This is a genomic window from Grimontia hollisae CIP 101886, from assembly GCF_000176515.1.
GTDB lineage: Bacteria > Pseudomonadota > Gammaproteobacteria > Enterobacterales > Vibrionaceae > Enterovibrio > Enterovibrio hollisae.
On sequence record NZ_ADAQ01000009.1, the window covers coordinates 172,682 to 229,842 of the forward strand.

Annotated in this window: 61 protein-coding genes and 1 other RNA gene (2 of these 62 running past the window's edge); 28 read left to right on the forward strand and 34 right to left on the reverse strand. The window is 51.4% G+C overall.

What is annotated here, in order from left to right; all coding sequences use genetic code 11:
- From nadC to yacG, 8 genes are all read left to right on the forward strand, one after another.
- Positions 1-812, forward strand: partial view of a carboxylating nicotinate-nucleotide diphosphorylase gene (nadC, locus tag VHA_RS04105; RefSeq protein WP_005502097.1) — the 3' portion only. The gene continues 94 nt to the left of window position 1, outside the view; 812 of the gene's 906 nt are visible here — the last part of the coding sequence; its start codon lies off the left edge, out of view; its stop codon occupies positions 810-812.
- A gap of 227 nt (positions 813-1,039) precedes the next feature.
- A complete protein-coding gene (locus VHA_RS04110) occupies positions 1,040-1,468 on the forward strand; it encodes a pilin (protein WP_040528180.1) in 429 nt (142 codons plus the stop codon).
- Between the two features lie 21 nt (positions 1,469-1,489).
- On the forward strand, positions 1,490-3,184 hold the full coding sequence (gene pilB / locus VHA_RS04115) for a type IV-A pilus assembly ATPase PilB (protein WP_005502102.1): 1,695 nt from the start codon (positions 1,490-1,492) through the stop codon (positions 3,182-3,184).
- Between the two features lie 11 nt (positions 3,185-3,195).
- A complete protein-coding gene (locus VHA_RS04120) occupies positions 3,196-4,419 on the forward strand; it encodes a type II secretion system F family protein (RefSeq protein WP_005502104.1) in 1,224 nt (407 codons plus the stop codon).
- Positions 4,420-4,526: 107 nt separating this feature from the next.
- Positions 4,527-5,396 (forward strand): prepilin peptidase, encoded by an 870-nt coding sequence (locus tag VHA_RS04125; RefSeq protein WP_005502106.1) that lies wholly within the window; start codon positions 4,527-4,529, stop codon positions 5,394-5,396.
- A 3-nt stretch (positions 5,397-5,399) separates the two neighbouring features.
- Positions 5,400-6,023: a dephospho-CoA kinase gene (coaE, locus tag VHA_RS04130; RefSeq protein WP_005502108.1), complete on the forward strand. Its 624-nt coding sequence runs from the start codon at positions 5,400-5,402 to the stop codon at positions 6,021-6,023.
- On the forward strand, positions 6,013-6,753 hold the full coding sequence (gene zapD, locus VHA_RS04135; RefSeq protein ID WP_005502110.1) for a cell division protein ZapD: 741 nt from the start codon (positions 6,013-6,015) through the stop codon (positions 6,751-6,753). Before coaE ends, zapD begins: the two co-directional genes overlap by 11 nt.
- Before the next feature lie 34 nt (positions 6,754-6,787).
- The gene (gene yacG / locus VHA_RS04140) at positions 6,788-6,985 is read left to right on the forward strand and encodes a DNA gyrase inhibitor YacG (RefSeq protein ID WP_040528217.1); all 198 of its coding nucleotides are present in this window, start codon (positions 6,788-6,790) and stop codon (positions 6,983-6,985) included.
- 230 nt (positions 6,986-7,215) lie between these two features.
- Here yacG and mutT read toward each other — a convergent pair whose 3' ends face one another.
- Both mutT and secA read right to left on the reverse strand, forming a co-directional pair.
- On the reverse strand, positions 7,216-7,620 hold the full coding sequence (gene mutT, locus VHA_RS04145) for an 8-oxo-dGTP diphosphatase MutT (RefSeq protein ID WP_005502113.1): 405 nt from the start codon (positions 7,618-7,620) through the stop codon (positions 7,216-7,218).
- A gap of 89 nt (positions 7,621-7,709) precedes the next feature.
- A complete protein-coding gene (gene secA, locus VHA_RS04150) occupies positions 7,710-10,436 on the reverse strand; it encodes a preprotein translocase subunit SecA (RefSeq protein ID WP_040528218.1) in 2,727 nt (908 codons plus the stop codon).
- 433 nt (positions 10,437-10,869) lie between these two features.
- Between secA and VHA_RS04160 the strand changes: the two genes are divergently transcribed.
- A complete protein-coding gene (locus VHA_RS04160; protein WP_005502117.1) occupies positions 10,870-11,334 on the forward strand; it encodes a DUF721 domain-containing protein in 465 nt (154 codons plus the stop codon).
- 73 nt (positions 11,335-11,407) lie between these two features.
- Here the strand turns inward: VHA_RS04160 and lpxC are convergent, their stop codons facing one another.
- The 17 genes from lpxC to rsmI all read right to left on the reverse strand — a co-directional run bounded on the left by lpxC (position 11,408) and on the right by rsmI (position 29,948).
- Positions 11,408-12,325: a UDP-3-O-acyl-N-acetylglucosamine deacetylase gene (gene lpxC / locus VHA_RS04165; protein WP_039849731.1), complete on the reverse strand. Its 918-nt coding sequence runs from the start codon at positions 12,323-12,325 to the stop codon at positions 11,408-11,410.
- Positions 12,326-12,444: 119 nt separating this feature from the next.
- Positions 12,445-13,626 carry a cell division protein FtsZ gene (gene ftsZ / locus VHA_RS04170; protein ID WP_005502121.1) on the reverse strand — a complete coding sequence of 394 codons (1,182 nt, stop codon included), beginning with the start codon at positions 13,624-13,626 and terminating at the stop codon, positions 12,445-12,447.
- Positions 13,627-13,659: 33 nt separating this feature from the next.
- Positions 13,660-14,916, reverse strand: coding sequence for a cell division protein FtsA (gene ftsA / locus VHA_RS04175; RefSeq protein WP_005502127.1), 1,257 nt, complete (start codon positions 14,914-14,916; stop codon positions 13,660-13,662).
- Positions 14,917-14,927: 11 nt separating this feature from the next.
- On the reverse strand, positions 14,928-15,704 hold the full coding sequence (locus tag VHA_RS04180; protein ID WP_005502128.1) for a cell division protein FtsQ/DivIB: 777 nt from the start codon (positions 15,702-15,704) through the stop codon (positions 14,928-14,930).
- Between the two features lie 207 nt (positions 15,705-15,911).
- Positions 15,912-17,375 (reverse strand): UDP-N-acetylmuramate--L-alanine ligase, encoded by a 1,464-nt coding sequence (gene murC / locus VHA_RS04185; protein WP_005502129.1) that lies wholly within the window; start codon positions 17,373-17,375, stop codon positions 15,912-15,914.
- Positions 17,376-17,387: 12 nt separating this feature from the next.
- Entirely contained in the window at positions 17,388-18,458 is a 1,071-nt protein-coding gene (gene murG / locus VHA_RS04190; RefSeq protein WP_040528185.1) for an undecaprenyldiphospho-muramoylpentapeptide beta-N-acetylglucosaminyltransferase, read from the reverse strand.
- A complete protein-coding gene (gene ftsW / locus VHA_RS04195; protein ID WP_005502133.1) occupies positions 18,430-19,641 on the reverse strand; it encodes a cell division protein FtsW in 1,212 nt (403 codons plus the stop codon). The genes murG and ftsW overlap by 29 nt, the downstream gene beginning before the upstream one ends.
- Positions 19,638-20,975, reverse strand: coding sequence for a UDP-N-acetylmuramoyl-L-alanine--D-glutamate ligase (murD, locus tag VHA_RS04200; RefSeq protein WP_005502134.1), 1,338 nt, complete (start codon positions 20,973-20,975; stop codon positions 19,638-19,640). The genes ftsW and murD overlap by 4 nt, the downstream gene beginning before the upstream one ends.
- Positions 20,976-22,058 carry a phospho-N-acetylmuramoyl-pentapeptide-transferase gene (gene mraY, locus VHA_RS04205; protein WP_005502135.1) on the reverse strand — a complete coding sequence of 361 codons (1,083 nt, stop codon included), beginning with the start codon at positions 22,056-22,058 and terminating at the stop codon, positions 20,976-20,978. It lies immediately after the preceding gene.
- Positions 22,052-23,416: a UDP-N-acetylmuramoyl-tripeptide--D-alanyl-D-alanine ligase gene (gene murF / locus VHA_RS04210; RefSeq protein WP_005502136.1), complete on the reverse strand. Its 1,365-nt coding sequence runs from the start codon at positions 23,414-23,416 to the stop codon at positions 22,052-22,054. Before murF ends, mraY begins: the two co-directional genes overlap by 7 nt.
- A complete protein-coding gene (gene murE / locus VHA_RS04215; protein WP_005502137.1) occupies positions 23,413-24,900 on the reverse strand; it encodes a UDP-N-acetylmuramoyl-L-alanyl-D-glutamate--2,6-diaminopimelate ligase in 1,488 nt (495 codons plus the stop codon). Before murE ends, murF begins: the two co-directional genes overlap by 4 nt.
- A complete protein-coding gene (locus tag VHA_RS04220) occupies positions 24,900-26,648 on the reverse strand; it encodes a peptidoglycan glycosyltransferase FtsI (protein ID WP_005502139.1) in 1,749 nt (582 codons plus the stop codon). The genes murE and VHA_RS04220 overlap by 1 nt, the downstream gene beginning before the upstream one ends.
- Before the next feature lies 1 nt (position 26,649).
- Positions 26,650-26,964, reverse strand: a complete 315-nt coding sequence (gene ftsL, locus VHA_RS04225) for a cell division protein FtsL (protein ID WP_005502141.1) — start codon at positions 26,962-26,964, stop codon at positions 26,650-26,652.
- A complete protein-coding gene (rsmH, locus tag VHA_RS04230; RefSeq protein WP_005502143.1) occupies positions 26,964-27,917 on the reverse strand; it encodes a 16S rRNA (cytosine(1402)-N(4))-methyltransferase RsmH in 954 nt (317 codons plus the stop codon). Before rsmH ends, ftsL begins: the two co-directional genes overlap by 1 nt.
- A gap of 12 nt (positions 27,918-27,929) precedes the next feature.
- Positions 27,930-28,388, reverse strand: coding sequence for a division/cell wall cluster transcriptional repressor MraZ (mraZ, locus tag VHA_RS04235; protein WP_005502145.1), 459 nt, complete (start codon positions 28,386-28,388; stop codon positions 27,930-27,932).
- A 264-nt stretch (positions 28,389-28,652) separates the two neighbouring features.
- Positions 28,653-29,032: RNase P RNA component class A (gene rnpB / locus VHA_RS18390), an RNA gene on the reverse strand.
- A gap of 55 nt (positions 29,033-29,087) precedes the next feature.
- Entirely contained in the window at positions 29,088-29,948 is an 861-nt protein-coding gene (rsmI, locus tag VHA_RS04240) for a 16S rRNA (cytidine(1402)-2'-O)-methyltransferase (protein WP_005502147.1), read from the reverse strand.
- 55 nt (positions 29,949-30,003) lie between these two features.
- Between rsmI and VHA_RS04245 the strand changes: the two genes are divergently transcribed.
- Genes VHA_RS04245 through VHA_RS04260 form a run of 4 tightly spaced genes read left to right on the forward strand, consistent with a single transcriptional unit; the run spans position 30,004 to position 33,327 of the window.
- Complete coding sequence (locus VHA_RS04245) at positions 30,004-31,842, forward strand: penicillin-binding protein activator (RefSeq protein ID WP_005502150.1); 1,839 nt, start codon at positions 30,004-30,006, stop codon at positions 31,840-31,842.
- Positions 31,826-32,194, forward strand: coding sequence for a YraN family protein (locus tag VHA_RS04250; protein WP_005502153.1), 369 nt, complete (start codon positions 31,826-31,828; stop codon positions 32,192-32,194). The genes VHA_RS04245 and VHA_RS04250 overlap by 17 nt, the downstream gene beginning before the upstream one ends.
- A gap of 3 nt (positions 32,195-32,197) precedes the next feature.
- Entirely contained in the window at positions 32,198-32,788 is a 591-nt protein-coding gene (locus VHA_RS04255; protein ID WP_005502154.1) for a phosphoheptose isomerase, read from the forward strand.
- Positions 32,789-32,790: 2 nt separating this feature from the next.
- Positions 32,791-33,327 (forward strand): BON domain-containing protein, encoded by a 537-nt coding sequence (locus tag VHA_RS04260; RefSeq protein ID WP_005502156.1) that lies wholly within the window; start codon positions 32,791-32,793, stop codon positions 33,325-33,327.
- A 44-nt stretch (positions 33,328-33,371) separates the two neighbouring features.
- On the opposite strand, the gene sspB is transcribed toward VHA_RS04260, so the two are convergent.
- The 8 genes from sspB to zapE form a co-directional block, all read right to left on the reverse strand.
- On the reverse strand, positions 33,372-33,848 hold the full coding sequence (sspB, locus tag VHA_RS04265; protein WP_005502157.1) for a ClpXP protease specificity-enhancing factor: 477 nt from the start codon (positions 33,846-33,848) through the stop codon (positions 33,372-33,374).
- On the reverse strand, positions 33,848-34,483 hold the full coding sequence (sspA, locus tag VHA_RS04270; protein WP_005502158.1) for a stringent starvation protein SspA: 636 nt from the start codon (positions 34,481-34,483) through the stop codon (positions 33,848-33,850). Before sspA ends, sspB begins: the two co-directional genes overlap by 1 nt.
- Before the next feature lie 86 nt (positions 34,484-34,569).
- Entirely contained in the window at positions 34,570-35,307 is a 738-nt protein-coding gene (locus VHA_RS04275) for a cytochrome c1 (protein ID WP_005502159.1), read from the reverse strand.
- Positions 35,304-36,569, reverse strand: a complete 1,266-nt coding sequence (locus VHA_RS04280; protein WP_005502160.1) for a cytochrome b — start codon at positions 36,567-36,569, stop codon at positions 35,304-35,306. The genes VHA_RS04275 and VHA_RS04280 overlap by 4 nt, the downstream gene beginning before the upstream one ends.
- A complete protein-coding gene (gene petA, locus VHA_RS04285; protein WP_040528188.1) occupies positions 36,569-37,159 on the reverse strand; it encodes a ubiquinol-cytochrome c reductase iron-sulfur subunit in 591 nt (196 codons plus the stop codon). The genes VHA_RS04280 and petA overlap by 1 nt, the downstream gene beginning before the upstream one ends.
- 387 nt (positions 37,160-37,546) lie before the next feature.
- Positions 37,547-37,936 carry a 30S ribosomal protein S9 gene (gene rpsI / locus VHA_RS04295; RefSeq protein ID WP_005502162.1) on the reverse strand — a complete coding sequence of 130 codons (390 nt, stop codon included), beginning with the start codon at positions 37,934-37,936 and terminating at the stop codon, positions 37,547-37,549.
- A gap of 12 nt (positions 37,937-37,948) precedes the next feature.
- Positions 37,949-38,377: a 50S ribosomal protein L13 gene (rplM, locus tag VHA_RS04300; RefSeq protein WP_005502163.1), complete on the reverse strand. Its 429-nt coding sequence runs from the start codon at positions 38,375-38,377 to the stop codon at positions 37,949-37,951.
- Positions 38,378-38,610: 233 nt separating this feature from the next.
- Positions 38,611-39,714 (reverse strand): cell division protein ZapE, encoded by a 1,104-nt coding sequence (gene zapE, locus VHA_RS04305; RefSeq protein ID WP_005502165.1) that lies wholly within the window; start codon positions 39,712-39,714, stop codon positions 38,611-38,613.
- 171 nt (positions 39,715-39,885) lie between these two features.
- Between zapE and zapG the strand changes: the two genes are divergently transcribed.
- The 3 genes from zapG (at position 39,886) to degS (ending at position 42,942) form a co-directional block, all read left to right on the forward strand.
- Entirely contained in the window at positions 39,886-40,299 is a 414-nt protein-coding gene (gene zapG / locus VHA_RS04310) for a Z-ring associated protein ZapG (RefSeq protein ID WP_005502168.1), read from the forward strand.
- A gap of 87 nt (positions 40,300-40,386) precedes the next feature.
- A complete protein-coding gene (locus VHA_RS04315) occupies positions 40,387-41,754 on the forward strand; it encodes a Do family serine endopeptidase (protein ID WP_005502170.1) in 1,368 nt (455 codons plus the stop codon).
- Between the two features lie 126 nt (positions 41,755-41,880).
- Positions 41,881-42,942: an outer membrane-stress sensor serine endopeptidase DegS gene (gene degS / locus VHA_RS04320; protein WP_005502172.1), complete on the forward strand. Its 1,062-nt coding sequence runs from the start codon at positions 41,881-41,883 to the stop codon at positions 42,940-42,942.
- Between the two features lie 72 nt (positions 42,943-43,014).
- Here the strand turns inward: degS and murA are convergent, their stop codons facing one another.
- Genes murA through mlaF form a run of 7 tightly spaced genes read right to left on the reverse strand, consistent with a single transcriptional unit; the run spans position 43,015 to position 47,579 of the window.
- Complete coding sequence (murA, locus tag VHA_RS04325) at positions 43,015-44,271, reverse strand: UDP-N-acetylglucosamine 1-carboxyvinyltransferase (protein ID WP_005502174.1); 1,257 nt, start codon at positions 44,269-44,271, stop codon at positions 43,015-43,017.
- Between the two features lie 16 nt (positions 44,272-44,287).
- Positions 44,288-44,545, reverse strand: a complete 258-nt coding sequence (ibaG, locus tag VHA_RS04330; protein ID WP_005502176.1) for a BolA family iron metabolism protein IbaG — start codon at positions 44,543-44,545, stop codon at positions 44,288-44,290.
- A 2-nt stretch (positions 44,546-44,547) separates the two neighbouring features.
- Positions 44,548-44,871, reverse strand: a complete 324-nt coding sequence (locus tag VHA_RS04335) for an STAS domain-containing protein (RefSeq protein WP_040528193.1) — start codon at positions 44,869-44,871, stop codon at positions 44,548-44,550.
- The gene (gene mlaC / locus VHA_RS04340; RefSeq protein ID WP_005502179.1) at positions 44,868-45,515 is read right to left on the reverse strand and encodes a phospholipid-binding protein MlaC; all 648 of its coding nucleotides are present in this window, start codon (positions 45,513-45,515) and stop codon (positions 44,868-44,870) included. The genes VHA_RS04335 and mlaC overlap by 4 nt, the downstream gene beginning before the upstream one ends.
- Positions 45,516-45,521: 6 nt before the next feature.
- A complete protein-coding gene (gene mlaD / locus VHA_RS04345) occupies positions 45,522-45,998 on the reverse strand; it encodes an outer membrane lipid asymmetry maintenance protein MlaD (protein WP_005502181.1) in 477 nt (158 codons plus the stop codon).
- A gap of 4 nt (positions 45,999-46,002) precedes the next feature.
- A complete protein-coding gene (gene mlaE, locus VHA_RS04350) occupies positions 46,003-46,785 on the reverse strand; it encodes a lipid asymmetry maintenance ABC transporter permease subunit MlaE (RefSeq protein WP_005502185.1) in 783 nt (260 codons plus the stop codon).
- Complete coding sequence (gene mlaF / locus VHA_RS04355) at positions 46,782-47,579, reverse strand: phospholipid ABC transporter ATP-binding protein MlaF (RefSeq protein WP_005502186.1); 798 nt, start codon at positions 47,577-47,579, stop codon at positions 46,782-46,784. The genes mlaE and mlaF overlap by 4 nt, the downstream gene beginning before the upstream one ends.
- A gap of 394 nt (positions 47,580-47,973) precedes the next feature.
- Between mlaF and VHA_RS04360 the strand changes: the two genes are divergently transcribed.
- The 12 genes from VHA_RS04360 to mgtE form a co-directional block, all read left to right on the forward strand.
- The gene (locus VHA_RS04360) at positions 47,974-48,936 is read left to right on the forward strand and encodes a calcium/sodium antiporter (protein ID WP_005502190.1); all 963 of its coding nucleotides are present in this window, start codon (positions 47,974-47,976) and stop codon (positions 48,934-48,936) included.
- Between the two features lie 11 nt (positions 48,937-48,947).
- On the forward strand, positions 48,948-49,916 hold the full coding sequence (locus VHA_RS04365) for a KpsF/GutQ family sugar-phosphate isomerase (protein ID WP_005502192.1): 969 nt from the start codon (positions 48,948-48,950) through the stop codon (positions 49,914-49,916).
- Positions 49,916-50,473: a 3-deoxy-manno-octulosonate-8-phosphatase KdsC gene (kdsC, locus tag VHA_RS04370; protein ID WP_005502193.1), complete on the forward strand. Its 558-nt coding sequence runs from the start codon at positions 49,916-49,918 to the stop codon at positions 50,471-50,473. Before VHA_RS04365 ends, kdsC begins: the two co-directional genes overlap by 1 nt.
- Positions 50,470-51,036 (forward strand): LPS export ABC transporter periplasmic protein LptC, encoded by a 567-nt coding sequence (gene lptC, locus VHA_RS04375; protein ID WP_005502194.1) that lies wholly within the window; start codon positions 50,470-50,472, stop codon positions 51,034-51,036. Before kdsC ends, lptC begins: the two co-directional genes overlap by 4 nt.
- Positions 51,017-51,529, forward strand: coding sequence for a lipopolysaccharide transport periplasmic protein LptA (lptA, locus tag VHA_RS04380; protein WP_005502196.1), 513 nt, complete (start codon positions 51,017-51,019; stop codon positions 51,527-51,529). The genes lptC and lptA overlap by 20 nt, the downstream gene beginning before the upstream one ends.
- A gap of 6 nt (positions 51,530-51,535) precedes the next feature.
- Entirely contained in the window at positions 51,536-52,261 is a 726-nt protein-coding gene (lptB, locus tag VHA_RS04385) for an LPS export ABC transporter ATP-binding protein (protein WP_005502199.1), read from the forward strand.
- A gap of 87 nt (positions 52,262-52,348) precedes the next feature.
- Positions 52,349-53,833, forward strand: coding sequence for an RNA polymerase factor sigma-54 (locus VHA_RS04390; RefSeq protein ID WP_005502201.1), 1,485 nt, complete (start codon positions 52,349-52,351; stop codon positions 53,831-53,833).
- Between the two features lie 26 nt (positions 53,834-53,859).
- Positions 53,860-54,147 (forward strand): ribosome hibernation promoting factor, encoded by a 288-nt coding sequence (gene hpf, locus VHA_RS04395; RefSeq protein WP_005502203.1) that lies wholly within the window; start codon positions 53,860-53,862, stop codon positions 54,145-54,147.
- A gap of 2 nt (positions 54,148-54,149) precedes the next feature.
- Positions 54,150-54,593 (forward strand): PTS IIA-like nitrogen regulatory protein PtsN, encoded by a 444-nt coding sequence (gene ptsN, locus VHA_RS04400; protein WP_005502205.1) that lies wholly within the window; start codon positions 54,150-54,152, stop codon positions 54,591-54,593.
- Positions 54,594-54,613: 20 nt separating this feature from the next.
- Entirely contained in the window at positions 54,614-55,465 is an 852-nt protein-coding gene (rapZ, locus tag VHA_RS04405; RefSeq protein ID WP_005502207.1) for an RNase adapter RapZ, read from the forward strand.
- Positions 55,462-55,737, forward strand: a complete 276-nt coding sequence (locus VHA_RS04410; RefSeq protein WP_005502210.1) for an HPr family phosphocarrier protein — start codon at positions 55,462-55,464, stop codon at positions 55,735-55,737. The genes rapZ and VHA_RS04410 overlap by 4 nt, the downstream gene beginning before the upstream one ends.
- 128 nt (positions 55,738-55,865) lie before the next feature.
- A protein-coding gene (mgtE, locus tag VHA_RS04415; protein WP_005502212.1) for a magnesium transporter crosses the window boundary here: on the forward strand, positions 55,866-57,161 show its 5' portion. Its footprint extends 72 nt past the window's final position; only the first 1,296 of its 1,368 coding nucleotides appear in the window; the start codon lies at positions 55,866-55,868; its stop codon lies beyond the right edge, outside the window.

Genomic DNA, 57,161 nt, shown 5'->3' on the forward strand with positions numbered 1-57,161 from the left:
TCAGCGATGCCCTGAAAGAAGATCTGGGCGGAGAGATTGACGCCAGCCGGGACATTACCGCCAGCCTGATCCCAGCAGATGCTCAGGGCGAAGCCACCCTGATCACCCGTGAAGCAGGGGTGTTTTGTGGTCGCATGTTTGCCGATGAAGTGTTCCGCCAGCTTGGTAACACAGTGACGATTGACTGGAAAGTGGCTGACGGGGACAGGGTTGAGCCCAACCAGGTGTTGTGTGAACTGAAAGGCCCGGCCCGCACCCTGCTGACCGGCGAGCGCAACGCGATGAACTTTATCCAGACCCTGTCAGGCTGCGCCACGGAAACCGCCCGTTATGTGGAAAAGCTGCAAGGCACCCAAACCCGCCTGCTGGATACCCGTAAAACCATCCCGGGTCTGCGTAATGCACTGAAATATGCCGTTTCCTGTGGCGGCGGCTTTAACCACCGCATTGGGGTATACGACGCCTACCTGATTAAAGAGAACCACATCATCGCCTGTGGCGGTATCGCAGGCGCAATTGCCACCGCCAAACAACTCAACCCCGGCAAACCGGTTGAAGTGGAAACCGAGTCACTGGATGAGCTGCAACAGGCCATTGATGCCGGCGCGGACATTGTTATGCTGGATAATTTCACCACCGAGATGATGCGCGAGGCCGTTGCACTTAACAAAGGGCGTGTGGCTCTGGAGGTGTCCGGTAACGTCACCCTCGATACCATTCGCGGGTTTGCACAAACCGGGGTGGATTATATTTCTGTCGGGGCACTGACCAAACATATCCGCGCGATGGATTTGTCGATGCGCTTCAAATAATACATGTCATTGAATATCATTAAGTTACCCTCAGATGCAGGCTTTCTGCCTGCATCTTTACTTTACCCTTCACCGCAAAGTAACTGAGCTTTTAGTTAATTACAAAAAAGAGTTTTCATCACTCGAAACTCGCTGTTTATCCTCTGTTTTCCCCTTTCTATCCGCCGTATCTTTGGATCACTTTACGCGCAACGTTTGCGCTTAAAAATAACGGGAGAGACAAGGATATGAAAAAGCAACAGGGTTTTAGTTTGGTTGAACTGATGATTGTGGTTGCAATTATCGGTGCGCTGACAGCGTTTGCTATTCCTGCGTATCAGGATTACGTACAGCGTTCTGAAGCAATGGCAGGATTAGCAACACTTAAATCGCTGCAAACTCCAGCTCAACTTGAAGAGCAAGAAACCGGAGTTTTCCCCACAAGCTTGGCTGATATTGGAGCACGTTCAAATATGAATGCTCTAGGTACAGTATCACTAGTGGCGGCTACTGCAGGTGATGACGCTACAAGTGCTGGTTTACAGTTTGCTTTTGATGCTACAAATTCTTCTTTGGGCGGGCTCATTTTGACTACTAGACTAGAAAATACTGGCTGGGATTGCACTCCTTCAGGAACAATTCCTACAGGCCTAGATTTAGAAGGCTGTCGTCAATAGCAATACTAGACAGATTTATCGATGACCAGCAACCTTGCTGTCGCCCTGAGCCGGGCTGGATATATTTCCCCGGCGCAGGAGCAAGAAGTGATAGCCAAAGTCAAAGCCGAGGGTGTCAGCGCACCGTCGGCTTTGCTCGCTTTACATATTCTGAGCAGTGAAGCGCTGGCAAACACGGTATCCGAGCTTTTCAGTGAGCCACTGCACAGCATTAAAGAGTACCCCTGGGAGAACACCAGCCAGTTTCTCAACCAACAGGATCTGGTGCTCTCCAGCCAGGCCCTGCCGCTGGAGATTAAACACCACCAGCTGTTTCTGGGCCTCAGCGACCCTACCCGCCTGGATATCCAGGATGATTTCCAGTTTGCCACCGGTTATTCGATTGTGCCGGTGCTGCTGGAACATGCCCAGATAGAAGGAGCGATTCGCCGCCTGTACGGCAAAAATGTCACAGAACGGGTCAAAACCAGCGGCGTCTCGGATTCCGAACTGGAAGCGCTCAGCACCAACAGTGATGAGATAACAGACACCGACGATCTGTTTTCCGATGATGCCCCGGTCAGCCGTTATATCCAGCAGGTTCTTTTGGATGCGGTGCGCAAACAAGCCTCCGATATTCACTTTGAACCCTTTGAACAGCGCTACCAGATACGTTTCCGTCTCGACGGCATTTTGCAAACTCACAGCACACCGCCGGTGGGGATCTCCCGCCGCCTTTCCACGCGCCTGAAAATCATCGCCAAGCTCAATATTGCCGAGCGCCGGCTGCCACAGGATGGGCGAATCAAACTCAACCTGTCAGAAAACAAATCCATCGATATGCGGGTCTCTACCCTGCCCACCCTGTGGGGAGAAAAAGTGGTGCTGCGAATCCTCGATGGCGGCAGTGTGGCACTGGATATCAACAAACTGGGCTATAGCCAACAGCAAAAAGACGACTACCTTGCCGCCCTCGATCGCCCACAGGGGATGATCCTGATGACCGGGCCAACAGGCAGCGGGAAAACCGTCTCCTTGTATACCGGGCTGAAATACTTAAATACCGCCGAGCGCAATATCTCTACCGCAGAAGACCCGGTAGAAATCAACCTGCCCGGTATCAACCAGGTCAATATCAACAACGATATCGGGCTCGATTTTGCCAAGGCACTGCGGGCCTTCTTGCGTCAGGACCCGGATGTGGTGATGGTGGGTGAAATCCGGGATTTGGAAACCGCAGAAATCGGCATTAAAGCGGCGCAAACCGGCCATTTGGTGCTTTCCACTCTCCACACCAACTCTGCTGCTGAGAGCGTCACCCGCCTGTCGAACATGGGGGTTGCCCCTTACAACCTGGCTGCGTCCCTGACCCTGATTATTGCCCAGCGTCTGGGACGCCGGCTGTGCCAGCACTGTAAAGTGCCACATCCTCCCGGCGATCGCCACCTGACAGCGCTCACCCAGCATTATCCTTCGCTGAGGCCGGAACAGGTTTACCAGGCATCGCCTGAAGGCTGTGACCATTGCAACAACGGCTATCTGGGACGGGTGGGAATTTATGAGGTGATGCCCATCACCCGTGAGCTTGCCGAAGCCATTGGCAATGGCGCATCGGCATCACAGATTGAAACCCTCGCCATGGGCAATGGCATGTTAACACTGCCACTTTCCGGCATTGAGAAACTAAATGAAGGCATCACCAGCCTTGCTGAACTGCAACGTGTGATCAGCCTGTAGAAGGAAATACCATGGCCACCAGTTCCCATAAACTTTTCTCTTACCAGTGGCGCGGTGTGACGTCGAAAGGCGCCAAAGTCAAAGGCCAGACACTGGCATACTCCGAGCAGGAAGCCAGACAGGCACTGCAGGAGCAGCGGATCCGGCTGGATAAAATCAAAAAGCGCTCGCCCTCTTCCTGGGTACGGCGTAAAAATGCTGCCAACGCCAAAGACATTACCCTTTTCTCGCGCCAGATGGCGACCATGCTGGAAGCGGGTGTGCCGCTGGGAGAAACCCTCAGGCTGCTGAAAGCCAGCGCCAAAAAAGCAGAAATGAAATTTATCCTCGGCCAGATATACAGCCACATTGAAGCGGGATCGTCACTGGCGCAGGCAATGAAAACCAGTTCCCCTCTTTTTGACCAGTTCTACTGCGATCTGGTGGCAACCGGTGAACAGACCGGACATTTGGAGCAGATTTTTGCCCGTATCTGTGTCTACCGGGAAAAAAGTGAGGAAACCAGAGCCAAAGTCATCAAAGCGATGATTTACCCATCGATTGTCTGTTTTCTCGCGATCCTTGTTACCGTCGGCATGCTGATCTTCGTGATCCCAACGTTCAAAGATGTCTTTTCATCGTTTGGGGCCGAACTACCCTGGTTTACCCGTAAAGTGCTGGGCATTTCAGATGCTATCCAGCTTTACGGCATTTATATGCTGCTGGCTCTGTTTATCGCTGTAGCCTGTGTTCGGCTTGGCGTCACCAAAAGCGATAAATTCCGGCTCAGGGCCAGCCGGTTTTCCCTGCAAATCCCGGTGATCGGAGACGTGCTGACCAAAGCCACTATTTCCCGTTTTACCCGCACTCTGGCTACCACATTCAGTGCCGGTATTCCCTTACTCAATGGCTTATCGGCAGCCGGTAAAACCGCCAACAACACTCACTACCAACGGGTAATCGAAGAGGTCCATAAACAGACATCCGGCGGCCGTCCGCTCCACCGCGCCATCAAAGAAACCGGACAGTTTCCCGATATGATGATCCAGATGGTGATGATTGGTGAAGAGTCCGGCGCCTTGGATGACATGCTGAACAAAGTCGCCGGCATCTATGAGGCTGATGTTGATAACACGGTCGACAACCTTGGCAAAATCCTTGAGCCGATGATCATCGTTGTGCTCGGGGTGTTGATAGGTTCCCTGGTGGTTGCCATGTATCTGCCTATGTTCAACCTGATGAGCGTCATGGGATAACCCCTTACATCCCTGACATTCACCCGCGCCACTAACTCTCCAATTCGAATGGAGTGAAGTGGCGCAAGCCGTTATGATACTCCCCAACGAAGAAACAGGATTTTAAGATGGATTGGCTTTTCGACTCCCCGGGTCTTTACGTTTTCCTTGCCTCACTGTTCGGCCTGATTGTAGGCAGCTTCCTCAATGTGGTTATCTATCGTTTACCCAAAATGATGGAGAGCCAGTGGCGACAGGAATGCCACGCCTGTTTTCCGCAAGAGATGCCTGCGCCCAGTGAAAGTGAGGTATTCAACCTCAGCCTGCCGCGTTCTCACTGTCCGTCATGCCATGCGCCCGTCCGCGCGATTGACAACATTCCGGTATTAAGCTGGCTGATCCTTGGCGGCAAGTGCCGTTCCTGCAAAACCAACATCAGCGTCCGCTATCCCTTGATTGAAATTCTGACTGCCGTGCTGTCAGGTGTTGTGGCCTATACGCTGTCAGGGTATTGGTCGCTTGCCGTGATTGGTGCCACCTTTGTGCTGGTTGTGCTCTGTTTTATCGACCTTGATACCCTGTTGCTGCCAGACCAGATGACACTGCCCCTGATGTGGGCCGGCATGTTACTTGCGCTTACCGGTCTCTCCCCGGTTTCACTCCAGGATGCGGTGATCGGCGCGATGGCGGGATACCTGTCACTGTGGAGCGTGTTCCAGCTGTTTAAGCTGCTGACGGGCAAGGAAGGGATGGGTTATGGCGATTTCAAGCTCCTTGCAGCCCTTGGGGCCTGGCTGGGTTGGCAGGCATTGCCTATGGTTATTCTGATGGCGTCTATGGTTGGTGCGATTGGTGGCATCATCACAATGCGCGTGAAAGGCACAGGGAAAGAAACACCTTTTTCATTTGGCCCTTACCTGGCCATTGCGGGCTGGATAAGTTTGCTGTGGGGCAATATGATCCTGGACTGGTATTTAACATCTTATCTGGGTTATTGATTGATGGCATATGTGGTGGGTGTCACCGGGGGAATTGGCAGTGGAAAAACCACGGTGGCCAACCTGTTTGCAGAAAAAGGCATTGAGGTTATTGATGCTGATGTGATTGCCCGTCAGGTTGTAGAGCCTGGCTCTGAAGGGCTAAAGGCCATCGCAGAAAAGTTTGGCGCCACCATGCTGAATCAAGATGGCACACTCAACCGAGCCGTATTGCGGGAACATGTTTTCTCTCATCCTGAAGACAAAAACTGGCTCAATGGCCTGTTGCATCCCAAGATCAGACAAGAGATGATGGAGCAAACCGCACGTGCTACATCCCCTTACTGCCTGCTGGTTATCCCGCTGCTGGTAGAAAACAGGTTGCAATCGCTGTGTCAGCGCGTGTTGGTTGTCGATGTCAGTGAGGCAACACAGATTGCCAGAACGGTTCAGCGGGATCAGGTCTCGCCCGGGCAGGTAGAAAATATCCTTGCTGCACAGGCATCACGTGCGCAGCGCCTTGAGGCTGCCGACGACATTATCGTCAATGAAACGGACAGTACAGCGCTGTCCAAACAGGTAGAAACACTGCATCGCCAATACCTCACGTTGGCGGCGCAACAACCCGGGAAGCAAGATGAGCAGTGAAACCCTTTACGAGCATCCCTTGACGGAGCAGGTACGTGTTTACCTGCGTCTTGAGTACCTTCTTGAACAAATCAACCAATCTGTCTCCTTAACCGATGATGGACAGTGGCGCGTTTTTTTCCGCAGCCTGTTCGATTTGGTCGAGATTCTGGAGCAGGTGCAGGTGAAAGGCGATCTTGCCAAAGATCTGGAAAAACAGCGGACCAAGCTTGAAACCTGGCTGGATGTGCCGAATGTTGATACCGAACAGTTAAAAGCCCTGTTGCTCGAAAGCCGCCAGATCCAACAAGCCTTATTGCAAAGCGCCCGTCTCGGACAGACGCTTCGCGAAGATAAGTTTCTCTCCTCAATCCGACAACGGTTTTCGATTCCTGGCGGCACTTGCAGTTTCGATTTGCCATCACTCCATCATTGGCTGAACCTACCTCTGGCACATAAACAATCCAATGCCGAACGATGGAAGCAAACGCTGGCCCCATTAGAGGATGCCCTGAGTTTCTGGCTGAGATTAACCCGCGGCAGCGCAACAATGCAGCCATGTGCAGTGGTGAATGGCTTTTACCAGCAGGATGTCGAAAGCGCGAGCCTTTTACGCATTAAAATCGCGACCGACTATAACGCCTTTCCATTGGTATCCGGTCACAAATCTCGCTTTGCCATCCGTTTTATGCCATTTGACGAAAGCCTACCTGTCCCTGATATGATGGCGCTGTCATTGGCAGTTTGTTAATTAGGGTCTGTTGACCTTTGTTGATGAGGTTTTTGTGAGTCAGGAAACACCCACTATCGTTAAATGCCCACAATGTGGGCTCCCGGTTGTTTGGGGCGACGTCAGTCCGTTTCGCCCATTTTGCAGTAAAAAGTGCCAGTTGATTGATTTGGGCGAATGGGCCGACGAAGAAAAACGTATCGCCAGCGCCCCCGATATGTCAGACAGCGACGGTTGGTCGGAAGACAGCTAAATATTCTGGGTCCTGGGTCCTGGGTCCTGGGTCCTGGGTCCTGGGTCCTGGGTCCTGGGTCCTGGGTCCTGGGTCCTGGGTCCTGGGTCCTGGGTCCTGGGTCCTGGGTCCTGGGTCCTGGGTCCTGGGTCCTGGGTCCTGGGTCCTGGGTCCTGGGTCCTGGGTCCTGGGTCCTGGGTCCTGGGAGTCCATTATCCAACACTTTATGGTTTAACCTAGCACTTTATGGTTTAACCTAGCACTTCCCGGATTTTCTCCAACACCGGATCATTGGCTTCAGGGAAGGTATAACCTCCCAGTTCGCTGACAGCTATCCATTTTCCTACTTGCCCTTCTTTGCCGTAAGGTTCACCGTCAAATGCCTTCACCAGAAAGAAATCAAAGGCCAGCGCTTTGTCCGGGTAGTCATGTACCAGTGACATAAACGGTTCGATACCCGTGGCGGTGATACCCACTTCCTCTTCAAGCTCGCGGCAAACAGCATCCTGTGCCGACTCCCCTTCTTCCACCTTCCCGCCAGCAAACTCCCAAAAGCCCCCTTTGTGCGCTTTGGCAGGACGCTGGGTAATAAAAATCTTGTCTGCGTCGCTATTTAGGATAATACCGGCTGCGATATGTATTCTTTTCTTTTCCATCTGCTCACCATTCCATAAAAAAGGCCGCTGAGCGGCCTTTTTCTAGGGGCTGTTGACCCTTGGACTATTTAACCCTGATATACCTTGGCTTAGTTAATCTTACCGTGGCACTGCTTATACTTTTTACCAGAGCCACAAGGACACGGTTCATTGCGGCCCACTTTGCGGCCATCACGCACCACAGTTTCCGATGCACTGCCTGACGCTTCACCATCCGCCAATGGGTTTTCCGCTTCGGCATGGTTCATCTGCTGGCGGCGTGCTGCAGCTTCTGCCTGTGCGCGGCGCTGTTCTTCCATGCGATCCACTTCTTCCGGCTGCTGAACACGCACTTTGCTCAGTGTCATGATCACGTCTGATTTCAGTGATTCCAGCAGGCCTTCAAACAGCTCAAATGATTCGCGCTTGTATTCCTGTTTCGGGTTCTTCTGTGCATAGCCCCGCAGGTGAATACCCTGACGCAGGTGATCCATGGCTGCCAGGTGTTCTTTCCACAGTGTATCCAGCGTTTGCAGCATCACTGCTTTTTCGAAGTTACGCAGGGTTTCTGCCCCCACAGACGCTTCTTTCGATTTATACACATCTACGATGTGGTTCAGGATACGCTCGCGCAGTTGCTCTTCATACAGCTTGTCGTCGTCCTCCAGCCACTGCTGGATTGGCAGTTCAACGTCAAAATCAGTTTTAAGACGCGCTTCAAGCCCAGCGATATCCCACATTTCTTCCAGCGACTGGGGCGGAATGTATTCATCAATCACACCGTTGACAATGTCTTCACGGTTGCGCTCGATCATGTCGCTGATATCACTGCTTTCCATCAACTCATCACGCAGCTCGTAGACCACTTTACGTTGGTCGTTCGCCACATCATCGAATTCCAGCAGCTGCTTGCGGATATCGAAGTTACGGCCTTCCACTTTACGCTGGGCGTTCTCGATCGCCTTGTTCACCCATGGGTGCTCAATGGCTTCGCCTTCTTCCATACCCAGCTTCTTCATCATGTTGGAGACACGCTCAGAGGCGAAAATACGCATCAGAGAGTCTTCCATAGAGAGGTAGAAACGGCTTGAGCCTGGGTCACCCTGACGGCCAGAACGTCCACGCAACTGGTTATCAATACGGCGGGATTCGTGACGCTCAGTGCCGATAATATGCAGGCCACCTGCCGCTTTTACCGCTTCATGGCGTTCACGCCACTTGGCTTTGATCTCGTCGATTTGCTGCTCGGTTGGGTTCTCCAGCTTGGCAACTTCCGCCTGCCAGCTACCACCGAGCACGATATCTGTACCACGACCAGCCATGTTGGTTGCGATGGTGACTGCGCCCGGTGCACCTGCTTGTGCCACGATGTCCGCTTCAGATTCATGAAATTTCGCATTCAGGACAGAGTGCTTCACACCGGCTTTTTTCAGCGCGTTGGACAACAGTTCCGATTTTTCAATCGATACCGTACCCACCAGAGAAGGTTGGCCTTTTTCACTGCGCGCTTTGATATCTGCGATGATGGCATTGAACTTCTCACGTTCTGTCATGTACACCTGATCGGCCATATCATCACGGATCATCGGTTTGTTGGTCGGGATCACCACGGTATCCAAACCATAAATAGACTGGAATTCGAACGCTTCCGTGTCGGCGGTACCCGTCATACCCGACAGGCGCTCGTAGAGACGGAAGAAATTCTGGAAGGTGATTGAAGCCAGTGTCTGGTTTTCATTCTGGATCTTCACACCTTCTTTGGCTTCGATCGCCTGATGCAGACCTTCCGACCAGCGACGTCCCGGCATAGTACGTCCGGTATGTTCATCAACGATGATCACTTCACCGTCCTTCACGATGTAATCAACGTCTTTCTCAAACAGCACATGTGCACGCAGTGCCGCGTTGATGTGATGAAGCAGGGTAATGTTGGCCGGCGAATACAGGGTGTCGTTTTCTTCCATCAGGCCGTTTTTCTTCAGGAGCTCTTCGACAAACTCCTGACCATTTTCTGTCAGGTGGGCCTGCTTGCCTTTTTCATCCACCGTAAAGTGACCATCGCCGCGGTACTCTTCGCTGTCTTCTTTTTCCTGACGGACCAATTGTGGGATCAGCGCGTTGATACGGGTATACATATCTGAGCTGTCTTCCGCCGGGCCAGAGATGATAAGCGGCGTGCGTGCTTCATCGATAAGGATGGAGTCCACTTCATCCACTACCGCAAAATAACGGGAACGCTGAACACGATCTTCGGCACGGAAGGCCATGTTGTCGCGCAGGTAGTCGAAACCAAACTCGTTGTTGGTGCCGTACAGGATGTCGGCCTGATAGGCTTCTTTTTTCTCTAGCGGGTGCATGTTTGGCACGTTGACACCCACGGTCATATCGAGGAATTCAAACAGAGGGCGGTTGGTTTCGGCGTCACGTTTTGCCAAGTAATCGTTCACGGTCACGATGTGAACGCCTTTGCCTGTCAGGCCATGTAGATATGCAGGTAGGGTTGCGGTCAGGGTTTTACCTTCACCAGTACGCATTTCTGCAATTTGGCCGTTATTCAGCACCATACCGCCAATCAACTGCACATCGAAGTGGCGCATGCCGAAAACACGTTTTGAGGCTTCTCGCACCGTCGCAAACGCTTCTGGCAGGAGGCTATCCAAAGATTCACCCTGCTCGAGGCGCTGACGGTACTCGGCCGTTTTTGCCTTCAGTTCTTCATCGCTGAGTGCTTCAAATTTAGGCTCAAGGCTATTGATTTCATTTACAACCTTGCGAAGACGACGCAGTGTGCGGTCATTGCGGCTTCCGATTACTTTAGTAATTAGTTTCGATAACATGGCTTTGCCGTTTCTCTCATTTTGTCGCTTTAGCATGTTGGCCAAAGCCTGGATCCTAGGCGGCAGAGTAAATTGCTTCTCTCTGCCAAAATTCTTTCGGAAGAATCTATGATGGCGTTGATCTTGTGCCTCAAAAGGCAGATTTCAAGGCCTGAGAATCAATTCATTACGCTATATTGCGCTATGGTTGTTTATAATAAGGCATATCTATTGCTCATCCTACCTGTAATAGATATTCATTGGGTTTGGTTGAAAAAAATTAGAACCCGTTCATTGACTAGAACCGTTTTAGTGCAGTTTATGTTCACTTGTGGTGCAAGGTTATTACGCCATACTCAGGTTTTGCTTGGATCTGATGGAGAGAATACCGTGACATTGGTACGCTTTGCCCTTGGTCTACCGCCCCTTAACGTCTAACGGATATCACACACTCATGAGAGATCATCGTCCACAAGCCGCTCAGGCGTTACTGGAAAATGCCCTGACAGGCCAAATCCATCAACGGGCCATGGCGTTAGCCAAACTCAACCAACAGGTTCAGGCTGTGCTCCCTCCCGCATCGGCAAAACAATGCCGTGTAGCCAATTACCGTGACGGTATTCTGGTGCTGGAGTGTGGCTCATCCACTTGGGCAACGCGACTAAACTACGACAGGCAAACCTTGATGTCATCACTGCGCCAAGGGCCCCTTCCATCGCTCATGACGATTGAAATCAAGGTTAACCCAGCCCTTGCGATAGACATTTCAAAAAAAGGACGCGAGAAAGAAGCAGCAAAACAGACCCGCAAAGTGAGCCCAATGGCAGCAGAGTACCTGAAAGCCATCGCCGAAGCGGCGCCTGACAAGGTAAAAAAGAAACTGGAAGCCATCGCAGCGCTGTCTAAGCGGGAAGACTAGGGCCGTAACCTCTGATAAACAGAGACAAAAAAACCGAAGCCAGTGCTTCGGTTTTTTATTGTGCTTTCTTGGCTTATGCCAGTACCATACCTGGTTGGGCAAACGTCACTGGGAGTGTTTGCTCATCTTCAAATGTCGCCCATTCCCACGCTTCCTGATCCGCCAGAACTGCACGCAACAATTGGTTGTTCAGTGCATGGCCTGACTTGTATGCGCGCATTTCACCGATGATATTATGACCACACATGTACAGATCACCAATGGCATCCAGCACTTTGTGTTTCACTAATTCATTGTCAAAACGCAGACCTTCTTCGTTCAGGATGCGGTAATCATCAAGCACGATAGCACAATCGAAGCTGCCGCCCAGACACAGGTTACGTGACTGGAGGTATTCGATGTCACGCATGAAGCCAAAGGTACGCGCGCGACTGATGTCCTTGATGAACGACTGGGAAGAGAAGTCCAACACCAGATTTTGTTGCTCTGCTTCAATTGCCGGGTGATTGAAGTCGATGGCGAAGTCGAGGCGGAAGCCGTCATAGGGCAGCAGCTCTGCCCACTTGTCGCCGTCTTCGATGCGAACAGGTTTCTTAATGCGCACAAAACGCTTTGGTGCATTAAGGGTTTCAATACCCGCCGATTGCAACAGATAAATGAACGGGCTGGCGCTACCGTCCATGATTGGAATTTCCGGTGCATCCACTTCGATGATGACGTTGTCGATACCCATGCCCGCCAGCGCCGCATTAAGGTGCTCAACGGTAGAAATACGTACGCCATCATCATTCACCAGTGCAGTACACAGCATGGTGTCGCGGACAGACGCTGGGTCCGCCGGAAAATCAACCGGTGGATTCAGGTCGGTACGGCGATAAATCACGCCCGTGTTAGCTGCAGCTGGGCGCAGGATCAAGGTGACCTTACGGCCAGAGTGCAAACCGACTCCAGTCGTTTGAACAATTGTTTTTAATGTTCTTTGTCTAATCATCTGCCATTCCCAACTGAATACATGTTTTGCGCCTCAAATCACTCATTACAGTGTCACAATGAGGAAAAACGGGCAGCATAATATCATGCTGCTGTATACAAACCAAGCACTGCCTATTGTTAATCCGCTTGTTTACGTAAAAACGCAGGGATATCAAGGTAGTCTTGATCCTGTTTCGGCTTTGGTGCAACGTTCGACGTCTGTGGCTGAACAGACGATTCTACTGGACGTCCACCTGGCACAGGCGTTGCCACCTTAGATGTATCTTGCAAAGGCTGTGCCTTGTTTTCTACCGCGGTCGTTTTTTGTTGTGTGCCTGGCACCAACGTGATATCCGGTTTACGTTCATTACCAATACCAGTTGCCACGACTGTTACACGCAATTCGTCACTCATGTCCGGATCCATTGACGAACCAATTACCACAGTGGCGTTATCTGAAGCAAACGCTTTTACAGTGTTGCCTACCGTTTCAAATTCATCCAGTCGCATATCGAAGCCAGCCGTGATATTGACCAGAACACCACGTGCACCTGCCAAATCAATGTCTTCCAGCAGTGGGCTCGAAATGGCCATTTCAGCGGCTTCTTCTGCACGGTCTTCACCGGTTGCGACACCTGACCCCATCATCGCGTGACCCATTTCCGACATCACGGTACGAACATCTGCAAAGTCGACATTAATCAGGCCAGGGCGGGTGATCAGCTCTGCGATACCCTGCACTGCGTTACGCAGCACATCATTCGCTTTCGCAAATGCATCCAGCAAGGTGATACCGCGACCCAGTACTTTCAGCAACTTCTCGTTCGGGATAGTGATCAATGAGTCAACATGCTTGGACAGCTCATCGATGCCCTGCTCTGCAAACGCCATACGCTTCTTACCTTCAAAGCTAAATGGCTTGGTCACTACCGCTACGGTCAGAATGCCCAGCTCTTTCGCTACCTCTGCAATCACAGGTGCCGCACCGGTACCGGTGCCACCGCCCATGCCTGCTGCGATAAATACCATATCGGCACCTTCAAGCTCAGCTTTAATCGCTTCACGATCTTCCATTGCTGATTCGCGACCTACCTGTGGGTTTGCCCCCGCACCCAGACCTTTTGTGATATCGCCACCAATTTGAATGACAGTACTGACAGACGTCTTGCGCAGTGCCTGAGCATCCGTATTGACAGTGATGAATTCCACCCCTTCAATTGACTCACGCACCATGTGTTCGACTGCATTGCCGCCACCGCCACCAACACCAACGACTTTAATTACCGCATCGTTGGACATTTCCATCATCGGTTCAAACATGTGTTCTCTCCGTCTTTCCTGTTCGCATCAGGTTTAAAATTCTTTCTTAAGCCAACCACTAAGTTTACTGAACATGCCTGATACAGTTCTTTTAGGCTCCGGCTCGCTCGATTCGTTCAATAGGTTTTCTTTGCCATAATGCAGCAAACCAACCGCAGTGGCATGATAGGTTGCGTTGACATAGTCAGTCAGCCCAGTCACACCATAAGGAAGCCCCACGCGTACCTGATTCTGGAAAACACGCTCAGCGCACTCTACCAGCCCCTGCATTTGTGCTGCACCGCCTGTGAGGACAATGCCGGCAGCCAATTGGTGTTTCACACCCTGGCCACGGAGGCGTTCCTGCACACGCTCCAGCTCGTGCTGCACCAACCCCAGCAGTTCACTACAACGTGGTTCAATGACTTCAGCCAATGTCTGGCGTTGCAGGCTCCGTGATGGACGCCCACCGACACTTGGGACATCGACCTTGGCATCTTTGTTTACCAGTTCGCTTAACGCACACCCATGCTTCACTTTAATTTTCTCGGCGTCGCTGAGGGGGGTGCCGAAGGCATAAGCGATGTCACTGGTAATGACATTACCGGCGTAGGGAATGACAGCAGCATGACGCAACGCGCCGCCCGTCCATACGGCAATGTCCATGGTTCCGCCGCCAATATCGACGACGCATACTCCCAACTCTCTCTCGTCAGCAGTGATCACTGCGTGGCTTGCCGCCAGACCAGAGAAAATTAACTGATCCACTTTCAGGCCACATCGCTCCACGGCTTTTTCAATGTTGCGCGCAGTATCGTTATGGCAGGTAATCAAATGCACGCTGGCTTCCATGCGCACACCGGAAAGCCCTACAGGGTTTTTGATCCCTTCCTGATAGTCTATTTTGTATTCTTGTGGGATCACATGCAGCACGCGCTGCTCATCACTGATTTTGACTGACTTGGCCGTATGGATCACCATGTCAACGTCATCCTGCGTGACTTCTTCATCAGAAATGGTGCCCATGCCCCGTTCAGTCTGGCAGTGAATATGTTTCCCCGACAGCGACAGATAGACAGAACGGATTTTACAGTCCGACATCAGTTCCGCGTCATTGACCGCTCTCTCTACTGATTTGACGACAGACTCAAGGTCATTCACGCCGCCTTTATCCATTCCCTGAGATGGCGTGGAGCCCACACCCAGTACATTGACGGCACCATCAGGTAAAATCTCACTGACCAGCACGGAAACCTTGGAAGTCCCGATATCCAATCCAACAATCAGCGGTCTGTCAGTTGTTTGTTTCATTCCACCTACTCTCAGGTATTCTCTTCACCGGCGTCAGCGTCAGGCACTTTCCAGCCCACCGCTGCGCCCGTGTCATAGCGCAAATCCACGTATTGAATCGCCCGGCCTGTCGCCTTAAAGTCCGGCAACAGTTCAACAAAGCGTTTTAATCTCTCGTTACGGAACTTCCGTCCTAACTCAAGGCGAACCCCATCACGGGTCACGATCCGCCACGAGCGACGCTCATTCAGCGCCAAAGCAGCAATGTCTAATTTTGTAGGCACTAGAATGTTGCGCATCTCGCGCCACGCTTCCAATACCTCTTTCTCACTACCATCCGGACCATGGAGTGAAACCAGGCCTAGATCTTTGACATCAGCGGGATCGGCACCGAACACCTGACCATTGACGTCTAAAAGTTGCGATCCATTCCAGACTGCCTCTGGCTGATATTCGGTCACGTTCACTTTGAGTGTGTCCGGCCACTGTTTTCTCACAGCCACATTGGCAACCCATGGCAGGGATGAGATTGCGCTATGAATGTCGTCAACATTCTGAAGCATAAAACTGTTTAGCGCCCCCAGCTGCAAAACAGCATTTTTCACTGCCAGCGGCGTCAGATGTTTAAGCTCACCCTGCACAACTATCTGGGACAAAGGCAGTTGTTCTTCATCCCCCATCCAACTGAGTACACGAAGCAAAGACCAGAGAATCGCCAGAATGACAAATACCAGAAATGCCAGCCCCCCCCAATGCGCTTTAAGCACTGAAGGCTGAGCCGGTATGTCCTCTACGGTCATATTTGTCATATCAGGCAATTGCCCCTCTCATATCAGGCAACCTGCTACTTTGCATCTTGCAAAGCCGACCGATTATAACGGTCAGCTTGACAGGTCACCAACCCTTCTTGACACTGAAGTGATGAAGCTGAGATCAAATACATGCAAAACCACCCCAAACAGATCAAAAATTAGACATCACCCTTTCTGGCCGCGCATAAGTCCATGCAACCAGGCTTATACTTGCTCGCTCAGTGCCTTCTTATCCAGCCTTAATTCCGCCAATTTTCTGGCCACTTTACCGATATCTCCTGCCCCTTGCGTCAGCACCAGATCGCCCGGCTGAATAACAGCGGCCAGAGCAGCAGGCAGGGCATCAACATCCGGCACAAAAATCGGATCAATTTTTCCACGCCCGCGAATTGTGCGGCACAGGCTCCGGCCGTCCGCACCGGCAATCGGTGCTTCACCCGCAGGATAAACATCCAGCATCAGCAGCACATCAACCTGTTCCAACACATTGGCAAAATCATCGTACAAATCCCGGGTACGGCTATAACGGTGTGGCTGAAACACCATCACCAGGCGGTTATCCGCCCAGCCTGCACGCGCCGCCTGAATCGTGACATCGACTTCACTTGGGTGGTGGCCGTAATCATCCACCAGTAACGCATAGCCATCATCAACCGGGAACAGGCCTAACTGGTCGAAGCGGCGCCCCGTTCCTTCAAAGCTTGCCAATGCGCGTAGGATAGCGTCATCTTCCACGCCATCTTCCGTTGCTACGGCGACAGCCGCCGCCGCATTCAGCGCGTTGTGGCGACCTGGAATGTTCAGTTCGACATGGATATCCGGCTTGCCGGCACGCAAAACAGTGAAAATGCCTTTCTGGCCTTCCTGACGGTAATCTTTCAGCCGCACATCCGCATCTTCAGAAAAACCATAAGTAATCACCTGACGGCCAATGCGTGGGATCAATTCGCGCACCACAGGATCGTCCACACACATGACGGCCAAACCATAAAACGGCAGGTTGTGCAGGAAGTCGATAAAGGTCTGCTTCAGGTTGTCAAAATTGCCACCATAGGTATCCATGTGGTCGGCTTCAATATTGGTGACAATAGCCACCATCGGTTGCAAGTGCAGGAATGACGCATCACTTTCGTCCGCTTCCGCAATCAGGTAACGGCTGCACCCTAAACGCGCGTTGGTACCTGCGCTTTTCACCAAACCACCATTGACAAAGGTTGGGTCCAGGCCTGCTTCCTGATAAATCAGGGTGGTCAGGGCTGTCGTCGTGGTTTTACCGTGTGTACCGGCGACCGCAATACCGTGACGGTAACGCATCAGTTCTGCCAGCATTTCAGCACGGCGCACCACAGGAATACGCGCCGTTTTGGCAGCAACCAGTTCAGGGTTATCCTGGCGGATAGCGGTAGACACCACGACCACACTTGCACCGTCAACATTGCTCTCAGCATGCCCCAAAAACACTTTGGCGCCTTTGCTTTCCAGGCGTTGGGTCACGGCATTCTCAGACAAATCCGAGCCTGAGATCTCATAACCTTCGTTAATTAGTACTTCCGCGATACCGCACATACCGGCACCGCCAATACCCACAAAGTGAATGCGCTTCACACGGCGCATCTCTGGCACCATGGTTCGAATTTTTTCTAGCTGATGACTGTCAAATTTGCCCATCACTTTGTTCTCTTACTTCGCTACGTCTTTGATGACACTGGCAACACGCTCAGCAGCATTGGTAATAGCTGCGGCTTTGGCTGCCTTCGACATCGCCATCAATGACGATGAATCTTTATCTTCCAGCACTGCCGCCAGCGCGTCAGCGGTTAATTCTGGTTGCTCAATCATGCATGCTGCGCCACTTTCCACCAAGTGCCCGGCATTGAGTGCCTGCTGGCGATCTTTATGCTGGAATGGTACGAAGATCGCGGGGACACCTGCGGCTGCAACTTCTGACACTGTCAGCGCGCCAGAGCGGCAAATCAGGATATCCGCCCAGCCATAGGCTTCGGCCACATCATCAATAAACTCAGTCACCTCGACATTCAACACACCGGCTTTCTGGTAACGTTCGGCGGTATCCGCCTGGTTACCCTTTCCGGCCTGATGACGGACCACCGCTTCCCGACCTAGCCTTGCCATAGCTTCCGGCACGGAATGGTTCAGGATCCGGGCACCCTGACTGCCCCCCATCACCAGCACTTTCAGCGGAGTACCGTCTTCATAAGCCTTGTGTTCCGGTAGTGCGCAAACATCTTTACGGACCGGGTTGCCGACCACTTCTTTATCGGCAAATGCACCAGGAAAGGCCTGCAAGACTCGTTTGGCTATTTTCGCCAGCCACTGGTTAGTCAAACCAGCCACCGCATTTTGCTCGTGGAGTACCACCGGTACACCACTCAGCCAAGCCGCCAGCCCACCAGGTCCGCTGACATACCCGCCCATGCCCAGCACGGCATCAGGCTGCCAGTCTTTAATATGACGTCTAGCCTGAAGTACCGCATTCAGTACCATACAGGGGGCAAGAAGTTTACGCGCAAAGCCCGCTCCACGCAGCCCTTTCACATCAATAAAATTGATCTCAATACCATGTTTTGGCACCAAGTCCGCTTCCATTCTGTCCGCGGTACCTAACCAGCGAATTTCCCATCCCTGCTCTTGCAGTACTTTCGCCACTGCGAGTCCGGGGAAAACATGACCACCGGTTCCTCCGGCCATCACCATTAGTCGTTTAGTTTTTTGTTCTTTTTCGTTTTTCATGAGAGATAATTCGTTGGTGTGCCTGTGCCGTTTCCAAACGGTACTCGTGATCAATACGAAGCAGCAGTGCCACCGCCGTAGACATAATAAATAAACTTGAGCCGCCATAACTGACCAGCGGCAGCGTCAATCCTTTGGTTGGCATAATCCCTGCCGCAGCGCCGACATTAACCAGCGCCTGAAAAGCAAACCAGATACCGATACCAAATGCCAGAAAGCCACCAAACAATTGGTTTGCTTCAAGGCAGCGTTTGCCAATAAACAGGGCGCGGAACACCAGGGCAAACACCATAAGAAGCACCAGTGTCACGCCCACCAGACCGAGCTCTTCTGCGAGCACGGCGATAACAAAGTCAGTGTGCGCTTCCGGCAGGTATTCAAGTTTCTGAATAGAATTACCTAACCCCTGTCCCCACCAACTGCCTCGGCCAAAGGCCATCAGTGACTGAGTGAGCTGGTAGCCGCTGCCAAATGGATCCTGCCACGGGTCAAGAAATGAGGTCACCCGGGCAACACGGTAAGGCTCAGCGATAATAAGGAGCCCCACTAACCCAACTCCTGTAAACATCAAGACACCAAACTGCCATAACTTTGCCCCAGCGATAAACAGCATGCCTACCGTGGTGACAAACATCACTACCACAGATCCCAGATCAGGCTGGAGAAGCAACAGGCTGGCGATCAGCACTAAAACAGCAAGTGGCTTCAAAAAGCCCGTAAAGCTTTCACGCACTTCACCGTGGCGACGCACCAGATACCCGGAAATAAACAGGAACAGTGACAACTTGGCGACCTCTGCTGGCTGGAGGTTAAAAAAGCCCAGTGGCAACCAGCGTACTGCACCGTTAATAGAGCGGCCAACAACCAGTACCGCCACCAGCAGGGCCAGCGAAATGAACAGCATCGGAATACTGAGCTGCTGCCAGCGCGCCAATGGGATTTGCATGGCAATACCGGCGATGATAAGCGCACCGATAAGGTACACCCCCTGACGTATGGCAAAGTAAAACGGCTCATTGACAAGGCGGAATGACACAGGGATAGAAGCAGAAGAGACCATGATGAGGCCGACCATCATCAGGCCGAATGACAACCAGACCAACTGGCGGTCGTACAACGCCATGGGCGCCGGGCTCGAAAGCCAGCGCACCAAACGGTTGTCTTCCCACTTCGCACTCATCATTCTGTTACGCACTCCCCGGCGCAGCGCTGTGCAATCTCATTCGCATATGCCGCAAACATGTCACCACGCACCATAAAATTGGTGAACTGATCCAGGCTCGCACAGGCAGGCGACAAGAGCACCATATCCCCCGGATTTGCATTCTCTGCTGCAATATCCATCGCCTGCTGCATCGTGTCAGTCACCACTGGCTTCTCGACCAGTGACGTGAATGCCTGTCTGTCACGCCCGTAGCAATACAGAGTGACGTTGAGCGTATCCAGCACAGGTTTCAGAAGAGAAAAATCTGCCCCTTTCCCATCACCTCCCACTAACAGGTGCAATCGACCGGCCAATTGCAAACCGTCAAGTGCTGCCAGGGTACTGGCAGGGTTCGTCGCCTTGGAATCGTTGACCCAAAGTACACCATTGTGTTCAACCACCTGCTGGCAACGATGCGGTAAACCGCGATATTCACGCATGGCTTTGCGCTGCGCCTTGCGATCAATGCCTGCAGCATCTGCCAACGCCATCGCCGCCAGACAGTTGGCGACATTGTGACGGCCAACCAGTGCAATCTCAGAGACAGCCATAACCGGCTCCCCTTTTGCGGTCAACCATTCCGCCCCACCTTGCTCGGTCAAAGTGTACTCACCGGAGGAAAAACCAAAACTGACAGCGGCTCCTGAACCACTTTTGGTTTGCCCATCATCCCGGTTCCAGACAGCCAGTTTGGCCTGGTCAAAAATACGCAACTTGGCATCACGGTAATCCGCCATCCCCTCGTAGCGATCCATATGATCTTCAGAAAGATTCAGGAACACAGCCGCATCAAGGTTCAAAGACGACGTGGTTTCCAGTTGGAAACTGGAAAGCTCAAGCACATACAGGTCATGGCCGTTTGCCAGCATATCGAGTGCCGCAAAGCCGATATTGCCGCCAACACCTACATTGATGCCTGCCGCATTTGCCATTTCACCGACCAGACTGGTCACAGTGCTTTTACCGTTCGAGCCGGTAATGCCGATAACAGGGGCTTCCACGTCACGGGCAAACAGTTCAATGTCACCAACAATCTCAATGCCTTTTTCTGCCGCCACCTTTAGCTCTGGCGTTGCCAGTGCTATCCCCGGACTCGCCACGATAAGGTCGGCAGACAACAGCCAGTCCATGTTCCAACCACCGGCATGAAGTGCCACGCCTTGTGGCAACTGATCCGCCCCCGGCGGGGTGGCACGGGTATCTATCACTTTTACGGTCGCGCCATCATCTTTTCGTACCAGATGATGAACGACAGAGAGCCCGGTCATGCCGAGCCCTATCACCACAATGTTTTTCGCGGCATCTGTCTTCATTTAGCGCACCTTCAGTGTTGCCAGTCCAGCCAGAACCAGCATCAGGGTAATGATCCAGAAACGCACAATCACGCGCGGCTCCGGCCAGCCTTTCAATTCGTAGTGATGGTGGATAGGTGCCATACGGAAAATACGCTGTCCACGCAGCTTGTAAGAGCCGACCTGCAGGATCACTGACAGGGTTTCCATCACGAACACACCGCCCATGATCACCAGCAGGAATTCCTGACGCACCAGCACCGCAATGGTACCCAGCGCGCCACCCAGTGCCAGCGAGCCCACATCGCCCATAAATACCTGCGCCGGGTAAGTGTTAAACCACAAAAAGCCCAGACCGGCACCGACAATCGCCGCACAGACGATCACCAGCTCATCGGCATCTTTAATGTAAGGGATGTGCAGGTACTCAGCGAAGTTCACATTACCGGTCGCCCAGGCGATAAAGGCAAAGCCACTGGCGACCATCACGGTAGGCATAATGGCAAGGCCATCCAAACCGTCAGTCAGGTTGACCGCATTGCTTGAGCCAACAATCACAAAATAGGTAAAGACGATATAAAACAGGCCAAGCTGTGGCATCACATCTTTGAAAAACGGCACCACCAGTTGGGTCGCTGCGGTGTCTTTACCGTGCATGTAAAGGGCAAACGCCACCACCAGCGCAATGGCGGATTGCCAGAAATATTTCCAGCGGGCAATCAGGCCATCGGTGTTTTTACGTACCACTTTACGGTAGTCATCGACAAAGCCGACAGCACCGTAGCCAAGGGTGACAAACAGCACTGCCCAGACATAGGGGTTGGAAAGATCTGCCCACAGCAACACAGTCACAGTAATCGCCGTCAGGATCATGATGCCGCCCATGGTCGGCGTACCCCGTTTGCTGAAATGGGATTCTGGTCCTTCGTTCCTTACCACCTGGCCGATTTGCAGCATTTGCAGGCGGGCAATCAGGCGTGGCCCCATCCAGAGCGACAGCCCCAAGGCGGTCAGCACGCTCAGGATGGCGCGGAATGTCAGGTAATCAAACAACCGGAAAAACGGAATGTGCTGTGTCAGGACATCAGATAGCCAATCTAGCATTTGGCTGCCTCCTCTATGGCTGCAACCACTTCAGACATCTTCATTCCGTTGGCCCCTTTGACCAAAACGGAGACTTCTCGCTTTGTATTCATAAGTTTTACTACATGCGCAATCAGCGCGCTTTTATCTTCAAAGTGTTGGCCACCACAACGCTCGCTGATCACAGCGCTGGCTAGACCATAGGTCAATACGGTTTGAATGGAGGCGTTGCTGAGGTGCATGGCCACGTCTTCATGCACCGAATCGGTGTGTTCGCCCATTTCTGCCATGTCGGCCAGAACGATGATCTTGTCGCCATCAAAGCTGTCCAATAAATCCACGGCCGCTTTCATCGCTGCAAGACTGGCGTTGTAACTATCATCAATCAGGCGCAAGCCGGGGCGCGGAAAGCTTATTGCACCGCGGCCTTTGACCGGCGAAACAGAACCAAGGCCACGGACGACATCATCCATGGTTACTCGGGAATCAATCTTGGTAGCAGCAATAGCCGCCAATACAGCGTTTGCCACATTATGCTCGCCCGGCAGGCTGAGCCTGACCGGGTAAACGCCATCCGGAGAAACCAGATCGAAGGCGCAACAGCCATTGTCGATATGATGGATGTTTTCAGCACGATAATCCGCAGGCTTGCCAGTTACTGTCATGGTAAGCACTTGCTTACCTTCAAGCGCCGGGGTCCAGAAATCACCGCCATTGCTGTCCTGGTTGACAATAGCGACACCACCATCAGACAGCCCCTGGAATATTTCACCTTTTGCCTGAGCCACGCCATCAAGTGATCCAAAGCCTTCAAGGTGCGCTGCCGCCAGATTGGTCACCAGCGCCAAATCGGGCTTCACCAACGAGGTGGTATAGGCAATTTCACCGATATGGTTGGCTCCGAGCTCGATCACCGCATAGTCATCGAAAGGAGTGAGTCGCAACAATGTCAATGGCACACCAATGTCATTATTAAAATTCCCGGCGGTGTAAAGCGTCTGGCCTTTTTGCGACAGAATCGCAGCCAGCATCTCTTTCACTGTGGTTTTGCCACAGCTGCCCGTCAGGGCAATGGTTTTTACGTCACACTGGGATTTTACCCATGCGCCGAGTTGCCCCAGAGCCAGCTTGGTGTCTTTCACCACCAGCTGTGGCAAGTCGATATCGACTACTTTGGACACCAACAGAGCAGACGCCCCATTTTGCTTTGCCGTTTCCACAAAATCATGGGCATCAAACCGCTCCCCTACCAAAGCAATAAACAAAGCGCCTTTACCTAAGGTACGGGTGTCGCTGGAGACCGCATCAATAGTGACATCCTGACCAATCAACTCGGCGTTCAGAACATCTTGCAATGTTGTCAGTGCAACGGAGATCATACGGCTTCCTCCAACAGACGGCGCACGGTATCACGATCGGAATAGTGAACGGTACCTGATGCCAGTACCTGATAATCTTCATGCCCTTTTCCTGCAATCAGAATTACGTCTTGTTCAGATGCATTTTCCAAGGCATAACTGCATGCCTGTGCACGGTCATGAAGAATAATTGCCTTATCGGGGTCAGTCATACCGCGGAGCATGTCAGCCACAATGGCTTGTGGGGATTCGGAGCGGGGATTGTCATCAGTAAGGATGACGATATCCGCGAGCTTTTCTGCAATATCTGCCATCATCGGGCGCTTGCCTATGTCCCTGTCCCCGCCACAACCAAAAATACACCAAAGCTTGCCATCACAGTGACGGCGCAGGGCATGCAGCGCTTTCTCAAGCGCATCGGGGGTGTGAGCATAATCAACCACACACATCGGTTTGTCAGGGCGATGAAAAACTTCCATCCGTCCAACCACGGCCTGAAGCTGGGTTGCCGACGCCAAAAGCGCCGCTTTTTCGTAACCAAGCGCAAGAAGGGTGGCCAGACTGACCAAGAGATTCATCACATTGAACTCACCGACCAGCGGAGTAGTGAACTCGCCCTCTCCCCAGGAAGAATCAAACGTGATGCTGACACCACTGGTCGCGTAGTCCACCGCAGTCAGCCACAGTTTGCGCCCCTGATGCTGGTGTACCGCCTTCTCAGACATCGAAACCGCCACCGCTTCCGGCATGCTGCCAAGCCAGCGCATACCAACCGGATCATCGGCATTAATTACCGAAACCGGCGAACCATAATGGGTAAACAGGCGAAGCTTGGCTTCTGCGTAGGCTTCCATGGTGCCATGATAATCAAGGTGATCACGGCTGAGGTTGGTGAAGATTGCTGCATCGAATGCCACTGCTTTTACGCGATCCTGCACCAGACCGTGGGAGGAGACTTCCATCGCCACATGCGTCGCACCTTGTTGGTTGAACGCCGCCAGTTGCTGCTGGATATCCAGTGCGCTGCCTGTGGTGTTGAGAGCTGGCGCCAGTGCATCAAGGAAGCCGTTTCCGGTTGTTCCCATCACCGCCGCTTTCCCACCCAATAAATCAATCCACTGTGCCACCAACTGGCTGACTGTCGTTTTCCCGTTGGTGCCGGTTACGCCAATCACTGTCATCCCCTGGCTGGGCGACTGGTAAAAGCGACCAGCAATGTCTGAAAGTGTTGATTTGAGGTGTGGGAACGCCACCACAGGAACACCGCCCTGCATGGTGACATCAAACTGGCCATGAATGTCACCATCATCAGCAATCACTGCTGCCGCGCCAGCCTCAATCGCCGCAGGAATAAAACGACGGGCGTCCAGAGAATGCCCCTGAACGGCAACAAACACATCTCCCGGCGTGATCTGGCGATTATCCAGTGTCAAACCGGTGATGAGGGTATCTGGAATGGCGTCATACCAAGGCGCCAGTAAGTCTTTCAAGCTCGTATTCGGCATCAGTTCCGATTGTCCGTATTAGCGATCTGTAACATGGGTTGCTGAGCGTCCGGTGCAATATTCAGAATTTGCAACGCGCTCTTCATCACGTCGGAAAACACGGGGGCCGCAACCTGACCACCGTAGTATTTATCGCCCTGAGGTTCATTGATCACCACCACCATGGCAATGCGTGGATCGCTTAACGGTGCGATCCCCGCCGTATAACCGATATATTCATCACCGTATCCACCGGCCACAGCGACCTTCGCCGTACCGGTTTTGGCGCCAACACGATAACCCTCCACTGCCGCGCGGCGGGCACTTCCCCCTTCCTGCGTGACGGATTCCAGCATGTTGAGTACTTTGCGGGTGTTTTCCTGCGACGCCACCTGCTTACCGGGCACCACAGACTCGGTTTTCAGGATCGACAGCGGACGGTTAACGCCAAGTCCACCCAACACAGCGTACGCGCGGGCCAACTGTGCCGGCGTGATAGAAAGACCGTAACCAAAAGAGAGGGTGGCGCGCTCAAAGTCAGACCAGCGACGGCGGTTTGGGAACAGTCCATACGACTCACCCACCAGGTTTACACCGGTGGCATCCCCAATGCCAAAGCTGCTGTAAAGGCCAAGCAAGGCTTCCACCGGCATAGACAGTGACAACTTACTGACACCGATGTTACTGGATTTTTTGAGGATTTTTTGCAGGTCAGCTTTGCCGACCTCAGACACATCCCGCACCCGTGCGCCACCAATACTCATGACACCATTGCCGGTATCAATAATAGTGGACTCATCGGCAACGCCGTTTTCCAACGCAGCCAAGACCACCAACGGCTTAATGGTCGAACCCGGTTCAAACACATCGGTGATCGCGCGGTTACGCATCTTGAAGCTTTTCAGATCCGCACGGTTATTGGGGTTGTAAGACGGTGCATTGACCATCGCCAGCACTTCGCCAGTGCGCACATCCACCATCACCAGTGATCCAGACGTGGCCCGGTAGTCCGCCACCGCCTGCTTGATGGCACGGTAGGCAATCGCCTGCAAACGTTGATCAATACTAAGTTGCAACGGCTTGCCTTCTTCACGCTCTTCTTTGGAAATCACTTCAACTACACGGCCATAGCGATCTTTGCGTACTGTGCGGCGACCCGGCTCACCACTGAGCCAGCCATCATAGCCACGTTCAATCCCTTCAAGGCCGCGGCCATCTATACCGGTGACCCCGACCAAATGGGCACTGACTTCCCCTGCCGGATAAAAGCGGCGAGACTCTTCATTCATGCCAATACCCGGCAAGCGCAGGCCAGCGACATAGTCAGCCACTGCGGGCCCTACCTGACGTTGCAGATAGATAAACCGTTTGTTTCGGTTGCGTTCAATGCGCTCCACCATTTCTTTACGATCGATGCCCAGCACATCCGCCAGTGCGTGCCAACGGTCGATATCTTTCAAGCCACCGTTCTTAAACACCGTGACCGGATCGACATACACCGCTTCCACCGGCACGCTGACTGCCAGAGACTCGCCATTACGATCTGTAATAATGCCCCGGGCTGATGGCAAGGCTTTCACCCGTACAGAACGCATATCGCCTTCCTGAAGAAGGCGATCCGGTTCAATAACCTGAATAAAAGCAGCACGCGCAATCAAGGCAACCATCGCCAGTGAAATACAAACGCAAACCGTCACAAACCGCCACCGAATCAAATTCGGTGCTGGCTTTTTCGCACGCTGGCTTGTTGGTTTCGCTTTTCCCTTCACATTACTGGCTCACTATGATTTCACGTCGACTGTCTGGGCGGATCATGTCCTGATCCTGCCGGGCCATGGCTTCCACCCGGCTGTGTTCGGATAACGCATGCTCTTCCAGCAACTGGTTACGCCACTCCACTTCCAGCTGCTCCCGCTCCATCAGAAGCTGGTCATGGTGGGCAATAGCCGCACGCGTTTTCTGGGTGACATACACCACGCTAAGGGCAGACAAAAGCACTAACAGTAACAACACCAAAGGAACCCTGCCGATACTGGTCAGGTCCTGGAGAATTTGTCTTGTCAGTCCCGGATTGTCTGCCGACATCACTCACCCAACTTCTCTGCGACACGCAACACTGAACTGCGTGATCGTGTGTTGTCTGACACTTCCACATCAGACGGTTTTAGTGCTTTCCCGACCGGCTTCATCTTCGCCTGCCCGAGGGCACGGATTTGCTCTTCCGTCAAAGGCACCCCATGCGGTACGTCCGGCCCTTTGCTTTGTTTGCGGATAAAACGCTTCACCAGACGATCTTCCAGCGAGTGAAAACTGATGATCGACAAACGCCCACCCGGTGCCAGCACTTCCAGTGCGCCCTGCATCGCGGTTTCGATTTCTTCCAGCTCGCTGTTGATATAAATACGGATAGCCTGGAAGCAGCGCGTCGCCGGATGCTTTTTGCGGTCACGCGAAGGTGACACAGAAGCAATCAGGTTTGCGAGCTGCAAGGTACGGGTCAGTGGTTCCTTGGTCTCATCTTCACGGTGCGCCACAATCGCACGGGCAATGCGCTTGGCAAAACGTTCTTCACCAAACTCTTTCAGTACCCAGGCGATGTCATCGGCATCGGCTTCTGCCAACCACTGGGAAGCTGGAATACCGGACGTCGGATCCATGCGCATATCCAACGGGCCGTCACGCATAAAGCTGAACCCCCGCTCAGGATCATCAAGCTGCGGGGAGGAAACGCCAAGATCCAGCAGCACACCGTCAATCTTGCCGCTTAAACCACGCGCTTCCATGTACTGTTGAATCCCTGAAAACGGACCATGAATGATGTTGAAACGCGGGTCATCAATTTTACCCGCCTCTTCGATCGCCTGTGGATCGCGGTCGATGCTGTACAAGCGACCGTTTTCACCCAGACGCCGTAAAATTTCACGCGTATGACCTCCCCGGCCAAACGTCCCGTCGACATAAATACCATCAGGTTTCAGCGCCAGGCCATCGATGGATTCGTGGAGGAGAACGGAAATATGTGAAAACTGCTCTGACATAATCTTGATTACCTAAAGCGATAAGTGACTGAGCCTGTCGCTCAGCGCTTCCGCTGATTCGGCTTGGTGTTGAATATCTAAGTCGATCTGTTGCTGCCACTTGTCACTGTTCCAGATCTCGAACTTGTTGAGCTGGCCCACCAGCATAGCTTTACCATGCAAACCGGCGTAATCGCGCAGTGTCGGTGCAATCAGAATTCGCCCCTGTCCGTCCATCTCGCACTCAAACGCATGACCGAGTAACAGACGCTGTAAGCGACGCTCGGCCGGGTTGAGGCTGGATAAGCGGGATAATTTGGCTTCGATACGTTCCCATTCAGGCAAGGGGTAAAGCAGCAGGCATGGTAGCTGATGATCAATGGTGCAAACAAACACGCCATCGCATAACGCATCGAGTTCTTCACGATAACGTTTAGGCAATGCAACACGACCTTTCGCGTCGGGCGATATGGCGCTGACGCCCCTCAACATGTCACTGATTTCCCTTTTTCACCAGAATAACCCACTTTATTCCACTATTTCCCACTGGAAAGTGTAAGTATCAGGCAAAAAGAAAGTCAAGCAAGCATCTCGCGCGATCGCGATCACGAAATCGTGAAGCTTATTCTATTTCAACAGCTTGTACACCTCGCCGACTCGTACATTTTTTAACCGCACAGCATTCCCTTTTTTCAGGCATGTGTGTCGATAACGCCAAAACAAAAGAAGGCGAGCTGATGCTCGCCTTCCGGGTATTGGGTGAGTTGGCCTATAAGCCGGGTTCTGTACCGTAAAAACGGCGGTAGCCATTCTTCTAGGCCTGCAATCGCTCACAGGCTCAAGCAACCTACCCGTTCCCAACGCGGGCCACGCCAACGGGAACCTATTTGGTCTTGCTCCGGGTGGAGTTTACCGTGCCACGAACTGTTACCAGTCGCGCGGTGCGCTCTTACCGCACCCTTTCACCCTTACCTGATCTCCGAAGAGCCATCGGCGGTCTACTCTCTGTTGCACTGGTCGTAGGCTTACGCCCCCCAGGCGTTACCTGGCACCCTGCCCTGTGGAGCCCGGACTTTCCTCCCCTCCGTCAGTCTCCTAAGGGACATCAACGAAGCAGCGGCTACCCGGCCAACTCAGGCGGCGGATTATATAGCGTTCACCACCACGGATCCAGCGAAACCGCCAGACGACTTACGCCAGATTTTCCAATCCCCATTTATAAAGTGCATTTTTCTTCACACCATAAAGCTCAGCTGCAATAGCAGACGCTTTCTTGAGCGGCAGCTCTTTGGCGAGCAAGGTCACGGCTTTGATGGCATCCAATGGCAGATCCTCTTTTTCTGAACGGTAGCCGGCCACTAAAAGCACCATTTCACCACGGATACGGTTACTGTCCTGATGCAGCCACTCAATCAGCTCACCCAAGGGGGCACCATGAATGGTTTCATAAGTTTTGGTCAGCTCACGGGCCAGCACGACCTGGCGTTCGGATCCCAGCACTGCCAGCATGTCATCGAGCGTGTCGAGAATACGGTGCGGCGATTCATAGAAAATCAAAGTGCGCGGATCAGCCGCAATTTCAGCGAACTTGTCCCGGCGCCCTTTACTTTTGGGCGGCAGGAAACCTTCAAAACTGAAGCGATCAGACGGCAAGCCCGACGCACTCAAGGCGGTGATCACCGCACACGGTCCCGGCAAAGGCACAACCTTAACCCCTGCCTGACGACAACGCGTCACCAGATGGTAGCCTGGGTCTGAGATCAACGGGGTGCCAGCATCGGAAACCAACGCAATGCTCTGCCCTGCAACCAACTTTTCAATCAGAAAGTCGGCTTTCTGTTGTTCATTATGGTCATGCAAGGCGAAAGTTCGGGTAGTGATGCCAAAGTGGGACAACAGTTTACCAGTGTGGCGGGTATCTTCGGCAGCAATGATGTCAACCTGCTGTAAAATCTCCAAGGCACGCTGGGTGATATCCCCCAGGTTTCCGATCGGTGTCGGTACGATATATAAAGTTGAGACATCAACCATGGTTGAAGTTTCATCAGTCATTTGTTTCACAACCCTTCGGCGATTAATATAGGGGGTAACAAGTTACGGACAGAAGATGTTCATGCGTAAAATAACCCATAAGTGCAAAAGTGTATCACGAGTTCTCCCGCCAATCGTACTGGCATTGGTCTTGTCAGCGTGCTCGGGCGTAGCGCCTGTTGAGCAAATTCCTCAATATGACATCACCGCGCCGGTACAGGAGTCATCAACGTTTTATTTACTTCAAGCGGAAACCGATACAGGGGATGCCAAGGTTGACTGGTATCTATTGGCATTAAAAGCACTGATTGCCGAAAAACAATATGCACAAGCTGACGTGTTGGTCAGCCGCATTGCAAAGCTGCCGCTGACCCCACTGCAACTGTCAGAATGGCAATTGAATCGAGCCCAGCTTTCAAAACAAAAAGGGGATCTGCAGACCGCACTGGATAACCTGAACTTACAGTCAGGCTGGTGGATTCCGGCATTGCAATACCAACGCTACTATCTGTTAAAAGGTGAGCTATACGAAGCACTGGATAATATCCCAGGCGCAGTTATTTCCTACTCAGAGGGCTCGCCTTACATCACTGACAATGATGTCAAACAGCAGAATTGGGAACATGTTTGGGCACTGTTGGTAAATATGTCACCGTCCGAACTCAGCACCCTTTCCACAACCACTGCCCCAGTGCTCCATGGTTGGGTGGAATTGGCCTCCCTATTTCGTCAGTATGCGGGCCACCCAGCCCAGCAACAGGAAGCCCTGAACCAATGGCTGGCGGCCAACCCGTCTCATCCTGCAAACCGATATCTGCCGAAAAACCTCACCGCATTACAGTCGATGGAAATCTTCCGTCCACAACGCATTGCTGTGCTGCTGCCCTTAAGCGACAAATTTGCTCTCCAGGGAGAGGCGATCCGTAATGGCTTGGTGCAGGCACTGCTGGATGATGATTCTGCCAACAATGCACCGTCAGTCAGGTTTTACGACACCAACGCGATGTCGATGCCAGCCATCATCAACCAATTGCGTGCAGATAACATCGAGTTCGTGATTGGGCCTTTGCAAAAAGACAAAGTGGATGAATTTCTGACGGTTAGCCAGAATGCATTTCCGACACTTGCACTGAACATTCCAAAAGAAGAGGGAGCAATCAACACCTGCTTCTTTACTCTCTCTCCAGAACAGGAAGCTGAACAGGCTGCCATTCATATCGCCCAAAACCAACACCGGTATCCACTGGTTATTGCGCCAAATAACGGATTTGGCCGCCGGGTCAGCGAGGCTTTTTCCAAACAGTGGGAAGCCCAAACCGGGGAACCAGTAGCAGTGGAGTACTTCAAAAACCAGGCCACAATGCAACAAACTGTCCAGCGCGTATTTGGTTTGACCGAAAGCCTGGGCCGCATCCAGCAGATGAAACAACTACTTGGTCTGGATATGGAAGCAGAGAAGCGCAGCCGCCGCGATATCGATGCGGTCTACCTGGTTGCCAATGCCGCTGAGCTGACCCTGCTGAAGCCGTTTATTGAAGTGGCCATCAACCCGGATGTCGTTCCCCCCAAGCTGTACGCCAGCTCGCGCTCCAACAACCGGGTAAACGGCGTGGGTGAGATTGGTGAACTCAGGGGCATTGAATTCAGTGACGTCCCCTTGTTGGTGGAACCAAACACGCCTGAAGCAGCCAGGTTCAATCAACTTTGGTCGGGTCTTGATAACGGAACGATCCGCCTCTACGCCCTTGGTATGGATGCCTATGCATTGATTGAAGCCCTGCCGCAGATGCAAGCAATGCCAGAATACCGGTTTGAAGGTCACTCAGGAGAGCTTTCCATCGGCAATTATTGCACCATTAACCGCACTGTATCCTGGGCGATGTTTGGAGATCAGGGTATTGTTTCTGTTAAATAGGAAACAGACCGGCGATCACTACGAAAACCAGGCCTGTCGCTTTCTTGAGCGGCAGGGCCTGACCACTCTCGATAAAAACGCACGCTTTAAAGGCGGCGAACTTGATCTCATTATGCGCGAAAAAAGCTGCATTGTGTTTGTTGAAGTCAAATACCGTAAACAAGCGTCATATGGTGGCGCTGCCGCGACTATTTCCCGACAGAAACAGCAACGCATGCTAAAAGCGGCCTATCTCTGGATGGCTAAAAAAGGACTATCTGCAACACATACCGAGTTTCGATTTGATGCCGTGACTTTTGAAGGCAGCGTAAACTCGGTAAACTGGATAAAAAATATCGTATTTGAAGGGTAATCAATGCTAGAGAGCATCAAAGAGAGCTTCACCGAAAGTATTCAGACACAAATTGCGGCTGCCGAAGCATTGCCTGAGCATATTTCTCAGGCCGCAATGATCATGGTTCAGTGTCTGTTAAACGGCAACAAGATCCTCTGTTGCGGTAACGGTGGCTCCGCAGCCAATGCACAGCACTTTGCGTCTTGCCTGCTAAACCGCTTTGAAACCGAGCGTCCAAGTTTGCCGGCACTGGCATTGACCGCCGATACAGTCACCCTCACTGCGGTGGCCAATGACTATCACCATGATGAAGTCTTTTCCAAGCAGGTCCGTGCCTTTGGCCAGGGGGGGGATGTATTGTTAGCGATTTCCACCAGTGGTAACAGCAAAGATATCATTAAAGCGATGGAAGCGGCGGTGACCCGTGATATGACCATTGTGGCACTTACCGGTAAAGACGGCGGTGAAATGGCAGGCCTTTTGGGTGAACAAGACGTCGAAATCCGCATTCCGTCACAGCGTACCTCTCGCGTGCAAGAGGTTCATTTAGTAACCTTACATGCTTTGTGTGATTTGATTGACCAGTACCTGTTCCCGACACATGGAGAGTAACCATGAAAAAGGCGCTTTTATTGACAGTGTTATCGGGATTAAGTGCCTGTTCTGCGATCTACGAGCAGGACACCCGAACCGCACAAACAGAATGGCAAGACACCCAGTTAGAAATGGCTGTCGCGGGAATCGTCAACAAGGCCCCGTTTAAAGGTGACGCCCGGGTCAACGCTGTCTCGTATGAAGGAAAATTGTTATTGATTGGCCAGGCAAAGACCGACTCGCTTAAACACGCACTGGTGACCAAGGTTCGCGAGCTGGATGATGTAAAGACGGTTTACGACCAAATACGTATCAAAACACCTCTATCTGTCAGCGACGTTTCCAAGGACACTTGGATCACCACGAAGGTGAAGTCTGCCCTTATCGCCAGCAAAAAACTTCGTAATGTGAACATTAAAGTCATCACCGAAGACGGTGAAGTATTTTTACTGGGTTATGTCACCCGGACACAGGCAGACGAAGCGACTAACATTGCACGAAACCTGAGCGGGGTAAAGCAAGTGATCAAAGGCTTCCAGTATTATGAGCCACAATAACTTCCCGTTCTAATGGAATAAAAAAGCAGCCGAAGCTGCTTTTTTTATTTGACGACCGTCAGTATCGGGCGGCCTTTGGGTCTCAGTTCCGTAACTGACTCATCGTCTGACCCCTGTTGTGGTGCATCCTGAGTATCCTGCTCTACTGCGTTCAGTTCTGGCTCAGCATCAAGATGTGCCAATTCTTCTTCGTAGGCAGGTTCAGGATCGAACATCGTACCTGCACCGTTTTCACGGGCATAAATCGCCATAACTGCATACAGTGGGACTGTCACCAGCATTGGCCTTCCGCCAAAGCGAGCATTAAAGCTCACTTTTTCGTTACCCAATTCGAGATTACCCACTGCACGCGGCGCAATATTCAGCACGATCTGACCCTCCTGAACATACTCAAAAGGTACGTTCACATAAGGCATTGTCGCATCCACCACCAGATGGGGTGTCAAATCGTTGTCCAGCAGCCAGTCATAAAACGCCCGTAATAGGTACGGGCGTCGGGGTGTAAGATTGATGTCGCCCATTACTGCGCCAGACGCATCTCACGCTCAGCTTCGGTCAGGGAAGCCAAGAAAGAATCACGCTCAAAGACACGTGCCATATAGGTTTTCACTTCCTTTGCACCAGGACCACTGAGCTCAATACCCATGACAGGCAAACGCCACAGAAGCGGTGCCAGATAACAGTCAACCAAGCTAAACTCTTCGCTCATAAAGAATGGATACTCAGCAAATACCGGTGCCAGTGCCAGCAGTTCTTCACGCAGTTGACGACGAGCTTTGTCAGCTTCTTCCGCATTGCCTTTTTCAATTTTCTCAGCCAGTGAGTACCAATTACGTTCGATACGGTACATCATGAGACGACTATTACCACGCGCTACCGGATAAACAGGCATTAGCGGTGGATGCGGGAAACGCTCATCCAGGTATTCCATGATGATATTTGCGTTGTACAACGCCAATTCACGGTCAACCAGAGTCGGTACCGAGTTATACGGATTCAGATCAAGTAAATCCTCTGGCAGGTTATTTGGATCAACAAGCTCAATCTCGTATGTCACACCTTTCTCTGCCAGAACGATGCGAACCTGATGGCTATACATGTCTGATGCGTCTGAATACAACGTCATCACCGAGCGTTTATTGGCAGCAACAGCCATTAACCCCTCCAGAATGTTTCATCTATAGAAAAAACAATGGGAGCACCTGCTCCCATTGTGGATCAGCAACTCACTAGATTAACCGATCAGTGAACGTCACGCCAATACTCTTTCTTGAGCAAAATGGCAAGGATCAGGAAAATAATGATGAAGCCAATGACCCAATAACCCATTTGTTGACGCTCCAGCTTGTTTGGCTCACCGGAGTATTCCAGGAAGTTAACCAGGTCACGCACGGCATCGTCATATTCTTCAGGGCTGAGCTCTCCGTTACCCAAAGACTCGATGCCAACAAATTCCTGCACCTGTTTGCCGTCAACCAACACTGTCTTGTATTGTTTGACTGGCGTGCCTTGCAGCTCTTCCAATACATGGGGCATACCGACACTCGGAAACACGGTATTATTCACCCCAAACGGGCGAGACGGGTCTTCATAAAACGAACGCAGATAAGTGTAAATCCAGTCCGTACCACGAACACGTGCCACTAACGTCAGGTCTGGTGCCGGTGCACCAAAAAACGTCGCTGCGTCTTCCGCCGTAATCGCATTTTGCACCAGATCGCCAATCTTCGCGTTGCTGTCGAAAACCAGATTCTCCATCATCAACTCTTTGGGTATATCCAGATCTTCTGCAATACGCTCATAACGCTGATACTGCGTGGTATGGCACCCCAGACAATAGTTCATAAACAGCTTGGCACCGTTTTGGAGCGAGGCTTTATCAGACAAGTCATTGTTCGCCGCATCTAAAGGCACGTTTGCACCTGCCGCCATCACTAGAGAAGGCAGCAGTGCGAACAGCATTACAATCCACTTCTTCATTTGTAGTTCACCCTCTCCGGTAATGGTTTGGTTGCTTCACTTTTGCTGTAGAAGAACAGCGCGACGAAGAACATGAAATAACCAAAGCTGAATATCTGTGCCAACAGGGTATAAGTTGGAGTTGCAGGGAGTGCACCCAGAATACCCAGCGCAATAAATGAAACCGTAAACTGCGCAATGTTCGCCAGGTGGATTTTGCTACGGTAGCGATAAGAGCGTACCTTACAGCGATCCAGCCATGGCAACAGGAACAGAACAGCGATGGAGAGGCCCATCAATACAACCCCCAACAGTTTGTCAGGCACCGCCCGCAAAATCGCATAGAACGGCGTGAAGTACCATACCGGTGCAATGTGTGCAGGTGTTTTGATCGGGTTTGCTGCTTCAAAGTTAGGTGGCTCAAGGAAATAGCCGCCCATCTCTGGGTTGAAGAAAATCACATAGGCAAACAGGATACCAAAGATACCCACACCAACGAGGTCTTTCACTGTGCCATAAGGATGGAATGGGACAGAATCGATGATGTCGTACTTCTTAGTGTAATACTCATGAAACGGGAACTGGGTTTCGTAACCTTCACCTTTGGTGCCTTTTGGCAATTTGGTTTCGATACCATCCGGGTTATTCGAACCCACCTCATGCAGTGCGAGGATATGAAGCACAACCAACAGCAAAATCACGATAGGCAATGCCACCACGTGAAGCGCGAAGAAGCGGTTCAGTGTTGCACCAGACAGTACGTAGTCACCACGGATCCAAAGCGTTAGATCGTCACCAATAACCGGAATCGCACCAAACAGGGAGATGATCACCTGTGCACCCCAGTAAGACATCTGTCCCCAAGGCAACAGGTAGCCCATGAAAGCTTCTGCCATCAGAGCCAGGAAAATCAACATCCCGAACACCCAGAGCAATTCACGTGGTTTTTGGTAAGAGCCATAAATCAAGCCACGGAACATGTGCAGATACACCACCACAAAGAATGCAGAAGCACCGGTGGAGTGCATATAACGCAGTAACCATCCGTATTCAACATCACGCATGATGTATTCAATTGACGCAAAAGCACCTTCCGCAGAAGGGTTATAGCTCATGGTCAACCAGATGCCGGTCAATAGCTGGTTTACCAGTACCAACATGGCCAGCGAGCCAAACAGGTACCAGAAATTAAAGTTTTTCGGCATCGGGTATTCAGACAAATGCTTTTTATACGCATTCATCGAAGGAAGACGTTTCTCAAACCAGTTAAGTAAGTTTTCCATTACGCTGTCCCCTCATCTGCACCAACCAAAATGCGGTGATCATTAAGGTACGTATAAGGTGGAACAACCAGATTAAGTGGCGCTGGCACACTTTTGAAAACACGACCCGCCATGTCAAACTTGGAGCCATGGCACGGGCAGAAGAATCCGGCAGCAACCCCTTCAACCTGCTCGCTAAAGCTGTCCGGCAAATAGGTTGGTGAGCACCCCAGATGAGTACACAAACCAACAGCAACAAAAATTTCTGGTTTTACTGAACGATAAGTATTGCCGGCATACTCAGGCTGCTGGGGTTCAAGAGAGTCAGGGTCACGTAGCTGATCGCCAATCTCATTTAACGTTTCCAGCATCTGTTTGCCACGGCGAACAACCCAGACCGGCTTGCCCTGCCAAATCACCCTGATTAACTGACCTTCTTCAATCTTACTAATATCGACTTCTACCGGGGCTCCGGCTGCTTTTGCTTTGGCGCTAGGGTTCCATGACTTGATAAAAGGTACAGCGACTGCTGCTGCACCCACACCACCAACCACTGCGGTTGATAGGGTCAGGAAACGGCGTCGGCCGGAATTCACTGGCGCATTGCTCATCCACATTCTCCCATGTGCTCCCGCATGGATTCTTATAACTGTCCTTATGCGTCCCTGGAGCGTACGGCTAACTCAAATTAAGAATTTTTCTGACGTAAAAATGGGCAGATTATCCAACAAAAGCCTATTAATACGCCGCCTAAATGATAAGGAAAACCCCACTTTTTGACAAGATAAAGCTACCTTTTTGTAACAAATGTGAGGTATGCACCGTTTTTTTTAACTAACTGCCAAAAAAGAAAATTTACTAAAATGTTAAAATAGGCAAACTGGGGAGAGGCGCACAGTATGTGCATTAACTCAAAGACTAACTCTTTGATAGGCAAGAAAAAGCCTGGCATAAGCCAGGCTTTTCGGACCATAATTCCCGGCTCAGCCGGAAGCGTATTAACGCTTAGAGAATTGTGGACGACGACGTGCTTTACGCAGACCAACTTTCTTACGTTCAACGCGACGTGCATCACGAGTAACGAAACCAGCTGCGCGCAGTGTAGGACGCAGAGTTTCATCGTACTCCATCAGCGCACGGGTGATACCATGACGGATAGCACCTGCTTGACCAGAAATACCACCACCAGAAACAGTGATGTACAGATCCAGCTTCTCAGTCATTTCCACCAGCTCAAGAGGTTGCATTACAACCATGCGAGCAGTTGGACGACCGAAGTAGGTTTCCAGAGAACGCTTGTTGATTACGATGTTGCCGCTGCCCGGTTTGATGAATACACGAGCTGCAGAGCTCTTGCGACGACCAGTGCCGTAGTATTGTTCTGCCATTGTTAAATCCCCTTAGATGTCCAGTACTTGCGGTTGTTGTGCCGCGTGCTTGTGCTCAGCGCCCGCGTAAACTTTCAGTTTACGGAACATTGCACGACCTAGAGGACCGCGTGGCAGCATACCTTTAACAGCAAGCTCGATAACCATTTCTGGTTTCTTAGCGATCAGTTTGTCGAAGCTGATTGACTTGATGCCACCCATAAAACCAGTGTGGTGATAGTACATCTTGTCAGTTGTTTTCGCGCCTGTTACTTTCACTTTTTCCGCATTGATAACCACGATGTAGTCACCAGTGTCAACGTGTGGAGTGTACTCCGGCTTATGTTTACCACGCAGACGAGATGCGATTTCAGTTGCGATACGACCCAGAGTTTTACCTTCTGCGTCTACAATGTACCAGTCGCGTTTTACAGTTTCTGGTTTAGCAACGAATGTTTTCATGCTAATAAATACCCGATAAATTTAGATTTCACTTAAGGAGCTCTCGCTCCCACTGTTAAGAGCCCATTCAACACCCCTTCGAGTGGTGGATCCCTCGGCCTTAGCCTTTCAACAGTAACGGTGGGTCGCAGGATTATAAGGAAGGGTGGAGAAAAAATCACCTTTTTTTCAAAAAAAGTCCTGAATTTTTCTCCAACTGGTTATTCATAATACTGTAAGGCGTACACAACGGGTTACGGCAGATGCTCCAACGCCAGATAATCATGGCTTTGCATCTCTTTTAAGCGGGATATACAGCGCTTGAATTCGAAGTTAAGCCTACCGTCTGTATACAGTAAATTCAGGGCTACCTCAGCAGAAATGATGAGTTTTACGTGCCTTTCATAAAATTCATCCACCATAGCAATAAAACGGCGTGCAGCATCATCAGAAGAGGTCCCCATTTGTGGCACATTTGCCAATAGCACGGTGTGATAAAGTCTGGCTATTTCTATGTAATCTGACTGACTGCGTGGGCTGTCACATAACGTGGCAAACTCAAAGTGCACTACGCCTTCCGACTCCCGCTCCGCAATCAATTTTCGGTGATTGATTTCAATCTCATGGGAAGAAAAGCAAGGTTCCGTTGCCAGTTTGTAAAAATACTCCTTGAGGTTTTCCCCGGCTTTTTCATCAAGTGGGAAATGATAGATTTCTGCCTGTTCAAGGGTACGGAGACGGTAGTCTGTACCAGCGTCAACATTGACCACCTCACAGTACCGGTTGATCAACGCAATCGCTGGTAGGAAACGGGCACGCTGGAGACCATTCCGGTATAGATCATCCGGCACAATATTAGACGTAGCGACCAGGCAGATCCCGCGGTCAAACAATGCCTCCATCAAGGTCCCAAGGATCATGGCGTCAGTAATGTCAGAAACGAAGAATTCATCAAAGCAAAGTATGTGAGCTTCATCGGCTAGCTTATCAGCGATTTTTTGCAGCGGATCCTGCTGGCCGTCGAGCAATTTCAGCTCTTGGTGCACCCGGTGCATAAAGCGGTGAAAATGCATCCGCAGCTTCTTGTCAAAAGGCAGGCTCTCAAAGAATGTATCCACCAAATAGGTTTTGCCGCGACCAACGCCCCCCCAAAAATACAGTCCCTGTTCCGGCTCTTTCCGGTCTGCTTTCTTTTTAAACAGTGATTGCAAGAACCCTGGCTTTTCAGCTGGTGCATTCGCACGGGCAACAAGACGATGATAAAGGTTCTCGAGTTTCTCCACGGCGTTGCGCTGTGAAGCGTCTTCAAAAAAATCTGGTCTTAGTAAGTCTTTACGGTATTGCTCTAGTGGCGTCATCCTTGAACCTAACTTTACACTGGGGACATCGGTGGTCTTAAAATCAATAGTACCATGCACCTATCTTGCCATGTATAGTAAACTCAGGGTTTGCAGTTTTCTTTTCTCTGCCATTATCCAGGCAAAAAATTGCAATTCATCCAATCCGTTGGAATAGGTTAAGGAGCACTTATGGCTTGGATTAACACACTGGTTTTTGTGGTCATTGGTATTGTGATTGGTTTTATCATTGCCCGCCTGACCATGCGGGATAACCCGCAACAAAAAGATCTGAAAAAGGAGTTGGAAAAATCACGCTACGAGTTGGAGCAATACCGCCAGGAGCTGGTTGATCATTTTGCCAAGAGCGCAGACCTTCTCGATACGATTTCCAAAGACTACAGCAAACTGTACCAGCACATGGCTAACACCTCTGCAGAGCTGATGCCCAATCTGCCTGAGCAAGATAACCCGTTTGCCAAGCGCATCAGCAAACTGTCAGAAGTGACTGACGAACACTCCACCTCTCAGGAACCTCCCCGTGATTATTCCGAAGGTGCTTCTGGATTGCTGAAAGGCTACAAAGAGACCAGCAAAGCGAGTTAAGTCGATCGCAAATATTACATAACGGGGCATTGAACTTTTTGAAGCCATCCCCACTCTAGTAAAACGTACCTATTGAGGGGAGTGTATATGAAAAAGAAGTCCTTGCTTACGTTGAGTGCGTTGGCACTCGCCATCAGTACCACTATGACTGCTCTACCGGCAACGGCGGCGCTTCCGACTACCGTTGCCGGTGAGAGCCTGCCAAGCCTTGCACCAATGCTGGAAGCGGTCAGCCCGGCTGTTGTCAGCATTGCGGTTGAAGGTAGCCACACATCAAAGCAACGCATTCCTGAATCATTCCGCTTCTTCTTTGGCCCTGACTTTCCATCTGAACAAGTCAGGGAACGTCCATTCCGGGGGTTGGGTTCGGGCGTCATTATTGATGCAGATAAAGGATATGTGATCACTAACCACCACGTGATTGACGGCGCAAACAAAATCCGCGTTCAATTACATGATGGTCGCGAATATAACGCCGAGCTTATTGGCAGTGATGGCATGTCTGACGTGGCATTGCTCAAGCTTGAAAAAGCCGTAGACCTCACTGAAATAAAAATGGCAGATTCCGATGCACTCCGTGTCGGTGATTTTGCTATTGCTATCGGTAACCCGTTTGGCCTTGGCCAGACAGTGACATCTGGGATCATCTCTGCGCTGGGTCGCAGTGGTCTTAACCTCGAAAATTTCGAAAATTTCATCCAGACCGACGCCGCAATTAATAGCGGCAATTCCGGCGGCGCACTGGTCAATCTCAACGGTGAACTGGTTGGGATCAACACCGCCATTCTAGGCCCAAATGGTGGCAACGTGGGTATCGGCTTTGCCATTCCGGTAAACATGGCCAAAAACTTGGTCGAACAAATCCTGGAGTTTGGTGAAGTGAAACGCGGCGTACTGGGTGTCCAGGGCGGCGAGCTGACATCAGAACTGGCAGAAGCCTTCGGTTATGAAACCAACCATGGTGCATTTGTCAGCCAAATCGTACCAGACTCTGCCGCTGATAAAGCCGGCATTGAAGCTGGTGATATCATCACTTCCGTTAACGGCAAAGAAATCCGCAGCTTCGGCGAACTTCGTGCCAAAATAGCCACTCTGGGAGCAGGTAAAGAAGTGAAGCTTGGCATTATCCGGGACGGAAAACGGAAAACGGTCACTGCCAAATTAGAAGAAGCTAATTTAGCAAAAACCAATGCGGAAACCTTGCACGAAGCATTGACCGGTGCTGAGCTTGAGAACTACTCACAAGGTAACATTGCTGGTGTGCGTGTTTCAGCGGTTGAAAAAGGGTCAATTGCAGAGCGTTACGGATTGAAGCAAGGTGACGTAATTGTTGGTTTTAACCGAACCAAAGTGAAAAACCTTGGCGATCTTCGTAAGCAACTTGAAGCAAAACCGTCTGTGCTGGCGTTGAACATTCTGCGTGGTGATTCTACCCTGTATCTGGTGATCCGCTAATCCCCCCAGTCAAACATCATGAGCCTGGCCCTGTCAGGCTCTTTTTATTGCCCGAAGCCAGCTACTCTTACCCCATATTCAGTGGTATCCTCATGGTTTGATCTTTACATTTTTATGGGGAGTCGCATGCTGGCTTTTTTAGCACGTTCTGTGGGTTACGGCGTCTTTGTCGCTGCGGTGCTGCTTATCGCCATCCCCTCTCTGCGAACCTCCCAACTATTACCCGACACCGCACTGGCGAGCTTTGAGAGCGATAACAGCCTGCTATCATACAATTATGCGGTCAGACGGGCTTCCCCTGCTGTTGTCAACATTTACACTCGCCGCTATAGCGCAGAAAACCGTCTACAACTCAATGCAGAAGGCCTTGGCTCCGGAGTGATCATGAGTGACAAAGGTTATATCGTCACCAATTACCATGTGGTTGCACGTGCCGATCAAATCATTGTCGCCCTGCAGGATGGACGCATCAGCACCGCACAACTGGTGGGGAAAGATCAGCGCACGGATCTGGCGGTATTAAAAATAGAGCTGGATAACCTGCCGGTGATCCCATTTAACGACAGCTATAAACCGGCAGTTGGCGATGTGGTTCTTGCCATCGGTAATCCCTACAACCTGGGGCAAACCACAACATTCGGCATCATTTCCGCCACCGGTCGCCCGGGAATGAGCTTCAACAGACGGCAAGACTTTCTCCAGACAGATGCAGCAATCAACAAGGGAAACTCCGGTGGTGCTCTGGTGAACAGTCGGGGGGAGCTGGTAGGGATTAACACTGCCTCATTCCAACAGGCCACTGACATTGATACCTATGGGATCTCTTTCGCTATCCCCTACTCACTGACGCTGAAAATCATGCAAAAGCTGATTGCGGATGGCCGGGTGATCCGGGGTTACATTGGTGTTGAAGGGCGTGAAGTTAACCCCGTGATGGCAAGGCTCCTTGATGCAGAAGAGCTGCGGGGTGTATTAATAGCGAGCATGGAACCGAATGGCCCTGCCGCACGTTCAGGTCTGATGGTGAATGATTTGATTGTGGCAATTAACGGTAATCCCATCAGCAGTTTCCGCAGTACCCTTGATATTGTGGCGGACACCCGTCCAGGTACCAAGGTTCCCTTCACCGTGATTCGTCAAGGCCAATCGCTGGAAGTGGTCGTTACCATCGGTGAAGACACATTGTAATACTGGGGGGATACCTCAGACAAAAAAGGCCACTTGGCAAACCCAAGTGACCTTTTATCTATTCATCGGGTATCAGTCACTAAAACGCTCAATGCTGACACCCAGCTTCTTCAGCTTGTCTTCGATATGTTCATAACCACGGTCGATGTGATAAATGCGGTCAACAATGGTTTCGCCTTTCGCAATCGCTCCGGCAATAACCAAGCTTGCAGAGGCTCGCAGATCGGTTGCCATTACTTGCGCACCACTCAGGCCGTCACAATCACCGCACACGACAGTATTACCTTCTATTTCCGCATGAGCCCCCATCCGCTGAAGCTCAGGCACATGCATAAAGCGGTTTTCGAAAATGGTTTCGGTGATGATACCGGTTCCTTTTGCGATCAGGTTCAGCAGGGTAAATTGCGCCTGCATGTCTGTCGGGAAGCCCGGGTGCGGCGCAGTACGAATATTCACCGCTTTCAGCTCACGACCGGTCATATCCAGTGAAATCCAGTCTTCACCACTTTCCACCAGCGCGCCGGCTTCCTCCAGCTTGGCCAGCACTGCTTCCATCAATTTTGGGGACGTATTTCGGCAGATCACCTTACCGCCAGACACGGCGGCGGCCACCAGAAAGGTGCCGGTTTCGATACGGTCAGCCACCACTTCGTGGTAACCACCACCCAGACGCTCTACCCCTTCAATGGTGATAGTGTCAGAGCCAGCTCCGGTAATTTTTGCGCCCAGCATATTCAGGAACTTGGCACAATCAACAATTTCCGGCTCTCGGGCAGCGTTTTCAATCACGGTAGTGCCTACAGCCAGCGTGGCCGCTGACATAATGGTCACAGTGGCGCCTACGCTGACCTTGTCCATCACGATGTGTGCACCTTTCAGGCGGCCATCAACATGAGCTTTGACATACCCTTCATCCAAAGTGATCGTCGCACCCAATTGCTCCAGACCATGAATATGCAGGTCAACCGGACGGGCGCCAATCGCACACCCCCCCGGCAGAGAGACTTCACCTTTACCAAAACGCGCAACCAGTGGACCGAGAGCCCAGATTGAAGCACGCATGGTTTTTACTAACTCATAGGGTGCACAGAACTCGTTAATCTCACTGGCGTCAACATGGACAGAGCCATTGCGTGACACCTTGGCCCCCAAACGTGACAGCAACTCCATGGTGGTGTCGATATCACGCAGTTTCGGAACGTTAGCAACCTCTACGGGCTCTTCAGCCAGCAATGCGGCAAACAAAATAGGCAGTGCCGCATTCTTGGCACCTGAAATTGTGACTTCACCACGTAGTGGGCCACCACCGTGGACACGGAATTTTTGCATGCTGTTCCTCGTGAACTTATAGCGGTTGCATCAGTTTTTTATCGCGCGCCCATTCAGCAGGGGTCAGCGCTTTGATGCTAAGGGCATGGATCGCATTGGTTCTGATATGTTCCATCAGTGGGCCATAAATCGTTTGTTGCTTTTTAACACGAGACATACCGTCAAACATGTCGCCAATAGCAATAACTTCAAAGTGACTACCGTCGCCTTTAACATGGATTTCATCCAGGGTAAGGGCTTGCTCAAGAATAACTTTGATTTCTATAGGTTCCACAACTACTCCCCGTCAACCGATGCGCTTTCATCAATAATAATATTTTCCACATTGCTCAATTGCAGCAGCACACGAAGTTGCGTGGGAATGCCGCTCAACACCAGTGTTTGATGGTTTTCAATGAGGGTTTGCTGCAAATGGAGCAACATCGCCATGCCTGCCGAATCGATTCGCTTTAGTGACGATAAATCGAGCAACACCCGCTCATCACTGGGCAACCAATCGGCACGCCGATGCCAAAATGCGGGAACTGTGTCACGATCAAGCTCTCCTGACAAGCAGTAATCCCCATTTGTGTGCTTTTGAAAAGATAATGTATCACTCACGATTCACTGCCTTCTCGGGTGATCGGTGCTTTTGCTCGTTCAATCAATTGTTTGGCGACGGCTTCAATACCGTTTTTGCGCAGCTCTCCACTCCATTCACTGGTTTTGGTATCCAACATGCTGACGCCTTCAACCTGAACATCGAAACCTTGCCATTCTTCAGTCTTGCCGTTTTTGCGCAAAGCAAAGTCTAGGCGGATAGGCGGACGCGCTTTATCCAGAATGTCGACACGGACAGACACGACTTTACGTTTGTCATCAATCTCTTTTTCCTGCTCCACAACGATTTCCTGATCGGTGTACTGGGTCAGGATTTGCGCGTAAGACGCCACCAGATAATCATAAAATGCCTCGGTAAACAGATCGCGCTCTTCCTTGCTGGCTTTCCGTGCCTGCGGGCCCAGCACTTTCAATGCAGCATAACGTACATTGATGTAGGGCATTAACTCTTGCTTAACGACGTCCCGCAGCAACTCCGGATTGGCAATGTATTGTTCTTTGTCCGCTTTCAAGCGGCTAAATGCATTGTCTGCCACTGAATTGATCAACGTATAGGGGTTTTTCGCGTCGATTTCTGCCGCCACTGACAAAGATGAAAAGGCGATACCCAACATCACCACGAAAGCCACAATCCACTTGTTCATTACTGACTACTCCTCTGACCCACCAACGCTGTAAAGGAACTGACCAATCAAGTCTTCCAATACCATTGCTGAGCGTGTGTCTTCCAATAAATCGCCATCTTGCAAAACATCAATGTCTTCATCGAGAAAGCCTGGACGGATACCGATATATTGCTCTCCCAGCAGACCAGAGGTCAGAATGGCGGCTGAGCTGGTTTCTGGGAAATACCCAAACTTACGGTCTATCTCCATAGAGACAGTTGGCACATAATCCGGCGCGGACAAAGAGATCTGACTAACACGTCCCACAACCACACCACCAACTTTCACCGGTGAGCGTACTTTCAAACCACCAATGTTGTCGAAGTGGGCCTGAAGTGTGTAGTGATCGGTGCGGGAAAAGCTCTTCACGTCAGCTACCTGGAAAATCAGCAGCAGCACGGCGACTATCCCGGCCAGGACAAAGGTGCCCACCCAAAATTCAGTTTTACGGTTTTGTTGCATCTAGTTAGCTCCCAAACATCAGTGCCGTGAGGACAAAGTCCAATCCCAACACTGCCAAAGAAGAATGCACCACAGTTCGTGTTGTCGCGCGGCTGATCCCTTCCGATGTTGGTATGGCATCATAGCCGTTAAACAGTGCAATCCAGGTGACGGTAATAGCGAACACCAAGCTCTTGATAAATGACTGGCCTATGTCATAGCCAAGCTCAACCGACGATTGCATTACCGCCCAATAACTGCCGTAGTCGATGCCTTTCCAGTCAACACCGACAAGCTGTCCGCCCCAGATACCCACCATCATAAAAATCATCGCCAGCAGGGGCATGGAAATTACCCCGGCCCAAAATCGTGGTGCAACCACGCGGCGCAGTGGATCCACCGCCATCATTTCCAGGCTGGATAACTGTTCGGTGGCTTTCATCAAGCCTATTTCCGCCGTCAGCGCTGAGCCAGCACGACCTGCAAACAGCAACGCGGTAACCACGGGCCCAAGCTCCCTGAGCAGTGACAGTGCCACCATTTGTCCCAATGAGCTCTCTGCACCAAAGTCAGCCAATACCAAATACCCTTGAAGGCTCAGCACCATGCCGATAAACAGTCCGGACACCATGATGATGGCCAACGATCGCACACCGACAGAGTAAATTTGAGTCAGTAACAGCGGAAACATTTTCTTCGGTTGGGGCTTGCCTACTAAGGCTCCCAACAACACAAAGGTGGCGCGCCCCATGGTTTGCGATACTGCCATCGCCCGGGCACCCAGAGACTGGACCAGGTTAACAATCACGAAAACAGCTCCTGTGTAATGTCTTTTGCGGGATACCGGAATGGCACGGGGCCATCCGCCTCCCCCCGAAGAAACTGGCTAACCCGGGGATCAGGGTTGTCACGCAAGGACTGGGGCGAACCGGACGCAATCACTTTCCCATCCGCCAAAAGATAAACATGATCCGCAATACTCATCACCTCAGGCACATCATGGGAAACCACGATAGAAGTCAATCCCAGTGCCTGATTTAAGTTACGGATCAAGGACACCAACACCCCCATGGTAATCGGATCCTGACCGGCAAAAGGCTCATCGTACATAATCAGCTCCGGATCCATCGCAATGGCACGTGCCAGTGCAGCCCGCCTCGCCATGCCACCCGACAGACTGCTGGGCATCAAATCCGCAGCTCCCCGAAGCCCTACCGCTTCCAATTTGAGCAAGACAATGGTTTTGATCAGGGACTCTGGCAACGCTGTATGTTCACGCAGGGGAAAGGCAACATTGTCAAACACTGTCATGTCGGTAAAAAGGGCACCGGACTGAAACAACATACTCATGCGCTTTCGCGCTTCATAAAGTTTGTTGCGCGAAAGTGTGGGAATATTCTGGCCGGCAAACACCACTTCCCCCTTATCCGGAAGGAGTTGCCCACCAATCAGGCGAAGCAGGGTGGTTTTGCCAATCCCGGAAGGCCCCATAATAGCAGTCACTTTGCCAACCGGCACCGTCAGGCTGACATTGTCAAAAATCATCCTCTCGCCACGCGAGAATGTCAGGTTATTCACTTCAACCAGGTTCGTCGTACTCATCAAGGCCCTTTAATGTTGTTTTCCTTGAAGGTTAGTCGCACGATCATAGAGGTGCGGCTATGGCAAAACAAGTAATCGTACACCATTCATTTGCAAATTTCTGATAAGAATTCTATCAATTTTCAGACAAACCATGTCTTTTCTTGCGTACATCCATTGGAATTAAGATCACCGCTATCGGTTAGAAAAAGCATGGCGGGTTTACCTTTCTTTTGCCCGTTTTTTTGTGTTTTTGTGAATTCATTACTATCCCAAAACCCTTGGAGGAGAACCCAGTCATTATAGACACGTCCAAGCTAACTGAAATGACTCAGCCCTTTTTCTTCACATTTACTCAATTAGCGGTCAAAATTGCTCTTTTGTATCCTTCGCCCTCTCTTTTTAAGGTATCTAAATGTTTGAAGCGACCGCCATTCTCGTTGTGGGTTTGTGTTTGTTGGTATGGAGTGCTGACAAGCTGGTCTACGGCGCTGCCGCTCTCGCCCGTAACGTGGGCATTTCTCCGCTCGTTATCGGTATGACCATTCTCGCCATGGGGAGTTCCGCCCCGGAGATGGTGGTGTCCGCCACGGCAGCACTGAGCGGAAAGACAGATACCGCCGTCGGTAATGTGCTCGGCTCAAACATTGCCAATATTGCGTTGATCTTGGGCGTGACAGCCTTGATCAGGCCACTGGCGATCAGTTCAGGCATCCTGCGACGGGAGTTGCCACTGATGCTGGGCGTCACCGCTGTTGCAGGCATCATTCTCTGGGATCACTACCTCAGTTTCTGGGACGGCGTGGTACTAGCCGTCTTGTTCGCAATCTTCTTGCTAATGATGATGAAATTTAGCCGCGAAAGTGGGGAAGAAGACCCGATGCTTGCCGAACAGGAGTCTGAAATCCCGAAAGGTGTCGGCAACATGTCAGCGGCTATCTGGGTCGTTGTCGGTCTGGTATTGCTGATTTTCAGTGCTGATATGGTGGTTGATTCCGCCGTGATTATCGCCAAGGCCTTTGGCATGAGCGATCTGGTGATTGGCCTGACTATCGTCGCCGTGGGCACCAGCCTACCAGAACTTGCAGCGTCCGTCGCAGGGGTGATGAAAGGGGAAGACGATATGGCGGTGGGAAACATCATCGGCTCAAACATCTTCAATATTCTCGCTGTGATGGGGATTCCCGCTATACTGGCACCTTCTGGCATTAACCCTCTGGCCATGGAGCGTGACTTTTACGTAACACTGGCGCTGTCTGTGTTGCTGTTTTTCTTTGCTGTGGGTAAAGCACGCACCATTAACCGCTGGGAAGGCATCGGATTTCTAGCCTGCTTTGTCGGCTATCAAGGCTATTTGTTTACACACCTTGCGGCATAACCGGACTGACTATGACTGATTTTGATTTTCGCCAGGCTGGCATCACCACACTGAAAACTGAACGCGACGCGATTACACAACTCGAACAGTATATTAATGAGGATTTTGTCACAGCATGCCAGCTCATCCTTAATGCCCAGGGCAAAGTCGTGGTAATGGGCATGGGGAAATCCGGCCATATAGGCAACAAAATTGCCGCCACGCTGGCCAGTACCGGCACCCCCTCGTTTTTCGTTCATCCAGGCGAAGCCAGCCATGGCGATCTGGGAATGATCGAAAAGGGCGATGTGGTGCTCGCCATTTCCAACTCCGGTGAAGCCTCAGAAATCATTACCTTATTGCCGGTGGTTAAACGCCGAGGCATCACATTGATCACCATGACCAGTAACCCGGCGTCAACCATGGCGCGTCTGGCACAGGTAAACCTTTGCATCAAGGTGCCCAAAGAAGCATGCCCGATTGGTCTCGCACCAACGTCCAGTACTACCGCAACCCTGGTGATGGGGGATGCCCTAGCAGTGGCGCTGATGCAGGCAAAAGGGTTTACCGCAGACGACTTTGCCCTCTCCCACCCCGGTGGTGCACTGGGCCGCAAACTCTTGCTACGCATTGCAGATGTCATGCACAGTGGTGACAAACTCCCCAAAGTGTTGCCACACCACACGATTCGTGATGCCCTGTTGGAAATGTCGGCCAAAGGGCTTGGCATGACCGCTGTCGTTGATAGCCAAGACTCCGTCCTCGGCATCTTTACTGATGGCGATCTACGCCGCCTTCTTGACCAACGTATCGATGTGCACAGCACTGACATCGGCGCAGTGATGGGGAAAAACCCGACGTGTATCAGTGCCGACATGCTGGCCGCAGAAGGTTTAAAGCTGATGGAAGAGAAGAAAATCAACGGATTGCTGGTCACAGATAATGACACACTGATCGGGGCTCTCAATATGCACGATCTGCTTAAAGCTGGAGTGATGTAATGCAGCCAATGACCGAGACCCTGTACGGCCCGGTGGCAACAGAACTGGTGGAGCGTGCCCGCACCATTAGCTTACTGATTTGCGATGTAGACGGCGTGTTCTCAGACGGCCGTATTTATATGGGTAACGACGGCGAAGAATTAAAAGCGTTCCATACCCGTGATGGTTATGGTGTGAAATCTCTGATGAATGCGGGTGTAGAAATTGCCATTATCACCGGTCGCAAATCAGCCATCGTGGAACGCCGTATGGCCGCCTTGGGCATCCAGCACATTTACCAGGGACAAGACGATAAAGCCTCAGCCTATCAGGATCTTGTCAATCGCCTTGGCATCCCGGCGAAGCAGATTGCCTACATCGGTGACGATCTGATTGACTGGCCAGTCATGTCTCAGGTGGGTCTGTCGGTCTGTGTCAATGATGGCCATCCCCTGTTGGCACAGCGCGCTGATTGGGTAACCCGTACGCCCGGAGGCTATGGCGCAGTGCGTGAAGTGTGCGATCTGATTTTGGAGGCGCGCGGCGAGCTTGATGCGCACAAAGGGCTGAGTATATGACGTTGCAACGCCTTGTTATGCTTGTTCTGCTGGCAGTGTGTGGTTACACAGGTTATTACCTGCTTACCCAACTCTACTGGGAAGATAACGTACAGGTTGCACCGGATGCAGAAAAGCCCTTGTTTACCGCCGAGAATGTTAATTCCACGACCTATAACGCACAGGGACTTCGTAGCTACCGCATCGAATCTGTGCATATAGAAAACTATCAGCAACTCGATGAAACCCACTTTAACGAGCCTGTACTTTGGACATATAGTAACGGGGAAGAGGAAGAGTGGCGGGTCAGCGCAGAGTTTGCGGTACTTGAAGACACCAAAACACTGGTGATGAAAGGACGGGTAAGGATCTTTAACCTGTTACCCGATGCCCAGATAAAAGTCGTCACTACTGAACAACTTACCCTGGATCTCGTTACCCGCGACTTCTGGTCAGACACTGAAACCGAAATTACCGGTGTAGGTCTGCAAACGCGTGGCGAGAGAGTGAAAGGCAATTTTGGCTCCCACCAGATGGAACTGATTGAGCAAGTGAAGAGCAGGTATGAACAAAAAACGAACTAACGTCTTTGCCGTGGTATTGATGCTGTTATCCGGCTCAGCCCTAGCACTGTCAACAGACTCCGAGCAGCCAATTTACATTGACTCCGACTCGCAAAACCTTGACATGAAAACCAATACCGTGGTTTTCACCGGTAACGTCTACTTACGCCAGGGGTCTATTCGCCTACGCGCCGATAAAGTGGTGGTCACCCGCCCTTCTGGAGAAGAGGGCGCAGAAGTGATTGATGCGTATGGCAAGCCTGCTGCTTTTGAACAAACCATGGATGATGGAAAAAAAATCAACGGAGAAGCCTTCGATCTACGTTATGAAACAGCCAAAAGCTTCCTGATCATGAAACGCAACGCAGTGCTGACACAAGAAGGCGGTAATCAGGTAGAAGGCCAGAAGATTACTTACAACATCGACAAACAGCTGCTGGTTGCAGAAAGTGATGACAGCAGTCGTGTCACCACCGTATTGCAGCCACAAACCAAACAAGACGGCAAGAAATAACACGGTATGGCTATTCTCACCGCTCAAAATCTCGCAAAAAGCTATAACGGCCGCAAAGTCGTCACCGATGTCAGCCTTGAAGTAAAGTCCGGCGAAATCGTCGGATTATTAGGGCCAAACGGTGCGGGAAAAACCACATCTTTTTACATGATTGTTGGTCTGGTCGCCCGGGATGAAGGCACCATCAAGATTGACGACTTGGACATCAGTATCCAGCCCATGCATAACCGCTCACGCCTGGGAATTGGCTACCTACCACAGGAAGCCTCAATTTTCAGGAAACTCAGTGTTTATGACAATCTGATGGCGGTTCTCCAAACTCGCTCAGAGCTAACCAAAGAAGAGCGCCAGGATAAAGCCGAAGACCTGCTGGACGAATTTAACATCCAACATATTCGTAACAGTATGGGCATGGCCTTGTCAGGAGGCGAACGCCGACGCGTCGAAATCGCACGCGCATTGGCTGCCAACCCGAAGTTTATCCTTCTCGATGAACCCTTCGCGGGCGTAGACCCAATCTCAGTCATCGATATCAAGAAAATTATTGAGCACTTACGTGACCGCGGCCTTGGCGTATTAATTACCGACCACAACGTACGTGAGACACTCAGTGTTTGTGAACACGCCTATATTGTTAGCCAAGGACACTTGATTGCCCACGGCACACCTGATGAAGTGCTCAACGATGAGCATGTAAAACGCGTCTATCTCGGAGACCAGTTCAGGCTATAGTTAAAAGAGAACGGTTGGCAAATCGCTCCAATATAAGCACTGATATTTGCACTGATAATAGATAAAAGGAAAGGTGCCAGTAAAACTATGAAACCCTCGCTTCAGCTCAAGCTTGGCCAACAACTTGCAATGACTCCGCAACTGCAACAGGCGATTCGCCTGTTGCAGCTTTCGACACTTGATTTGCAACAAGAAATTCAGGAAGCGCTGGAAGCCAACCCACTCCTCGAACAGGATGAAACCGGTGATAGCACTATCGACGGCGATGATGCGCAGGAGTTTGAGGGCGAAAAGAATGTCAGTGTGTCTACCGCTGAGTCAGAAAGCCCGGACTCAATGGACAGTTCTGATGCATTGGGGCAGCAGGAAATGCCGGACGACCTGCCTGTTGATACCACCTGGGATGATGTTTACAGCGCCAACACTGGCAGTACTGGCATCTCAGCCGGTGACGACATTCCCGTTTATCAGGGCGAAACCACTGAGACGCTTTTCGATTACCTTAACTGGCAACTCCAACTGACGCCATTTACAGACATTGATCTTGCCATTGCAACTGCCATCATTGACGCAGTGGATGACAAAGGCTACCTCACGGTCACCTGTGAAGACATTCTGGAAAGCCTCGGCACCGAAGAAGGCGAAGTCGAACTGGATGAAGTTGAAGCGGTACTCAAACGTGTGCAGCAATTCGACCCACTGGGTGTCGCTTCACGTTCGTTGCAGGAATGTCTGCTTATCCAACTCGCTGCCTTTGACGAAAATACCCCTTGGCTTAATGAGGCACGCCTGGTGCTTCGCGAGCACATGAACCTGCTTGCCAACCGCGATTACCGCCAGTTGATGAAAGAGACCAAGCTACGTGAGCCTGAGCTGAAGGAAGTCATGCGCCTTATTCACAGCCTCGAGCCACGCCCAGGCAACCTCATCGTCACCAACGAGGCAGAGTATGTCATCCCCGACGTCTCCGTATTTAAAGACCGGGGCAAGTGGGTAGTACACATCAATCCAGATGCTGTACCTCGCCTTAAGGTAAACCAACAATACGCCGCACTGGCCAAAAACGGATGCAGCGCCGCAGACAGTCAGTTTATCCGCAGCCACCTTCAGGATGCGAAATGGCTGATAAAAAGTCTTGAAAGCCGCAATGAAACCCTGCTGAAAGTGGCGCGTTGCATTGTTGAACATCAACAGGATTTCTTTGAATACGGAGAAGAAGCCATGAAGCCGATGGTCCTCAACGACATCGCACTGGCTGTGGACATGCATGAGTCCACCATCTCCCGGGTTACTACACAAAAGTACATGCACACGCCCCGTGGCATATTCGAACTGAAATACTTCTTCTCAAGCCATGTCAGTACAGACAATGGCGGTGAATGCAGCTCTACGGCAATTCGCGCGTTGGTGAAAAAACTGGTTGCTGCCGAAAACCCGGCGAAACCACTCAGCGACAGCAAAATTGCCACACTGCTGGCGGAGCAAGGCATCCAGGTCGCGCGACGAACGATAGCAAAATATCGTGAGTCTCTGGGTATTGCACCGTCGAATCAGCGCAAGCGCCTTATTTAGGCGTCTCAACCAGAAGGAAGATGTTTATGCAAATCAATCTCACCGGTCACCATGTCGAAATCACAGACGCTCTGCGGGACTACGTGACAACCAAGTTTGATAAGCTTGAACGCTTTTTTGAGCACATCAATAACGTTCATGTCGTGCTTAACGTCGAAAAACTACAGCAGATTGCCGAAGCGACCCTGCATGTCAATAATGGCGAAATTCACGCAAAAGCCGATTCAGAAAACATGTATGCGGCGATCGACTCGCTGACAGATAAGCTGATTAAACAGTTAACCAAACACAAAGAAAAGATGAACCACCATTAACTATGGAACTCAAAGACGTACTCAAACTGGACTGCACGAAAAGTGCAGTCCTTTGTTCAAGTAAAAAACGGGCACTGGAAGTGATCAGCGAACTGGCTGCTGGCCAACTGGATCAAAATCCGCAAAAGCTTTTCGAATGTATGCTTAGCCGGGAAAAAATGGGCAGTACGGGCATCGGCAATGGCATCGCCATTCCCCATGGTCGTATTTTTAACAGTAACCAAGCCGTTGGTGTCCTGATTCAGTGTGCCGAGCCGATTGAGTTTGATGCCATAGATAACCAACCCGTTGATCTGCTGTTTGCCCTGTTGGTCCCTGATGACCAGTGCAAAGAACACTTGAAAACCCTGTCATTGATTGCACAAAAGCTGGGTGACAAACAGATTTGTCGGCAACTTCGCCACGCCAGCTCCGATCAGGAACTCTACGATATCATCACAGGATAATCAGCGCAGGAACGTGCATCATGCAGCTTAAAATCGTCAGTGGCCGTTCAGGCTCTGGAAAATCGGTCGCACTCCGTGTGCTGGAAGATCTGGGGTATTACTGCGTTGATAACCTTCCAGTCAACCTTCTACCGCAATTTATTGCGACACAAGATGGTAAAGATAACCACATCGCGGTCAGCATCGATATCCGTAACATGCCGGCTGATCCCGATGAATTTACCCATACGCTGACCAAACTGCCAAACGACGTCAACATTGATATCTTCTTTCTTGATGCCGACGACGCTGAGTTGATTAAACGTTTCAGTGAAACCCGCCGCTTGCATCCACTCAGCCGCGATAACCTCTCCCTCGAGCAGGCCATAGAACGCGAAAAGCAGCTGCTCACACCACTTAAGGAGCGGGCCGACAAGGTGATCAACACCTCCAAGCACTCAGTGCATGATTTGAGCGAAGCGGTACGCTCCCTGGTGTTGGGCCGTACCAACCGCGATCTGGTGATGGTATTTGAATCTTTCGGCTTCAAGCACGGTCTGCCTTCCGACGCTGACTATGTGTTTGATGTACGGTTTCTCCCCAATCCGCACTGGGATCCTGCGCTCAGGCCACTGACGGGGCTCGATGAGCCAGTCAAAATGTTCCTCGCCGCAGAACAAGATGTGGCCATGCTGATTGCCCAGGTGAAAAGTTTTCTTGAGTCCTGGTTGCCAGCACTCGAAAACAATAACCGCAGCTACCTTACTGTGGCGATAGGCTGCACCGGTGGTCAACACCGTTCAGTATATATTGCCCAATACCTCGCCGATTACTTTGCCGCGACGGGCCACCAGGTCCAGATCCGCCACCGCACGCTGGAAGGAAAAGTATGAACCCGCCCAGCAAAGAAGTGCTGATCCGTAACCGCCTTGGCCTTCATGCCCGTGCAGCCGTCAAGTTAGTAGAACTGGCACAGAGCTTTGATGCCCAGGTCATGCTGACTAAAAATGGGCAAACGGTGACGGCTGATAGTGTGATGGGTATTTTACTGCTCGACTCCAGCCAGGGAGAACAAATTACCGTGTCCGCAAAAGGCAGTCAGGCACAACAAGCCTTTGAAGCCGTCACCGCGCTCATTGAGGCGGGTTTCGATGAAGACAACTAAACCTTTATCTCACCCCCCCTACAATTTCACGTTTCCCACGTTTTTCATTCTCAAAGTGCAAAGACAGTCTGGGCTGTTTGCGTTAATATTCACGTCATTGCGTCACCCGCCGATATCCGGACACTCCTATGGCAGAGAATTACGAAGTAGAACAACCTAGCCAAACGCACCAAACGTTGCAGGAAGTCAGCCGAGCCCTTGAAAATGGCATGTTCGTGCATGTCCGTCGAATGCTCGAAGACATGGAGCCGGAGGACATTGCGCACCTGCTTGAAGCCTCTCCCCCAAAAAGCCGCCTGGTGTTGTGGCAACTGACCGATCCTGAAGAACAAGGTGAGATCCTCGAAGAGCTGTCCGAAGATGTGAAAGACGGCATTATGGTGCGAATGCAACCTGAGCAGCTTGCCGCTGCAACAGAAGGCATGGATACCGATGATGTAGCCTATCTGCTTCGAAGCTTACCTGATAACGTTTCCCAGGATGTCCTGTCGCAAATGGATGCCCAGGATCGTGCACGGGTTGAACAGGCACTGGCTTACCCGGAAGAGACAGCGGGTGGGATGATGAACACCGACGTGGTCACCATCCGCTCGGACGTGACTGTCGACGTCGTGCTACGTTACCTGCGTATGAAGGGGAAATTGCCTGAAGCCACAGATGCTCTGTATGTGGTGGACGAAAACAGCCGCTTGATTGGCGAACTGGCTATCACAGCCCTTTTGACGTCCCAGCCTGATACCGAGGTACTGGAAGTGATGGAAGACGTGGACGATGCCATTCCCGTCGACATGAGTGACAGCGATGTTGCCAGCCTGTTTGAGCGCCGCAACTGGGTTTCAGCCCCGGTGGTTGATAAGGAATATCACCTGGTTGGCCGTATCACCATCGATGACGTAGTCGACATTATCCGTGAAGATGCCGAGCACTCCATGATGAGTATGGCAGGTCTGGATGACGAAGAAGACACCTTCGCACCGGTCCTGAAATCTGCCCGTAGCCGGAGTATCTGGCTCGGTGCCAATGTCCTTGCTGCTCTGGCGGCAGCCTCTGTCTCAAATCTTTTTGAAAACACCCTTGATCAGATGGCAGCCATTGCAGTGTTGATGACTATCGTCCCCTCTATGGGAGGAGTTGCCGGTAACCAGACTGTCGCGCTGGTGATCCGTGGTCTTGCTGTCGGCCATATCGGTGATTCCAACACCCGCTGGCTGCTCAATAAAGAAGCGCTGGTGGGGCTTTTAAACGGTGTAGTCTGGGCCTGTATCATTGGTGGTGTGGTCGTACTGTGGAAAGGAAATCTGATGCTGGGAGGCATTATTGCTGCGGCGATGCTGACCAATCTGGTCGTGGCAGGGGTGGCCGGTGTCACCGTTCCAATCCTACTCAAAAAAATGAAAGTCGATCCCGCGCTTGCTGGCGGAATG

Bases quoted from the DNA above. Each gene is read 5' to 3' on its own strand.
- VHA_RS04110 (WP_040528180.1), top strand. From the start codon at position 1,040: ATGAAAAAGCAACAGGGTTTTAGTTTGGTTGAACTGATGATTGTGGTT.
- pilB (WP_005502102.1), top strand. From the start codon at position 1,490: ATGACCAGCAACCTTGCTGTCGCCCTGAGCCGGGCTGGATATATTTCC.
- VHA_RS04120 (WP_005502104.1), top strand. From the start codon at position 3,196: ATGGCCACCAGTTCCCATAAACTTTTCTCTTACCAGTGGCGCGGTGTG.
- VHA_RS04125 (WP_005502106.1), top strand. From the start codon at position 4,527: ATGGATTGGCTTTTCGACTCCCCGGGTCTTTACGTTTTCCTTGCCTCA.
- coaE (WP_005502108.1), top strand. From the start codon at position 5,400: ATGGCATATGTGGTGGGTGTCACCGGGGGAATTGGCAGTGGAAAAACC.
- zapD (WP_005502110.1), top strand. From the start codon at position 6,013: ATGAGCAGTGAAACCCTTTACGAGCATCCCTTGACGGAGCAGGTACGT.
- mutT (WP_005502113.1), bottom strand. From the start codon at position 7,620: ATGGAAAAGAAAAGAATACATATCGCAGCCGGTATTATCCTAAATAGC.
- secA (WP_040528218.1), bottom strand. From the start codon at position 10,436: ATGTTATCGAAACTAATTACTAAAGTAATCGGAAGCCGCAATGACCGC.
- VHA_RS04160 (WP_005502117.1), top strand. From the start codon at position 10,870: ATGAGAGATCATCGTCCACAAGCCGCTCAGGCGTTACTGGAAAATGCC.
- lpxC (WP_039849731.1), bottom strand. From the start codon at position 12,325: ATGATTAGACAAAGAACATTAAAAACAATTGTTCAAACGACTGGAGTC.
- ftsZ (WP_005502121.1), bottom strand. From the start codon at position 13,626: ATGTTTGAACCGATGATGGAAATGTCCAACGATGCGGTAATTAAAGTC.
- ftsA (WP_005502127.1), bottom strand. From the start codon at position 14,916: ATGAAACAAACAACTGACAGACCGCTGATTGTTGGATTGGATATCGGG.
- VHA_RS04180 (WP_005502128.1), bottom strand. From the start codon at position 15,704: ATGACAAATATGACCGTAGAGGACATACCGGCTCAGCCTTCAGTGCTT.
- murC (WP_005502129.1), bottom strand. From the start codon at position 17,375: ATGGGCAAATTTGACAGTCATCAGCTAGAAAAAATTCGAACCATGGTG.
- murG (WP_040528185.1), bottom strand. From the start codon at position 18,458: ATGAAAAACGAAAAAGAACAAAAAACTAAACGACTAATGGTGATGGCC.
- ftsW (WP_005502133.1), bottom strand. From the start codon at position 19,641: ATGATGAGTGCGAAGTGGGAAGACAACCGTTTGGTGCGCTGGCTTTCG.
- murD (WP_005502134.1), bottom strand. From the start codon at position 20,975: ATGAAGACAGATGCCGCGAAAAACATTGTGGTGATAGGGCTCGGCATG.
- mraY (WP_005502135.1), bottom strand. From the start codon at position 22,058: ATGCTAGATTGGCTATCTGATGTCCTGACACAGCACATTCCGTTTTTC.
- murF (WP_005502136.1), bottom strand. From the start codon at position 23,416: ATGATCTCCGTTGCACTGACAACATTGCAAGATGTTCTGAACGCCGAG.
- murE (WP_005502137.1), bottom strand. From the start codon at position 24,900: ATGCCGAATACGAGCTTGAAAGACTTACTGGCGCCTTGGTATGACGCC.
- ftsL (WP_005502141.1), bottom strand. From the start codon at position 26,964: ATGTCGGCAGACAATCCGGGACTGACAAGACAAATTCTCCAGGACCTG.
- rsmH (WP_005502143.1), bottom strand. From the start codon at position 27,917: ATGTCAGAGCAGTTTTCACATATTTCCGTTCTCCTCCACGAATCCATC.
- mraZ (WP_005502145.1), bottom strand. From the start codon at position 28,388: ATGTTGAGGGGCGTCAGCGCCATATCGCCCGACGCGAAAGGTCGTGTT.
- rsmI (WP_005502147.1), bottom strand. From the start codon at position 29,948: ATGACTGATGAAACTTCAACCATGGTTGATGTCTCAACTTTATATATC.
- VHA_RS04245 (WP_005502150.1), top strand. From the start codon at position 30,004: ATGTTCATGCGTAAAATAACCCATAAGTGCAAAAGTGTATCACGAGTT.
- VHA_RS04255 (WP_005502154.1), top strand. From the start codon at position 32,198: ATGCTAGAGAGCATCAAAGAGAGCTTCACCGAAAGTATTCAGACACAA.
- VHA_RS04260 (WP_005502156.1), top strand. From the start codon at position 32,791: ATGAAAAAGGCGCTTTTATTGACAGTGTTATCGGGATTAAGTGCCTGT.
- sspB (WP_005502157.1), bottom strand. From the start codon at position 33,848: ATGGGCGACATCAATCTTACACCCCGACGCCCGTACCTATTACGGGCG.
- sspA (WP_005502158.1), bottom strand. From the start codon at position 34,483: ATGGCTGTTGCTGCCAATAAACGCTCGGTGATGACGTTGTATTCAGAC.
- VHA_RS04275 (WP_005502159.1), bottom strand. From the start codon at position 35,307: ATGAAGAAGTGGATTGTAATGCTGTTCGCACTGCTGCCTTCTCTAGTG.
- VHA_RS04280 (WP_005502160.1), bottom strand. From the start codon at position 36,569: ATGGAAAACTTACTTAACTGGTTTGAGAAACGTCTTCCTTCGATGAAT.
- petA (WP_040528188.1), bottom strand. From the start codon at position 37,159: ATGAGCAATGCGCCAGTGAATTCCGGCCGACGCCGTTTCCTGACCCTA.
- rpsI (WP_005502162.1), bottom strand. From the start codon at position 37,936: ATGGCAGAACAATACTACGGCACTGGTCGTCGCAAGAGCTCTGCAGCT.
- rplM (WP_005502163.1), bottom strand. From the start codon at position 38,377: ATGAAAACATTCGTTGCTAAACCAGAAACTGTAAAACGCGACTGGTAC.
- zapE (WP_005502165.1), bottom strand. From the start codon at position 39,714: ATGACGCCACTAGAGCAATACCGTAAAGACTTACTAAGACCAGATTTT.
- zapG (WP_005502168.1), top strand. From the start codon at position 39,886: ATGGCTTGGATTAACACACTGGTTTTTGTGGTCATTGGTATTGTGATT.
- VHA_RS04315 (WP_005502170.1), top strand. From the start codon at position 40,387: ATGAAAAAGAAGTCCTTGCTTACGTTGAGTGCGTTGGCACTCGCCATC.
- degS (WP_005502172.1), top strand. From the start codon at position 41,881: ATGCTGGCTTTTTTAGCACGTTCTGTGGGTTACGGCGTCTTTGTCGCT.
- murA (WP_005502174.1), bottom strand. From the start codon at position 44,271: ATGCAAAAATTCCGTGTCCACGGTGGTGGCCCACTACGTGGTGAAGTC.
- mlaC (WP_005502179.1), bottom strand. From the start codon at position 45,515: ATGAACAAGTGGATTGTGGCTTTCGTGGTGATGTTGGGTATCGCCTTT.
- mlaD (WP_005502181.1), bottom strand. From the start codon at position 45,998: ATGCAACAAAACCGTAAAACTGAATTTTGGGTGGGCACCTTTGTCCTG.
- mlaF (WP_005502186.1), bottom strand. From the start codon at position 47,579: ATGAGTACGACGAACCTGGTTGAAGTGAATAACCTGACATTCTCGCGT.
- VHA_RS04360 (WP_005502190.1), top strand. From the start codon at position 47,974: ATGTTTGAAGCGACCGCCATTCTCGTTGTGGGTTTGTGTTTGTTGGTA.
- VHA_RS04365 (WP_005502192.1), top strand. From the start codon at position 48,948: ATGACTGATTTTGATTTTCGCCAGGCTGGCATCACCACACTGAAAACT.
- kdsC (WP_005502193.1), top strand. From the start codon at position 49,916: ATGCAGCCAATGACCGAGACCCTGTACGGCCCGGTGGCAACAGAACTG.
- lptC (WP_005502194.1), top strand. From the start codon at position 50,470: ATGACGTTGCAACGCCTTGTTATGCTTGTTCTGCTGGCAGTGTGTGGT.
- lptA (WP_005502196.1), top strand. From the start codon at position 51,017: ATGAACAAAAAACGAACTAACGTCTTTGCCGTGGTATTGATGCTGTTA.
- lptB (WP_005502199.1), top strand. From the start codon at position 51,536: ATGGCTATTCTCACCGCTCAAAATCTCGCAAAAAGCTATAACGGCCGC.
- VHA_RS04390 (WP_005502201.1), top strand. From the start codon at position 52,349: ATGAAACCCTCGCTTCAGCTCAAGCTTGGCCAACAACTTGCAATGACT.
- hpf (WP_005502203.1), top strand. From the start codon at position 53,860: ATGCAAATCAATCTCACCGGTCACCATGTCGAAATCACAGACGCTCTG.
- ptsN (WP_005502205.1), top strand. From the start codon at position 54,150: ATGGAACTCAAAGACGTACTCAAACTGGACTGCACGAAAAGTGCAGTC.
- rapZ (WP_005502207.1), top strand. From the start codon at position 54,614: ATGCAGCTTAAAATCGTCAGTGGCCGTTCAGGCTCTGGAAAATCGGTC.
- VHA_RS04410 (WP_005502210.1), top strand. From the start codon at position 55,462: ATGAACCCGCCCAGCAAAGAAGTGCTGATCCGTAACCGCCTTGGCCTT.